The 56271-nt window shown below is 69.4% G+C and carries 50 protein-coding genes (2 of these 50 running past the window's edge); 15 read left to right on the top strand and 35 right to left on the bottom strand.

Features of this window, described 5'->3' with window-relative positions:
* The 14 genes from PFX98_RS02875 to gcvPA form a co-directional block, all read right to left on the bottom strand.
* Positions 1-528 carry the 5' portion of a sugar phosphate isomerase/epimerase family protein gene (locus PFX98_RS02875; protein ID WP_425334657.1) on the bottom strand. It extends 543 nt beyond the left edge of the window, so only the first 528 of its 1071 coding nucleotides appear in the window; the start codon lies at positions 526-528; the stop codon falls past the left edge of the window.
* Positions 525-1571 (bottom strand): LacI family transcriptional regulator, encoded by a 1047-nt coding sequence (locus tag PFX98_RS02880; RefSeq protein ID WP_285233666.1) that lies wholly within the window; start codon positions 1569-1571, stop codon positions 525-527. The genes PFX98_RS02875 and PFX98_RS02880 overlap by 4 nt, the downstream gene beginning before the upstream one ends.
* Positions 1568-3289 (bottom strand): amylo-alpha-1,6-glucosidase, encoded by a 1722-nt coding sequence (locus tag PFX98_RS02885; RefSeq protein WP_285233667.1) that lies wholly within the window; start codon positions 3287-3289, stop codon positions 1568-1570. Before PFX98_RS02885 ends, PFX98_RS02880 begins: the two co-directional genes overlap by 4 nt.
* Positions 3286-4125, bottom strand: a complete 840-nt coding sequence (locus PFX98_RS02890; RefSeq protein WP_285233668.1) for a carbohydrate ABC transporter permease — start codon at positions 4123-4125, stop codon at positions 3286-3288. The genes PFX98_RS02885 and PFX98_RS02890 overlap by 4 nt, the downstream gene beginning before the upstream one ends.
* Entirely contained in the window at positions 4122-5108 is a 987-nt protein-coding gene (locus PFX98_RS02895) for a carbohydrate ABC transporter permease (protein WP_285233669.1), read from the bottom strand. Before PFX98_RS02895 ends, PFX98_RS02890 begins: the two co-directional genes overlap by 4 nt.
* Complete coding sequence (locus PFX98_RS02900) at positions 5105-6313, bottom strand: ABC transporter substrate-binding protein (RefSeq protein ID WP_285233670.1); 1209 nt, start codon at positions 6311-6313, stop codon at positions 5105-5107. Before PFX98_RS02900 ends, PFX98_RS02895 begins: the two co-directional genes overlap by 4 nt.
* Positions 6310-7362, bottom strand: a complete 1053-nt coding sequence (locus PFX98_RS02905; RefSeq protein ID WP_285233671.1) for an ABC transporter ATP-binding protein — start codon at positions 7360-7362, stop codon at positions 6310-6312. Before PFX98_RS02905 ends, PFX98_RS02900 begins: the two co-directional genes overlap by 4 nt.
* Position 7363: 1 nt before the next feature.
* The gene (locus PFX98_RS02910) at positions 7364-8119 is read right to left on the bottom strand and encodes a sugar phosphate isomerase/epimerase family protein (RefSeq protein ID WP_285233672.1); all 756 of its coding nucleotides are present in this window, start codon (positions 8117-8119) and stop codon (positions 7364-7366) included.
* Complete coding sequence (locus PFX98_RS02915; RefSeq protein WP_285233673.1) at positions 8116-9222, bottom strand: Gfo/Idh/MocA family protein; 1107 nt, start codon at positions 9220-9222, stop codon at positions 8116-8118. The genes PFX98_RS02910 and PFX98_RS02915 overlap by 4 nt, the downstream gene beginning before the upstream one ends.
* Positions 9219-11258, bottom strand: a complete 2040-nt coding sequence (locus PFX98_RS02920) for an aldo/keto reductase (RefSeq protein ID WP_285233674.1) — start codon at positions 11256-11258, stop codon at positions 9219-9221. The genes PFX98_RS02915 and PFX98_RS02920 overlap by 4 nt, the downstream gene beginning before the upstream one ends.
* An 85-nt stretch (positions 11259-11343) precedes the next feature.
* Entirely contained in the window at positions 11344-12123 is a 780-nt protein-coding gene (locus tag PFX98_RS02925; RefSeq protein ID WP_285233675.1) for an SDR family NAD(P)-dependent oxidoreductase, read from the bottom strand.
* Between the two features lie 22 nt (positions 12124-12145).
* The gene (locus tag PFX98_RS02930) at positions 12146-13240 is read right to left on the bottom strand and encodes an ATP-NAD kinase family protein (protein WP_285233676.1); all 1095 of its coding nucleotides are present in this window, start codon (positions 13238-13240) and stop codon (positions 12146-12148) included.
* Positions 13241-13247: 7 nt separating this feature from the next.
* The gene (gene gcvPB, locus PFX98_RS02935; protein ID WP_285233677.1) at positions 13248-14843 is read right to left on the bottom strand and encodes an aminomethyl-transferring glycine dehydrogenase subunit GcvPB; all 1596 of its coding nucleotides are present in this window, start codon (positions 14841-14843) and stop codon (positions 13248-13250) included.
* A gap of 8 nt (positions 14844-14851) precedes the next feature.
* A complete protein-coding gene (gene gcvPA, locus PFX98_RS02940) occupies positions 14852-16246 on the bottom strand; it encodes an aminomethyl-transferring glycine dehydrogenase subunit GcvPA (RefSeq protein ID WP_285233678.1) in 1395 nt (464 codons plus the stop codon).
* A gap of 129 nt (positions 16247-16375) precedes the next feature.
* Here gcvPA and PFX98_RS02945 point away from each other — a divergent pair, with 129 nt between their 5' ends.
* On the top strand, positions 16376-17278 hold the full coding sequence (locus PFX98_RS02945; protein WP_285233679.1) for a LysR substrate-binding domain-containing protein: 903 nt from the start codon (positions 16376-16378) through the stop codon (positions 17276-17278).
* On the opposite strand, the gene PFX98_RS02950 is transcribed toward PFX98_RS02945, so the two are convergent.
* Both PFX98_RS02950 and PFX98_RS02955 read right to left on the bottom strand, forming a co-directional pair.
* A complete protein-coding gene (locus tag PFX98_RS02950; protein WP_285233680.1) occupies positions 17264-17668 on the bottom strand; it encodes a nuclear transport factor 2 family protein in 405 nt (134 codons plus the stop codon). The genes PFX98_RS02945 and PFX98_RS02950 overlap by 15 nt on opposite strands.
* A 66-nt stretch (positions 17669-17734) precedes the next feature.
* Positions 17735-18211: an SRPBCC family protein gene (locus tag PFX98_RS02955; protein WP_285233681.1), complete on the bottom strand. Its 477-nt coding sequence runs from the start codon at positions 18209-18211 to the stop codon at positions 17735-17737.
* Positions 18212-18311: 100 nt separating this feature from the next.
* Between PFX98_RS02955 and PFX98_RS02960 the strand changes: the two genes are divergently transcribed.
* Genes PFX98_RS02960 through PFX98_RS02970 form a run of 3 tightly spaced genes read left to right on the top strand, consistent with a single transcriptional unit; the run spans position 18312 to position 20355 of the window.
* Positions 18312-18713, top strand: coding sequence for a cupin domain-containing protein (locus PFX98_RS02960; protein ID WP_285233682.1), 402 nt, complete (start codon positions 18312-18314; stop codon positions 18711-18713).
* 7 nt (positions 18714-18720) lie between these two features.
* Entirely contained in the window at positions 18721-19479 is a 759-nt protein-coding gene (locus PFX98_RS02965; RefSeq protein WP_285233683.1) for a sigma-70 family RNA polymerase sigma factor, read from the top strand.
* 9 nt (positions 19480-19488) lie between these two features.
* Positions 19489-20355, top strand: coding sequence for a cupin domain-containing protein (locus tag PFX98_RS02970; protein ID WP_285233684.1), 867 nt, complete (start codon positions 19489-19491; stop codon positions 20353-20355).
* A gap of 7 nt (positions 20356-20362) precedes the next feature.
* On the opposite strand, the gene PFX98_RS02975 is transcribed toward PFX98_RS02970, so the two are convergent.
* Entirely contained in the window at positions 20363-21346 is a 984-nt protein-coding gene (locus PFX98_RS02975; RefSeq protein ID WP_285233685.1) for an extracellular catalytic domain type 1 short-chain-length polyhydroxyalkanoate depolymerase, read from the bottom strand.
* Positions 21347-21592: 246 nt separating this feature from the next.
* On the opposite strand from PFX98_RS02975, the gene PFX98_RS02980 reads away from it, so the two are divergent.
* The 4 genes from PFX98_RS02980 to PFX98_RS02995 are packed head-to-tail and all read left to right on the top strand — an operon-like array spanning position 21593 to position 24754.
* The gene (locus PFX98_RS02980; protein ID WP_285233686.1) at positions 21593-22606 is read left to right on the top strand and encodes a tetratricopeptide repeat protein; all 1014 of its coding nucleotides are present in this window, start codon (positions 21593-21595) and stop codon (positions 22604-22606) included.
* Between the two features lie 22 nt (positions 22607-22628).
* Positions 22629-22826 carry a hypothetical protein gene (locus PFX98_RS02985; RefSeq protein WP_285233687.1) on the top strand — a complete coding sequence of 66 codons (198 nt, stop codon included), beginning with the start codon at positions 22629-22631 and terminating at the stop codon, positions 22824-22826.
* 57 nt (positions 22827-22883) lie between these two features.
* Positions 22884-23984, top strand: a complete 1101-nt coding sequence (locus PFX98_RS02990; protein ID WP_285233688.1) for a sensor histidine kinase — start codon at positions 22884-22886, stop codon at positions 23982-23984.
* On the top strand, positions 23981-24754 hold the full coding sequence (locus PFX98_RS02995; protein WP_285233689.1) for a LytR/AlgR family response regulator transcription factor: 774 nt from the start codon (positions 23981-23983) through the stop codon (positions 24752-24754). Before PFX98_RS02990 ends, PFX98_RS02995 begins: the two co-directional genes overlap by 4 nt.
* Before the next feature lie 17 nt (positions 24755-24771).
* Here PFX98_RS02995 and PFX98_RS03000 read toward each other — a convergent pair whose 3' ends face one another.
* Both PFX98_RS03000 and PFX98_RS03005 read right to left on the bottom strand, forming a co-directional pair.
* Positions 24772-26058, bottom strand: coding sequence for an NAD(P)/FAD-dependent oxidoreductase (locus PFX98_RS03000; RefSeq protein ID WP_285233690.1), 1287 nt, complete (start codon positions 26056-26058; stop codon positions 24772-24774).
* Positions 26059-26068: 10 nt separating this feature from the next.
* Positions 26069-27409, bottom strand: a complete 1341-nt coding sequence (locus tag PFX98_RS03005; RefSeq protein ID WP_285233691.1) for a glutamine synthetase family protein — start codon at positions 27407-27409, stop codon at positions 26069-26071.
* Between the two features lie 53 nt (positions 27410-27462).
* On the opposite strand from PFX98_RS03005, the gene PFX98_RS03010 reads away from it, so the two are divergent.
* Complete coding sequence (locus PFX98_RS03010; RefSeq protein WP_285233692.1) at positions 27463-28137, top strand: TetR/AcrR family transcriptional regulator; 675 nt, start codon at positions 27463-27465, stop codon at positions 28135-28137.
* Positions 28138-28140: 3 nt separating this feature from the next.
* On the opposite strand, the gene PFX98_RS03015 is transcribed toward PFX98_RS03010, so the two are convergent.
* From PFX98_RS03015 to PFX98_RS03075, 13 genes are all read right to left on the bottom strand, one after another.
* Entirely contained in the window at positions 28141-29568 is a 1428-nt protein-coding gene (locus PFX98_RS03015; protein ID WP_285233693.1) for an amidase, read from the bottom strand.
* A 692-nt stretch (positions 29569-30260) separates the two neighbouring features.
* Positions 30261-31781 (bottom strand): aldehyde dehydrogenase family protein, encoded by a 1521-nt coding sequence (locus PFX98_RS03020; RefSeq protein ID WP_285233694.1) that lies wholly within the window; start codon positions 31779-31781, stop codon positions 30261-30263.
* Positions 31782-31787: 6 nt separating this feature from the next.
* A complete protein-coding gene (locus PFX98_RS03025) occupies positions 31788-33350 on the bottom strand; it encodes a flavin monoamine oxidase family protein (protein ID WP_285233695.1) in 1563 nt (520 codons plus the stop codon).
* A gap of 12 nt (positions 33351-33362) precedes the next feature.
* Positions 33363-34715 carry an APC family permease gene (locus PFX98_RS03030; protein WP_285233696.1) on the bottom strand — a complete coding sequence of 451 codons (1353 nt, stop codon included), beginning with the start codon at positions 34713-34715 and terminating at the stop codon, positions 33363-33365.
* A 48-nt stretch (positions 34716-34763) separates the two neighbouring features.
* Positions 34764-36167, bottom strand: coding sequence for an amidase (locus tag PFX98_RS03035; protein ID WP_285233697.1), 1404 nt, complete (start codon positions 36165-36167; stop codon positions 34764-34766).
* Positions 36168-36198: 31 nt separating this feature from the next.
* A complete protein-coding gene (locus PFX98_RS03040) occupies positions 36199-37176 on the bottom strand; it encodes a YCF48-related protein (protein WP_285233698.1) in 978 nt (325 codons plus the stop codon).
* Positions 37177-37190: 14 nt separating this feature from the next.
* Complete coding sequence (locus PFX98_RS03045) at positions 37191-39584, bottom strand: efflux RND transporter permease subunit (protein ID WP_285233699.1); 2394 nt, start codon at positions 39582-39584, stop codon at positions 37191-37193.
* A gap of 14 nt (positions 39585-39598) precedes the next feature.
* Positions 39599-41233, bottom strand: a complete 1635-nt coding sequence (locus PFX98_RS03050) for a DUF1302 domain-containing protein (RefSeq protein WP_285235526.1) — start codon at positions 41231-41233, stop codon at positions 39599-39601.
* A 31-nt stretch (positions 41234-41264) separates the two neighbouring features.
* Complete coding sequence (locus PFX98_RS03055) at positions 41265-42662, bottom strand: DUF1329 domain-containing protein (protein WP_285233700.1); 1398 nt, start codon at positions 42660-42662, stop codon at positions 41265-41267.
* Positions 42663-42676: 14 nt separating this feature from the next.
* Positions 42677-44197 carry an aldehyde dehydrogenase family protein gene (locus PFX98_RS03060; RefSeq protein WP_285233701.1) on the bottom strand — a complete coding sequence of 507 codons (1521 nt, stop codon included), beginning with the start codon at positions 44195-44197 and terminating at the stop codon, positions 42677-42679.
* A gap of 5 nt (positions 44198-44202) precedes the next feature.
* Complete coding sequence (locus PFX98_RS03065; protein ID WP_285233702.1) at positions 44203-45420, bottom strand: saccharopine dehydrogenase family protein; 1218 nt, start codon at positions 45418-45420, stop codon at positions 44203-44205.
* Between the two features lie 388 nt (positions 45421-45808).
* On the bottom strand, positions 45809-46414 hold the full coding sequence (locus PFX98_RS03070) for a YdeI/OmpD-associated family protein (RefSeq protein WP_285233703.1): 606 nt from the start codon (positions 46412-46414) through the stop codon (positions 45809-45811).
* A 67-nt stretch (positions 46415-46481) separates the two neighbouring features.
* Positions 46482-49427, bottom strand: a complete 2946-nt coding sequence (locus PFX98_RS03075; RefSeq protein WP_285233704.1) for an adenosylcobalamin-dependent ribonucleoside-diphosphate reductase — start codon at positions 49425-49427, stop codon at positions 46482-46484.
* Between the two features lie 250 nt (positions 49428-49677).
* Between PFX98_RS03075 and PFX98_RS03080 the strand changes: the two genes are divergently transcribed.
* Entirely contained in the window at positions 49678-50280 is a 603-nt protein-coding gene (locus tag PFX98_RS03080) for a nucleotidyl cyclase domain-containing protein (RefSeq protein ID WP_285233705.1), read from the top strand.
* 25 nt (positions 50281-50305) lie between these two features.
* On the opposite strand, the gene PFX98_RS03085 is transcribed toward PFX98_RS03080, so the two are convergent.
* Positions 50306-51142: an alpha/beta fold hydrolase gene (locus PFX98_RS03085; protein ID WP_285233706.1), complete on the bottom strand. Its 837-nt coding sequence runs from the start codon at positions 51140-51142 to the stop codon at positions 50306-50308.
* Positions 51143-51290: 148 nt separating this feature from the next.
* Positions 51291-51914 (bottom strand): DUF1134 domain-containing protein, encoded by a 624-nt coding sequence (locus PFX98_RS03090; protein WP_285233707.1) that lies wholly within the window; start codon positions 51912-51914, stop codon positions 51291-51293.
* A 216-nt stretch (positions 51915-52130) separates the two neighbouring features.
* On the opposite strand from PFX98_RS03090, the gene PFX98_RS03095 reads away from it, so the two are divergent.
* The 5 genes from PFX98_RS03095 (at position 52131) to PFX98_RS03115 (ending at position 56072) form a co-directional block, all read left to right on the top strand.
* A complete protein-coding gene (locus PFX98_RS03095) occupies positions 52131-52568 on the top strand; it encodes a hypothetical protein (RefSeq protein ID WP_285233708.1) in 438 nt (145 codons plus the stop codon).
* A 286-nt stretch (positions 52569-52854) separates the two neighbouring features.
* A complete protein-coding gene (locus PFX98_RS03100; RefSeq protein WP_285233709.1) occupies positions 52855-53991 on the top strand; it encodes an MFS transporter in 1137 nt (378 codons plus the stop codon).
* 32 nt (positions 53992-54023) lie between these two features.
* Complete coding sequence (locus PFX98_RS03105; protein WP_285233710.1) at positions 54024-54386, top strand: PilZ domain-containing protein; 363 nt, start codon at positions 54024-54026, stop codon at positions 54384-54386.
* Positions 54387-54396: 10 nt separating this feature from the next.
* Entirely contained in the window at positions 54397-55182 is a 786-nt protein-coding gene (locus PFX98_RS03110; protein WP_285233711.1) for a nitroreductase family protein, read from the top strand.
* 101 nt (positions 55183-55283) lie between these two features.
* Entirely contained in the window at positions 55284-56072 is a 789-nt protein-coding gene (locus PFX98_RS03115; RefSeq protein WP_285233712.1) for a substrate-binding periplasmic protein, read from the top strand.
* A gap of 7 nt (positions 56073-56079) precedes the next feature.
* On the opposite strand, the gene PFX98_RS03120 is transcribed toward PFX98_RS03115, so the two are convergent.
* Positions 56080-56271, bottom strand: partial view of an alpha/beta fold hydrolase gene (locus PFX98_RS03120; protein WP_285233713.1) — the 3' portion only. It continues 657 nt past the right edge of the window; the window shows 192 of its 849 coding nt (coding positions 658-849); its start codon lies off the right edge, out of view — the gene reads right to left on this strand; it ends in the stop codon at positions 56080-56082.

A 56271-nucleotide genomic window follows, 5' to 3' on the forward strand; every position in this document is an offset into this window, starting at 1 on the left:
ATCGAGCACCGGCCGCCAGCGCCGTGCGAGTTCGGCAAAGGCCTCCTCGATCAAGCCGGCGGGCCGCTGCGGCCAGGGGTAGAGATAAGGCCAGGCCAGCGCGCCGGAGAAGGTGGCATGGGCGGTGAGCCCCAGGCGCTGCGAGGCACGCGCGGCCAGCATGAGCTGCTCGGCCGCCCAGGCGCTGCGCTGGGCCGCATCGCCGCGCACGGCCGGCGCCGCGAAGCCATCGAACTGCCGGTCGTAGGCCGGGTGCACGGCCAGCAGCTGACCCTGCAAATGGGTGGAGAGTTCGCTGATCTGCAGGCCATGTTCCGCCAGGCGGCCGCGCAGCTCGTCGCAGTAGGTCTGGCTTTCGGCCGCCAGCGCCAGGTCGAAGAGGCGCGCATCCCAGCTCGGGATCTGCAGGGCCTGAAAACCCAGGTCGGCGGCCCAGGCGGCCAGGTGGTCCAGGCTGTCGAAGGGCGGCTGGTCGCCGGCGAACTGGGCCAGGAAGAGGCCGGGGCCTCGGAGGGTGGTGCTCATCATGCGCGCTCCCCCTTCAGTTCGTCGGACTGGCGCTCAATCAGTTGCGCCTGCTCCAGCACGCGCAGCTGCTCCACCGGCTCACCTTCCAGGCGGCGCAGCAATAACTGGCCCAGCTGGCGGCCAGCGCCATGCAGCGAGGCGTAGTAGGTGGAGAGCGGCGGCACGAAATAGGCGCTGACATTGCTGTCGTCGGTGGCCACCACGCAAGCCTCGCGGCCGGCCTGCCAGCCCAGCTCGGCAAAGGCCGAGAGCGCGCCCAGGGCGCCGTATTCGTTCGCGCACACGAAGGCGCTGGGGCGCGGCCGGCGCTTGGCCAGCTCCAGCACCAGGCGGCGGCCATCGGCGGCCGAGAGGCCCGAGCATTGGGTAAGCGCCGGGTCGTGCGCGATGCCGGCCTCGCGCAGCGCGCGGCGGTGGCCGGCGTCGCGGTGCTGGCTGTACATCAGCTCGGCCGGCGGGTTGAGCATGGCGATGTGGCGATGGCCGCGTGCGATCAGCCGGCGCGTGGCCTGGTAGGCCATGTCCTCGTGGTCGGTGTCGTACCAGGGATGCGGGCTGGCCAGGGCGCTGCGGCCATAGCTGACGAAGGGGAAGTCCTGCTCCAGCAGGTAGCGGATGCGCTCGTCCTGCGGTTTGGTTTGCGTCAGCACCAGGCCATCCACACGGCGCGTCTCCACCAGCTTGCGCAGGCCCGCCACCGGGTCTTCGTCGGGAAGCTCGGGTTGCACCACCAGGCTGTAGAAGGTGCCGGCCAGGGCCGCATGCAGGCCCGAGACCAGGGCCATGAAGCCGCTGTCGGTGAAGTCCTGCTCGCTGTCCTCCACCGGCAGCACGATGGACAGGGTGTAGGTCTTGCCGGTGCGCAGCTTCACGCCCGCCAAGTTGGGCGTGTAGCCCAGCTCACGCGCGGCGGCCTTCACCAGCTCGCGCGTCTCGAGCTTGACCTCCGGCCCGTCCTGCAGCGCGCGTGAGACCGTGCCCAGCGAGAGGCCGGTATGGCGCACCAGGGTCTTGAGGGTGACTTTGCTTGGCGCTTCGCTCATGGGGCGGCTTTCTTCGAATAGAGACGGTGGCCCAGCAACAGGGCCACGCTGGAGGTCCAGGTAAAGGCCGGGTCGCGCAGCGGCGCGCCGGTCTGGGCGTCGTAGTTCTCGGCCAGACCTGAGGACGCGCACATGGTGGTGTAGCGCCGTGCCAGCTCGTCGCCCAGATCGGGGCGGCCGCAGCGGTCCATGGCGTCGACAAAAAGCAGCGTGGTCGGCGCCCAGATGGGGCCGCGCCAGTAGCCGTCGGCGCGGTAATGCGGGCTGCGCTGCGATTCGGTGGCGAGGCCATGCGGGCTCAGGAAGCGGCCGGGCTCGAAGAGCTCAGCCAGCAGCCGCTCGCGCATGGCGGCCGGCAGGCGCTGGCCCAAGAGCAGCGGGATGTAGGCGATCAGGCTGTCGCCCCCGCCCTCCACCACGCGGCCATCGGCGAGCCGGGCCACAAAGCGCTCGCCGGTCCAGAGCTGGGCCAGCAGGCGCTCGAACAAGGCATCGGCCTGGCGGCGCCAGTCCAGCGCCTCGGCCGGGCGGCCCAGCAACTCGGCCAGCGCGGCCAGCTCTTCCAGCTGCAGCACCAGAAAGCTGCTGAGGTCGGGGCTTTGCAGCGGTGTGCCTTCCAGAAAGGTGGTGGCGTTGTCCCAGCCGGCATCGTTGCCATGGTCGTAGGCGGGCAGGCCGCCCTCCGCTGCGGTGGCCAGCCAGCTGCGCGCCTGGGCGGCCAGCCAGTCGTGCATCTGCGCGCAGCGCGCGGGCGACCAGGGCGACTGCCGGCGCAGCTGGGCCACCGTCCAGCCATGCACCGGCGGCTTGGTAAAACGCCAGTAGGCCTGCAGGTCGTTGGCGAAGTCCGGCAGGCGGCCGCTTTTTTCGTGCTGCAGCTCGAACAACACCGCCAGCTGCTGCCAGGCCCGTTCGGGCTGACCAGCGCCCAGGGCCAGGGCATTGAAGCAATGATCCCAGCTCCAGATGTTGGTCATCCAGTTCTTGGACATATACATGGCCGGGTAGCGCAGCACCCCTTCGGCCGGCACCAGGCAGGACCAGGTGATGTAGGCCGCGAGCCGGCGCAGCGGGGTCAGGTCTTGCGGCAGGGGCAGCGTTTGCGCCAGCCAGGCCTGGAAGTCGGCTTCGCTGGCGGCCCGGGCGGCTTCAAAGCCGGCCACGTCCTCGCGGGCCGGCTGCACCCGGTACAGATGCACCGAGGCCGCCCAGGCACCCTGGGCATCCGGCCGCAGTTCCAGCGCGATGCGCTCGGCGCGCTGGCCCTGCCAGGGCGCGTCCAGCCGCAGCTCGCCCTGCGCCAGCGCCACACGGGCCGAGAGGTCCTGGCCGGCGCAGCTCACATGCACGGTGCCCTCGGACAGGCGCTGCGCGTAGTCATAGCGCTTGCTCTGCAGGGTGAGCTGCAGGACGATGCCCTGCCCCTGCAGCGCCAAGGTGTCGGCGTCGGCCCAGGCGAACTGCAAGCTGCCGCCGCCCTCGGCATGGAAGCTCAGCTGATCGGGCTGCAGCGACCATATGCCCTGCAAGGCCTGACCCTCGGCATCCACCGGCTGCAAGCGGAACAGCCGGCCCAGGTCGGTGTGCTCGTCGCCGCCACGCAGATGGCGCAGCCAGAAGGACTGATCCTCCGCCAGCCAGGACACGCTGAACCAGCTCTCGCGCCGCGAGAAGGGCACGCGCTGTGGGTCAAACAGGTTTACGGCAGTCGCACTCATCCCTTCACCGCGCCCGCACTGGCGCCCTCCATGATGTGGCGCTGGGCCAGGAAGAACAGCAAGAGCGGCGGCAGGCACAGCAGCACGGTCATCGCGGCGATGGCGGTGAGGTTGTTGGCATGCAGGCCGCGGAACTGGGCCAGGCCCAGCGGCAGGGTGTAGCTGCTCTGGTCGTTGAGGAAGATCAGCGGGCCCAGGTAGTCGTTCCAGCTGCCCAGGAACTGGAAGGTGCCCACCAGCACCAGGGCCGGCGCCATCAGCGGCAGGTGGATGCGCCAGTAGATCTGCCAGGCATTGGCGCCATCCATGCGCGCCGCCTCGTCGAGCTCGCGCGGGATGCTCATGATGAACTGGCGCAAGAGGAAGATGTAGAAGGCCGCGCCGAAGAAGTTGGGCACGATCAGGGGCTTGAGCGTGTTGATCCAGCCCAGCCAGTTGAACTGCATATAGAGCGGGATCATGGTCACGTCCCAGGGGATCATCATCGAACCCAGCATCACCATGAAGAGCGTGTCGCGGCCGCGGAACTCGAAGCGCGCAAAGCCATAGGCCACCAGGCTCGATGAGAACAGCTGGCCCAGCGTGGACAGCCCGCCCACCAGCAGCGAGTTCCAGAGGAACTGGCCAAAGGGCTGCGCGGCCCAGGCCTCGGCAAAATTGGCCCAGCGCGGCAGCGCCGGCCACCACACTGGGGGCCAGGTGTAGAGCTCGCTCTTGGCCTTGAGCGCGGTGACAAGCGTCCAGTACAGCGGCAGCGCAAAGGCCAGGGCCAGGCCCAGCATCAGCGTGTAATAGACGAGCCGCCGCGCATGGCGTGAGGGATCGAACCGCCTCATGACGAGCCTCCCTCGCCACGCTTCACCTCGTTCTCGTAGAACACCCACAGGCTGGAGAAGCGCATCACGCTCATCGATAGCGCCAGGATCACCAGGAACAGCAGCCACGACAGGGCCGAGGCATAGCCCATGTCGAAGTATTTGAAGGCGGTGTCGTAGATGTACATGGCCAGCATATAGGTGGACTTGAGCGGCCCACCCTCGGTGAGCAGCAGGGCCAGGGTGAGCTGCTGGAAGGCCGCGATCAGCGTGGTGACGAGGTTGAACAGCAGCACCGGCGAGAGCAGCGGCAGGGTGATGTGGGTGAACTGCTTCAGGCGCGAAACGCCGGCCAGCGCCGCGGCCTCGTACAGGTCCACCGGGATGCCCTTGAGCCCGGCCAGGAACACCAGCATGGTGCCGCCCAGGCTCCACAGGCTGGCAATCACCACCGACCACATGGCCCAGCGCGGGCTGCCCAGCCAGTTCACCGCCTCCAGGCCCGCCAGGCTCAGCAGGTAGTTGAGCAGGCCGTATTCCTGGCTGTAGATCCAGGTCCAGATCGTCACCAGGGCCACGCCCGAGAGCATGCTGGGCAGGTAGAAGAGCGTGCGGAACAGGCCCTGCCCCCAGGCGCGGCGATTGAGCAGCAGAGCCAGGCCCAGCGCGCCGGCCAGATGGATGGGCACATAGAGCAGGGCAAAGCGGCCGGTGACCGCCAGCGCGTCCCAGAAGTCGTCGTCGCTGGTGAGGATGCGCCGGTAGTTCTCCAGGCCCACGAAGCGTTCGCCGCCCATCAGCGGCCAGTCGAAGAAGCTGGTGTAGAGCGAGTACAGCAAGGGGCCCAGGGTGAAGGCCACAAAGCCCAGCACCCAGGGCGCCACCAGCAGATAGGGCGTGAGGCCGCTGGGCCAGCGCAGGCGGCGCACCTTGGCCAGGCCAGGGGCCAGGTCTTGCGCCGCGGCCGCCGCGTCCCGCGCGGTCTCGTGCAGGTGGGCGCTCATTGCAGCTTCCTTTCGGCCTTGGCTGCTGCCTTGCTCAGTATGGCCGCCACATCGCCCTTCTTCAGAAACACCTCCTGGATCGCATCGCGAACCACGCCCGAGGCGCGCGTCCAGCGCGGGTTGAGCAGAAAGGCCGGCACCTCGTCGCGCATGCTCAGGGCCATGGCATAGAAGGGCGCCACCTGCGGGTCGTCCTGCAGCGCAAGCTCACGCGCCACGCTCAGCAGCACCGGCAGATCGCCCTGGCGCAGGCGCACCGCCTCGGCGCTGCTGTAGAAGCGGATGAACTGCCAGGCCAGCTCCTTCTGCTTGGAGTCTCGCGCAATGGCAAGCGAAGACACGCTCACCACGCTGTGCGCCGGCCGGCCCTGGAAGCTGGGCAGCGGCGCCACGCCGTAGCGCTTGCCGTCCTGCGCCAGCTCGAGCCGGAAGGCTGCGCCGTCCATCAGCATGGCGACGCGGTCGGCCACGAAGAGCTGGCGCTGGTTCTTGCCATCGCCCACGCCCAGGGTGGCGGCCAGGCCCTGGTCCAGCAGGCCCAGCAACATATTGAACATGGCTTGCGAGGCCGCGGAATCGAGCTCGCCCCGCAGCCGCTGGCCATCGCCGGCCAGCATGCGTGCGCCGGCGCTCCACAGATAGCCCTGGAAATCGTAGGGATCGGGCGCCACATCCAGGCCATAGCCATAGACCTTGGCCGCGGGCCGGCTGAGTTTCTGTGCGAGCACGCGCAGGTCCTCCCAGCGCCAGTCGGCCTTGGGGTAGGCCAGGCCGGCGCGGTCGAACATGTCCTTGTTGTAGTAGATGACCTGGCTGGTGAAGCCGGCCGGCACGCCGTAGAGGCGGCCATCCACGCTGGCGAAGCGCAAGAGGCCGGGCACCAGGTCGCTGGCCTCGAAGGCGGGTTCGCGCGCCTGGTAGGCATCGAGCGGCTCCAGCACGCGGTGGTAGAGCGGAAAGTTCCACATCATCATCACGTCGGGCGGGTTGCGCGCCCCGAAGGCCGCCGAGAGCTTCTGGTTGAAGCCCGCGCCATAAGCCTCCACCTGCACGCGCACGCCGGGATGGCGCTGCTCGAAGGCCGCGGCAATGCGGCGCTGGATGTCCAGGTTCTCGCTGCCGTCCCAGGTGGCGAAGCGCAGCACCTGGGCGCTGGCCCACAGAGGCCACAGCACGGTGAGCAAGACCAGCAGGCGCTTCTTCATGCCATGGCCAGTGCGTCTTGCACCGCCTCACTCAAGACGCGCGGCAGCGCAAGCCCGTCCGCACCGAAGGCATGCAGGTGCTCGGCCGGCACGTCCACGCCCACGTGCTCGCCCTTGTGAACCATGCGCGCGCCGTCCACGGCGGCCGTCAGCGCATGGCCGTTGCCCAGGCGCAGATGCACCAGGCTTTGCGCGCCCAGGCGCTCCACCATCAACACCTCGGCGCGCAAGGCCCCGGCATCGCCCAGGCGCAGATGCTCGGGGCGTATGCCCAGCGTCGTCGCACCCGCGCGCGCGGCGGCGCCGGCCAGGGCTTGGGCCGGCAGCAGGTTCATGCGCGGCGAGCCGATGAAACCGGCCACGAAGAGATCGGCCGGTGCGTGGTAGAGCTCCAGCGGCCGGCCCACCTGGGCGATGCGGCCCTGGTTCAGCACCACCACCTTGTCGGCCAGGGTCATGGCCTCCACCTGGTCGTGGGTCACGTAAATCATCGTCGCCTGCAGCTTCTGGTGCAGGCGCGCCAGCTCCATGCGGGTGTTCTCGCGCAGCGCGGCATCTAGGTTGGAGAGCGGCTCGTCGAACAAAAAGATGCGCGGCTGGCGCACGATGGCGCGGCCGATGGCCACGCGCTGGCGCTGGCCGCCGCTGAGCTGACGCGGCTTGCGCTCCAGCAGGTCTTCCAGCTGCAGCATGCGCGCCGCTTCAAGAATGCGCGCCTCGATTTCGCCCTTGGGCCGGCCGCGCAGGCTCAGGCCGAAGGCCAAATTCTTGCGCACCGACATATGCGGATAGAGCGCATAACTCTGGAACACCATGGCCAGATCGCGCTCGGCTGGAGGCAGCTCGTTGATGCGGCGCCCATCCAGGCGCAGCTCGCCGCCCTGTACCTCCTCCAGCCCGGCGATGCAGCGCAAGAGCGTGGACTTGCCGCAGCCTGAGGGGCCAAGGAAGCAGACGAACTCGCGGTCGGCGATCTCGAGGTTCACGTCCCGCAGCACCTCCACCGGGCCGAAGCGCTTGCAAAGACCTTGGATGCTCAGCTGGGCCATATCAGTTCAAGCGCTCGCTCAGATAGCGCAGGCCCACGCGCGCGGTGCGCGCCGGCTGGCTGGGGTGGTCGTGCTCGACGATGAAGGTGTGCAGCCGCGTCGCCAGGCCCGGCAGCCACTGTGCCCAGGGCAGGCGCCCCTCGCCCAGCGTGGCCCAGCCCTGCTCGGCGGGCTCGCCTTGGCCCTCCAGCGCCAGGTCTTTGACATGCACCGATTGCAGGCGCGCGGCATAGCGGGCCAGCCAGAGCGCCGGGTCTTCGCCGGCGCGCGCCACCCAGGCCACATCGGGCTGCCAGCGCAGCGTGGGCGCGGCCTCGAACAGGGTTTCCAGCACCGTGCGGCCATCCTCCAGGCGTTCGAACTCGAAGGCATGGTTGTGATACGCCAGGCTCACACCCTGCGGGGCCAGGTCTTGCGCGTGCTGCTGCAGCCGTGCGGCCAGGGCCAGCCAGCCGGCTCGGTCGGCGGGGCGCTCGCCCTCGTCCAGCCAGGGCATCACGAGTTGATGGCAATCCAGCGCCCGCAGGGCCTGCAGGATCTCGGGCAGGCGCTGGGTCGCGAGCTCGCTCATCTCCACATGCATGGAGGCCAGGCCCAGGCCGCTGGCCTGCAGCGTGGCGACGAACTCGTCGGCCGCCAGGCCATGCAGGGCCTCGGTCTCTACCCAGGCATAGCCGGCGTCGCGCGCCAAAGCCAGCCGCTGGGCCAGATCACCGGCGCTGCGCACGGTGTAGAGCTGCAGGGCAATCTTGTTCATGCGTTCACCTCGCAAGCGATCTGCTGGGCAAAGCTCAAGGGCAGCGGCGCCGGCCGCTCGCAGCGCGTACCCAGCAGCACCGGGCTGGCCTTCTCGGCCGCGCGCAGGGTGGCGTCCATGATCTCCAGCACATGCAGGGCCAGCTCGCCATTGGCGCGATGCGGCTGGCCGGCGCGCAGGGCCCAGGCCATCTCCGCCACGCCCAGGCCGCGCAGGCGGCCGGTGAAGGTGCGCGGGGCCAGGTCTTGCCAGTCGCCGTCGCACTCGCAGACGCTCAAGTCGCCGCCAAACTGGTTCGGGTCCGGCAGCACCACCGAGCCCTGCTCGCCATACAGCTCGATATGGCTGTTCTTGTGCTTCCAGACATCGAAGCTGGTGCTCAGCGTCACAAAGGCGCCGGCCTCGAACTCCAGGCCCGCCACCACATGGGTGGGGGTCTGCACCTCGATGCGCTGGCCCTGGCGCGGGCCGCGCGGCACCGTGCGCTGCAACCAGCTGCTGTGCGCCATGCCGCTGACGCGCCGCACCGGGCCCAGCAGCTGCACCAGCTGGGTGAGGTAGTAGACGCCCATGTCCATCAGCGGGCCGGCACCGGGGCGGTAGAAGAACTCGGGGTTGGGATGCCAGTCGTCCGGGCCGCGCTCCATCATGCAGGCCTGGCCGGCGACGATGCGGCCCAGCCGGCCGCTGTCCAGCAGGGCGCGCGCGGCCTGGCCGGCGCCGCCCAGAAAGGTGTCGGGCGCGCAGCCGATGCGGCGGCCGCTGCGCGCGGCGGCCTCCATCAGGGCCTGACCCTCGGCGTAACTCGCCGCCAGCGGCTTCTCGGTGTAGAGATGCTTGCCGGCCCGCAGCACCTCGGTGCCCACCGCCAGATGCGCGGCGGGCGGGGTCAGGTTGATGATGATCTCGGCCTCGCTGGCGAGCAGTTCCGCTGGCGTCATCGCGAGCAGGCCGAATTCTGCGGCGCGAGCTGTTGCGGCTTCGGCGCGGGCATCGGCCACCGCGATCAGCTGCACGTTTCCGAAGGCGGCCAGGCCCCTGGCATAGGCCGGGAAGATGTCGCCGGCGCCGATGATGCCCAGCTTGGTGGCCTTCTCACTCACAGCGGCGCTCCCAGATCGGCGAGGTCCAGCCAGGCCAGCTCCTCGGCGCTGAGCGTGATGTCCAGGCCGCGCATCGAGCTGGCGGTCTCGGCGATGCTGCGCGGGCCGATCAGGCTGAAGGTACTGAAGCCCTGGGCCAGCACCCAGGCCAGCGCGATATTGATGGCCAGACAGCCTTTCTTGGCGGCCAGCTCGCGGGCCCGCGCCAGGCGCAGGAAGTTGGCCTCGCTGTACCAGCAGCGCACCAGTTCCTCGTCGTCCTTCTTGCCGGGCGCGGCGCGGCCATCGACGAAGAAGCCACGCGCCTGCGAGGACCAGGCGAACAGCGCCAGGCCCTGCTCGGCCAGCCAGCGGCGCGAGTCGGGGTCGCCCGCCGAGACGCAGCCGCGCCAGATCGGCGCCTGCATGCGCGCCAGGCTGAGCTGGTTGTTCACCAGCGAGAAGCCCTGCTGGCCGGTCTTGGCCGCGTAGGCATTGGCCTCGGCCACGCGCGCCAGCGACCAGTTGCTGCCGCCAAAGGCCTGGAAGCGGCCTTTGCTGCGCTGCTCGTTGAGCGCATCGATGAACTCACCCACCGGCACCTCGGGGTTGTCGCGGTGCAGGATGTAGAGATCGGCGCGGTCGGTCTGCAAGCGTTCCAGGCTCTCGGCCAGCTCGCGCCGCATGCCCTCGGGCGTGCAGTTGGGCGTGTGGGCGCCCTTGGCGATCAGCACGATGTCCTCGCGCACGCCTTTTCGCGCCTTCAGCCAGTCGCCAAAGATGGACTCGCAATGGCCGCCCTCGAAGTCGTAGACCCAGGCGGTGTCGAAGGCATTGCCGCCGCGCTCCAGATAGTCGTCGAACAGGGCCGCGGCATAGGGCAGGCTCTCCTGGTGGTCCACGCCCATGATCAGGCGCGAGACCGGCTTACCAAGACCCGGCACCTGGCCGTAGCGCATATTGGCGCCGGGGCGGCGCGCGATCGGCAGCCCGGCCAGGGTCTTGCGGCCGGCCAGCGCCGGGGCCTGCTCGCGTGGGTAGCGCAGGCCAATGGCCTGACGCCAGCGGTCCAGGGCCGCGAGATTGCCCAGGGAGTCCGCCGGGCTCATCGCCGGATGCGGCACGCAGCCGCTCTTCACGGCCTGGGCGAAGGTATCGGCCTCGTAGGCGTAGAGCCCCCGGTCGGTGCTGATCGTCCAGGTTTGGGCCAGCGCCTCGTCCACCCACAGCTCGATGCGGCTCTCGCCCGCCTGGGCGCCGGCACCGTACCAGGGATTGGGCAGCACCAGCGCGCCCTTGCTGCCGCCCAGGCGCAGCGACTCTTCCTGCTCGAAGCTCACAGCCGTGCTGAGCTGCGCGGTGATGTCGCCCGGGAAGCGCAGCGTGGCCAGCGCCCAGGCATCCACGCCGAAGGTCTCGTGCAGGCGGCCCATGGCCTGCAGCTCGAGGGGTTCGGCAAAGGCTTCACCGCGCGCCGCACCGGCCAGCAGGCGTGCCATCGACATCGGATAGCAGCCCACGTCCAGGATGCCGCCGCCGGCCAGTGCCGGCTCCCAGGTGCGCGAGCCGGCGCGCGGGGTGGAGGCGTAGCAGAAGGAGGCCTGGATATGGCGCAGCTCGCCGATCACGCCGCTCTTCAGCAAGGCCAGCAGCTGGGCCGTCTGCGGCAGGCAGCGGTACATAAAGGCTTCCATCAGCACACGGCCTGCTGCTGCAGCCTCCTCGTAGGCGATCATGGCCTCGGCGTGGTTGATGCCCAGCGGCTTCTCGCACAGCACATGCTTGCCGGCGCGCAGGGCGCGCACCGTCCAGTGCAGATGCTCGGTGTGCGGCAGGCCGATGTAGACGGCGTCCACGGTCGGGTTGGCGAGCAGCGCTTCATAGCCGGCATGCGCAATCACGGCCGTGCCCGGTGCCGCGTGGGCGTCGGCAAAGGCGCGCGCCTTGGCCTCGTCGCGGCTGGCCACCGCCACCAGGCCGCCACTGTCGGTCTGCGCCAGGCCCTTGGCAAATGCGCCCGAGATGTTCCCGGCGCCGATGATTCCCCAGTTCAGCATGATGTTCTTTTGAAACGTTTTGATTCGATGAAATATATTGGCCATATCTGAGCCAACTCAGATGGGAAACCCGGTGTGCCTGAGGTCACGCAGACCCGGCCAGGCCCCCGCCGTCGACCACATAGGCAGAACCGGTGACAAAGGAGGCACGATCGCTGGCGAGAAAGAGCACCACCTGGGCGATCTCCTCGGCCTGACCCACCCGCATCAAGGGGCGCGCGTTGCCGGCCTCCACCAGCGCGGTATCGGCCAGGCCCAATTGCGCCGCCTCGTTGCGCAGCATCGCCGTGTCGGTGTCACCGGGGCAGACGCTGTTGACGCGGATCTGCTGCGGCCCATGGTCCACCGCCATGGCACGCGTCATGTTCACCACCGCGCCCTTGGCGGCGCAGTAGGCCACGGCGTCCTTGCCGCCCACCAGGCCCCAGCCCGAGCCGGCATTGATGATGCTGCCGCCGCCCTGCTCGGCCATCACCGGCACCGCGAACTTGCTCATCAGGAAGATGGACTTGACGTTCACCGCCATCACCGCGTCCCACTCGGCCTCGCTGGTGTCCAGCACATTGGCGCGGCGCGTGATACCGGCGTTGTTGAAGAGCACGTCCAGGCGGCCGAAGGCGGCCAGGGTCTCGCGCACCGAGCGCTCGCAGTCGGCGGCCCGGGCCACATTCGCCTCGACGAACTGCGCCTGGCCGCCCGCGGCGCGGATGGCTTCCACCGTGGCCTCGCCGCCGCTGCGGTTCAGGTCGCAGACCACCACCCGGGCGCCCTCGCGGGCAAAGAGTTGGGCGGTGGCGCGGCCGATGCCGGAGCCGGCGCCGGTGATCAGGGCCACCTTGCCGGTGAGTTCGCGTTTGTCGTTCATGGTGTCTCCATCTCCATCGATATCAGGCCGCGACGAGTCGCAGCATGGCTTGTTCCCTGGGCCCCGTCAGCGCCCGCACCGGGCCGGCATAGAGCGCATCCACCGCGGCCGAGCCGCAATCCACGCGCAGTGGCACGCCGCCCAGCGCCTGCAGCTTGCGCGGCGTGATCAGCAGCGTCAGCGCGGCGCGGCCCAGGGCCTGCAGCACGCGCGGGCTGAGCGGCGCATTGCCACGGCCCAGCACATGGCCCTGGCCGCCGATGGCGGTGAGCCAGAGCCTGGGCTGACGCTGCCGCGCCAGCTCCCACAGCTGCGCCTCGGTGGCATCGCGCAGCCAGAGTGCGCCATCCAGCACCACGTCCACGCCGATCAGGCTGCCGTCGAGCTTCAGCGCCTGCTTCAGCGCCCAGGTGGTCGAACCCGGGCCGATCAGGTGCAGGCCCTGCCGCAGCTGCGGTAGAAGGCTGGCCGCCAGCTGCGCGGCATCCACCGCATCGCCGGCCTCGCTGCGCGATTTGCGCCCCTGCAGCAGGCGCTTTGCATCCACCGGCACGCGCAGCTGGCCATACAGCTGTGCCTGCACCCGGCCCTGGCCCAGCGCGGCCTCGTCCAGGTCCAGCACCTCGCGGCTTTCGCTGACGCGGGCGTGGCTGCTCAGGTAGGACGCCGCCAGGGCGCCTGCAGCCCGCGGGCTCACGCCGAAGCAGGCCGATTGCAGCTTCACCCCGGCCGGTATGCCCAGCACCGGCAGGGCCTCGCCCACGGCGTCGAGCACATCGCGCGCAGTGCCGTCGCCGCCGACGAAGAGCAAGAGGGTCAGGTCTTGCGCGAGCATCTGCTCGGCGATCGCGCGGGTCTGCGCCGCGCTGCTGGGCCAGCAGCGCGGCCCCAGCACCTTTGGCTTGATGCCCAGGGCGTACAAGAGGTCCTCACCCATCGCGCCGGCCCCGCATACCCACTCGGGCTGGCAGCTCACCATCAAGGCCCGCAGCGCCTCCTCCGCGCGTTGCGCCGCCCAGACGGGCAGCTCGGCACCCGGCCGGTAGGCGTCGCTGCCGTGCAGGGCCAGCGGCCCGCCGGCACCGGCGATGGGGTTGATGATGAGGCCGACGCGCATGCTGGGCTCAGACGGCGCTGCCGTGCTCGGCCAGCTTGCGCTGCCAGGCGCGCCAGGTGATGGCCCAGCGCTTGGGGTCTTCCAGGTACTCGTCCTGCACCCGCTTCGTCGGGCAGTTGTGTGGCGCACTGCGCACCAGCTCGGGCGTGCTGCGTGCCTCCTGTGCCACGCGGGCCATGATCTGCACGAACTCGTCCAGGTCGGCGCGCGAGTAGGCCTCGGTGGGCTCGATGGTGGCCGGCTCGGGCACCACATAGGGGTGGTGGCTGGTCCAGTAATGGGTGCCATAGTCGGCCGCGCGCAGGCCGATGTCGCCCGAGCTCACGCCGGTGGCCGCGCACAGCTCGGCCCAGCTGTAGCGCACCTGCTCGATGCGGCGCTTGCCGGCGGCATAGGGCGCGGAGAGGCCCTCGATCTTCTCGAGCAGCTGGCTCATCATGTAGTTGTTGTTGAGCACCGCGATCTCGGCCACCTCGCGCAGGCCTTCGGCCCCCAGGTTCATCACCCAGGCGTAGGCGCGCAGCACGATGCTGGCCGTGCCCATGAAGGCCGCCACCTTGCCGATCGACTGCGCCTCGCCCTGGTCGATCCGGTAGCGATCGCCGTCCTTGACGACGCGCGGCCGCGGCAGGAACGGTGCCAGTTCGGCCGTCACCGCGCAGGCGCCCACCGCCGGGCCGCCGCAGGCATGCGGGGTGGCGAAGGTCTTGTGCAGATTGAAATGGCAGAGGTCGAAGCCCGCCTCGCGCGCCCGGGTGATGCCCAGCAGGCCGTTGGCATTCGCCTGGTCATAGCAGGCGAGCGCGCCCACCGCATGCGCCGCGGCCACGAATTCGGCGATCCTGGGGTTGAAGATGCCGGTGTCCTCGGGGTTGGTGATGATCAGCGCCGCGGTGCGCGGGCCCACCGCCGCCTGCATCGCCTCCAGGTCCGGATAGCCATCGGCATCCGGGTAGAGGGTGATGACCTTGTAGCCCAGCACCTTGGCGCAGGCAGCGTCCGAGGGGTGGGAGAAGATCGTCGTGATGATCTCGTCGCGCTGCTCGCCCTCGCCGCGGCTCTCGAACCAGGCCCGCATCATCGCGATATTGGCGTAGATCGCCTGCGAGCCCGAGCGCGGCTGCAGGCTCACCGCGTCCATGCCCGAGACCTCGCAGATCACCTGCTCCATCGCGTGCATCACCTGCAGGATGCCCTGCACCGTGGACTCGTCCTGCAGTGGGTGCAGCTCGCTCATGCGCGCGTCGCGCGCCAGCTGCTCGTTGATCTTGGGGTTGTACTTCATGGTGCAGGTGCCCTGCCCCACATCCACGTTCAGGTCCGCACCCAGGTTCTCCTGCGAGAGCCGCAAATAGTGGCGCAGCACGCGGTTCTGGCTCAGCTCGGGCAGGGCCGGCGCGGTGGCGCGGCGCATGCCGGGAGGCAGCTGCTGCAAGGCATCGTGCGTTGCGCTCTCGATGCCGGGCTCCAGCTCGGGCAGCAGGATGGCACGCTCGCCGGGCTGGCTGAGCTCGAAGATCAGCGGCTCGTCCCAGCGCGCCTGCTGGTAGCGGCGCAGATTGGGCTTGCCATCGGTGAAGCGGTGGGCGGAGATGTTTTCCATGGTGGCACTCATTGGGTCAGCAGCTCGCGCAAAGCCGTCACCAGGGCATCGATATCGGCCTGGCAGTGCAGCTCGGTGAAGGCATAGAGGGCGCTCTGGCCCAGGGCGGGGAAGACGGCCGAGAGATCGTGGCCGCCGAAGATGTCGTAGCGTTCGCGCAGCGCCGCGTTGATCTGCGCCACCGTGAAGCCGCTGGCATTGAAGTCCAGCACGAACTCCTTGAAATGCGCCGTGCCGGCATGGGCCAGGCGCAGGCCCGGCACGCTGGCCAGCTGCTGGCGCGCATAGGCGACGCGCCGCAGGATGCCCTCGCCCAGCTCCACCATGCCCTGCGGCCCCATACTGGCGAGATACACGCCGGCGGTGATGCCCCAGAGCGCGGCGGCGGTGCCGACGAACTCATTGCCGTTCTCGCGCTGGTCGAAGGAGGTGCGGTGGTAGGCCACATCGCCAAAGCCGTACTGGCCCGGCACCGAGGTGGGCGCGATGCCAAAGAGGCGCGAGGGGTATTGCAGCACCAGGGCCTCGTCGTCGCGGCTGGCGATGAAGCCGCCATGGCCGCCGCCGTAGCTCATGTGCATGCCCAGCGGCTGGATGTCGCCGCAGACGATGGCCGCGCCATAGTCGCCGGGCGGGGTCAGCACGCCCAGCGAGCTCGGGTCCACGCCCACCACCAGCAGCGCACCAGCGTCCTGCACCAGTTTCGCCAGCGCCGCGCCTTCGTCGATGCCGCCGAAGTAATTGGGTATGTCCACATAGAAGGCCGCCACCTGCGGGCCCAGCTTGGCGCGCAGATCGGCGCGGTCCACCAGGCCGGAGGCCGCGTCGAAGGCCACCTCGATGAACTCGATCTCGCTGCGACCGTAGGTCTGCATATGCGAGCGCTTGTCGGGGTTCACATTGGCGGCGACCAGCACCTGGCGGCGCGCCGTGTGGCGGGCCGCCATGCAGCAGGCGGTGGCGGCGGCCTGGTAGCCGTCGTAGGTGGGCACGCTCACCACCTCGAGGTTGAGCAGCTCGCCCATCATCGAGCAGTACTCCCACAGCGCCTGGAAGCGGCCGTGGTCGTCATAGGGCTCGCCGGCGTAGGCGGTGAGGAATTCGCTGCGGCCGTTGATCTCATCGCACAGTGCCGGCACATGGTGCTGGTAGCAGCCGCCGCCCAGAAAGCTCAGCACCTCGCCGCAGTGCGTGTTCCTGGCCAGCAGGCCCTGCACATGGCGCTTGAGCCTGGCTTCCGAGAGCAGCGGCTCGGGCAGATTCAGGGCGCGCGGCAGGCGCAGCGCGGCCGGGATGTCGGCATAGAACTCCTCCACCGAGGCCGCACCGGTGGCCGCCAGCATGGCCGCCTTGACCGCCGGCACCGAGTTCGGGATGTAGGGGTAAACCTTGGTTTTATTCATGAGCCCTGCACGTCATTTGAAACGTTTCGATGACGCTATTTCAATGGTAAGCAGCGGATTGCACAAACGAGAAATATTTGCCTCATGCATAAGTGGAACTAATCCAAGCAGGGCTTAGCATCGCGCCTCATGCGACGCCATCTGCACCACCTGAACGCGCTGCGCTGCTTCGAGGCGGCCGCCCGTCTGCTCTCCTTCACCCAGGCGGCGGCGGAGCTGCACGTCACCCAGGCGGCGGTGAGCCACCAGGTACGCGCGCTGGAACAGGCGCTGGGCCAGCCGCTGTTCGAGCGCCGGCCGCGCCAGGTGCGGCTCACCGCCGCGGGCGAGCGCTTGGTGGGTGTGCTCTCCAGCAGCTTCGATCGCATCGACGAGCTGCTGGGCCAGCTGAAGCAGAGCGAGCGCCAGGCGCAGCAAAGCCTGCAGCTGGCGGTGACGCCCAGCTTCTCCAGCCGCTGGCTGATGCCGCGCCTGCCGCGCTTCTGGGATGCCCACCCCGAGATCGAGCTGCACCTGCACCACAGCACCCAGGGCGATGCACTCAGCCGCGGCACGGCCGAGGCGGCGGTGGTGTGGACACAGGAGCCCCCGGCACGCGTTTGGGCGCAGCGCCTGTTCGGCACCGCACTCACGCCCGTGTGTTCGCCCGCCCTGCCGCGCCAGGCGCAACCGCTGGACAGCCCGGCCGCGCTGCGCCATTACCCGCTGCTGCACGAAGACAGCTTCGCGGACTGGGCGCGCTGGTTGCGCGCCGCCGGCGAGCCCGAGGTGGCGGTGCGCCAGGGCCAGTTGATCGACGACAGCAATGCCCTGCTGATGGCCGCGATGGCCGGCCGCGGCCTGGCGCTGGGCCGCCTGGCCCTGATAGAGGAAGACCTGCGCGCGGGCCGGCTGCTGAGGCCCTTCGCGCTCAGTATCGAGGCCGAGGGTGCCTACTGGCTGCTGGCCGCGCCGGCCCTGGCCGCGCAGCCGCGCTTCCAGGCGCTGGCGGCCTTCATGCGGGCCGAGTGCGCGGCTTCAAACGCGCACTGAGGCGCGCGCCTTGGCGGCCGCGGCGGTATCGAACATGCCGAAAAAGCGCGCCAGCTTGCCATCGCGCAGCTGCCAGACATGCACCCAGTTGCTCTCGAACACGCCGCCGTTCGGCAAGGCCTGGGTGCGCTCCCAGCCCAGCACGGTGACATGGTCGGGCCCGGCCAGGAACTGGCGCGGCTCGAAGGCCTGGATGCCGTCCACCGCAAGCACCTGGCCGAACCACTTCATCACATCGTCCTTGCCGCGCGCCGTGCGCAGATAGGCCTCGCCGCTGCTGCCGTCGAAGGTCCATTCGACGTCATCGCTGAGGTAGTTCAACAGGCCCGGGATGTCGCCACGCCCGAAGGCGGCATAGGCGGCTTGCACGATCTCGACAGGGTTGCTCATGGGGCACTCCAAAGAGTGGTGTGTGGAGCCCTGTCTACGTACCGGCGCAGCGGCCGGATGCAGCACTCAGCCACCCGCGGCCAGGAATTCACTCAAGCCGCGCGCACCCGCGCGCATCACGCCCTGGTGGTTCCAGCGGAACAGCGGCGCCAGCAGGGGCGCCAGCCAGCGCATCCAGGGTTTGACCAGCTGAACCCGCCAGACATAGGTGACGTCGGTACAACCGCCCTCTTCATGCAAGAGCCAGATGCCCTCGCCCTGCAGTTGGCCACGCGAGCGGCCGCGGATGCGCTCATGCGTCAGGATCTCCACCGCCTCGACCTCGATCAGGATCTCGTAGGGCAGGCGCGTGGCCCAGCGGAAGCGGCGCAGGCTGCCCAGGCCCTGGCCGTCGCCGGCGCGCAGGGTCTGCACCTCGCGCACATAGGGCCACCAGCGCGGCCAGCTCTCGGGCTGGCTGAGCGCCGACCAGACCTGCTCGCGCGGCGCGGCAAAGCGCCAATGGCTGACGAGATCGAAATGGTGACTGGGCGGCCGTGACATACCCTGCTTACGAAGGCGGCGCGGCCTTGGATGCAGGCCCCGACCTCGCGCCCGTCGGGGTGTTTGCATCCAAGCGCCCGCCGGCCGCGTAGAGCATGCCATGGAGAGCCCCACCCCCGCCCAGGCGCGCGCGATACGGCGCAAGCTGATGGAGCGCGTCGCCGATGCCGACGCCAGCCACCTCACCATTGCCGCCGACGCGCCCGGCTGGCAGCCCTTTGGCGAGGGCGTCAGCATCAGGCCGCTGCGCGAGCAGGGCGGCGTGCTCTCCTATCTGCTGCGCCTGGCGCCGGGCGCCAGCCTGCCGCCGCACCGCCATCCGCTCGACGAGGAATGCCTGGTGCTGGAGGGCTGGCTGAGGGTCGGCACGCAGATCGAACTGGGCCCCGGCGGCTACCATCTGGCCCACCAGGGTGCCCTGCATGCGACCATCAGCACCGTCGCCGGCGCAACCATCTTCTTGCGCGGTGCGATTCCGGAGGCGGCCCAAGCGCTGCGCTAGGACAAGCATGAACAATGCCTCACATCTGCAGCTTCCAGACCCCGGCGAGCCCGGCTGGCCCGAGCCGCTGCTGGACGAGCACGAGGAGCCGGACGACGCGCCGGATGCCGCGCCCGCCGGCCCCTATGCCGGCCCCTATGCCGACCAGCATGCCGACCCGCATGCCGACCACAGCGCCGGCCCGGCGCTGCAGCGAGTGAGCGACGCGCAACTGGCGGCCTGGATCGATGCCGTGGTGGCGCGTGACGAGCAGGCCCTGGCCGCCCTCTACGACGCCACCTTCACCCGCCTCTACAGCCTGGTGCAACGCATCGTGCGCCGCGAGGCGCTGGCCGAGGAGGTGGTGGAAGACAGCTACTTCCAGGTCTGGCGCCAGGCGCCGCGCTTCGACCCGACGCGCGGTTGCGCCATCAGCTGGCTGCTGGCCATCGCGCGCTCGCGCGCCATCGACGCGCTGCGCCGCGAGGCGCGCTTCCAGCATGCCAGCCTGGACGATCAGGCCACCGACGCCTACGACGGCAACGCCGGCAGCGACGAGCTGCTGGAGCTGGCGCGCCACCATGCGGACCTGCACCGCGCCCTGCTGCAACTGGGTGCGCAGCCACGCCAGCTGGTGTCGCTGGCCTTCTTCCGCGGCCTCAGCCATGAGGAGATTGCGCTGCAGACGCGCCTGCCGCTGGGCACCGTCAAATCACAGATACGCCGCGCCCTCATCACCCTCAGGCAGGTCCTGGGCGAGACCGGCCTGCCGGCATTGGCTTCCTGAAGGCAGCATATGAGCACCCCCAAGCCCGAAACCCGCCCGGCCGCAGCGGCCAGCCACACCGAGCAGGAATTCGCTGCGCTGCTCAGCGAGCCCCTGGCCAACAGCTGGCCGGCGCAGCCCGGCGCCAATAACCCGGCGCTGGCGGCCGTGCGCGGCCGCCTGCTCGGCCGCCTGGCCGCGTCGCAGGCCGCGAGCCGCCCCATGGTGACGGCGCGGCGCCTGCGCCTGCCCGCCCAGACGGTCGCGCCCGGCGTGCAGCTGCGCAGCCTCTACCGTGCTGACACCGCGCATGCCGCGCATGCGGCGCGCCCCGGCGAGCCCCTGCGGGCCTGCCTGCTGGAGCTGGCCGCGGGCGCGCGCCTGCCGGCCCTGCCGCATGCCCATCTGCACCGCGAATGGCTGCTGCTGAGCGGCGCGGTGACGCTGGGCGAGCGGCTCCACCTGGCGCCGCGTGACTACCACCTCCAGCCCGCCGGTACGCCCGCCCTGGCGCTGCACAGCGCGGCCGGCGCCCTGCTCTTCCTGCGCGAGAGCGCCCTGCCGGCACGGCCGGGGGACCAGCCCTGCACCGTGCACGACCAGGCCGCCGCCTGGCCCGACTACGCGCCCGGCATCCAGCGCCGCGTGCTGTGGCAACGCGACGGCCAGGCTGCCCTGCTCTACCGCGCCCAGCCGGGCGCCCAGGTGCCCCAGCACCGCCATGGCCACGACGAGGAATGCCTGATGCTGGAGGGCGAGCTCTTCCTCGACGATCTGCTGCTGCAGGCCGGCGACTACCAGCTCGCCCCCGCCGGCAGCGGCCACCAGATCACCGAGACCGACACCGGCGTGGTGATCTATGCGCATGGCGACCTGGATCTGCAGTTTGTAGGCTGAAGCCTTGTCAGCGCGGCTGCCTCGCAAAGAAGTCCCAGATCATGGCCGGCCCGTCGGGCGCCATCGGTGAGGGGCCCAGCAGCCGGGGCCGCTGCGCGTAGGCTTGCGGCAGGCCATGGCCGCCGCCATGGATGGTCACCAGCTCGACCTCGGTCCTGCCCTCATTGCGCCAGCGGTTCTGCTCGACGCTGAAGCCCCCGGGCACATCCATGCGGCTGGTCTGGGGCGCAGCGCTCAGGTGATTCCAATCGGCGAAATACTGGGCCGAGGCGTGCGAGGAAATGATCGGCCCGCCTTTGTAAAACAGGCCCAGCAGGCTGATCTCCCCGCCTGCATAGGGCACCAGCGGATCCAGGGTGCCATTCATGATCATCACCGAGGTGCTCTGGGCCGAGGGCTTGCATTGGAAGTTCTGCGGCGCCGGCACATTGGCCACCACCGCCGCCACCGCCCGATAGCGGCCGGGCTGCTCCAGCGCCAGACGCATGGCCATGGAGCCGCCATTGGAGACGCCGGCGGCAAACACGCGCGCCGGATCGAGCCCATGCTCGGCCACCAGCTTGTCCACCATGGCGGCCAGGAAGCCCGCATCGTCGGCGCGGGCGCCGTCCACCTTTTTGTCGCCAATCACACTGCAGTCGTTCCAATCGGAGGCATAGGCCTTGGGGTAGGCGACCGCAAAGCCATACGCGTCGGCCAGACGTTCAAAGCCATAGCCAGTGCCCATGCGTATGCGCTGCGGGCCTTCGCCCGAGCCATGCATCACCAGCACCAGGGGGGCACCCTTGGGCAGGCCCTTGGGTGTGTAGACGCGGTAGCTGCGCGTCAGGCCGGCCACCTCGATGGACGCCTTGCGCAGCGTGCCGGAGAGTTGCGGCGGCGCGGGCTCGGGGGCGTAGACGAAGTAGCCAAACAAGCCGGCCAACAGCGTCAGCAAGGCAAGCAGGCCAAGCAAGCCAAGCTTGAGGAAACGCAGAACTGTTCTTTTCATGGCGATGCAGGCGATGGAGTCAGTGCCGCTAATGTGCCCGCATCGCCTGCCCGGCAAGGCACCCGCCGGATCGGCGACGCCGGCGTCGGGACGAACGACGCCCGGCCACGACCGGCAACGCCGGACCATTCGTCCCGCCAGGGCGTGCCCGGAAACCCGCGGGGCGTGGGCCGTCCGAGCGCCGCTGCGCTCGCGCCGGCATATCCAAACAATCGCCCTGTCCCACTTCAATCATCACAGCCGACCATGACCACTCCCTTCATTGCCAAGGCCCTGGCCAGCACAGCCTTGTTGATCTCGCTGGGCACGGCCCAGGCTGCCGTCATCTTCAAGGACGCGCAGCTGCAAGCCCTGCAAGAGGGCGGCAAATACGCCGAACTCGAACAGCTGGCGCAGGCCCGCCTGAAGACCAACGCGGCCGATGCCGAGGCCAGCGCAGCCCTGACCCTGGCGCTGACCTTTGCCGACGCCGCCGACCCCAAGCGGCTGGAGGCCGGCGCCAGGCAGGCCAAACTCTGTACCGATCAGCACCCCATGGTGGCGGTCTGCCATCTGGCGACGGCTCAGAACCTGAGCATGCAAATGCTGGGCATGGGCATGGCCCGGGCCATGCGCAGCGTGGGCAGCCTGAAGGATGTCTGGATCCGCACGCTGGAGCTGGAGCCCAGCAGCTTCACTGCCCGCGTGCAGCTTGCCAGGCTTTTGCTGACCGTGCCCGGCATCATGGGCGGCAGCGTCTCCAAGGCCCGCGAGCTGGAAGCCGCGGTGCGCAGCAGCCAGCCCGACACCGCGCGCATCATCCGCGTCTTCATCGCCGCCGAGGCCAAGAATTGGGGCGAGATGGAGAGCGAGTTGCTGGCGATTAAAGCCGGCAAGGACGCCGCCCTGCAGGACGAGGTGCGCGAGGCCACCATGCTGCTGGCGCTGAACTATCTGAAGGACGGCAAGGACCTGGCCAAGGCCCGCGGCCTGTATGAGGGCCTGCAACGCGAGCAGCCCAACAAGGCCGGCGGCTTTTACGGCATGGGCCGGGTCCACGCGGCACAGGGTCAGACCGACGAGGCGATTCGCTCACTGGAGCGCGCCAGGATCCTGAGCGGCGCCGAGGACTATCCCATCGACCATCGCCTGGGCGATGCCTATCTCGCCAAGGGCGACAAGGCGCAGGCCAAGGCGGCCTACGAGCGTTTCCTGGCCAACAAGCGCGCGAACCCGGCCAATGCCGAAGACGCGCGCAAGAGCCTGGCCAAGCTGGGCTGATGGTGGAGAGAAGGAAAAGACCGTGACGAACGAGCAAATCCCGCTCTGGCGCCTGCACCTGCCGCGCGCCTACCCGCTGTGGCGGGCCGGGGCGATGACGCCGAATGTGCGAGAGAGCGCCTTTGCCTGCCTGATGGGTGTGGTGCTGACGCCGCTGGTGCTGCCCTGGCGCCATATCGCGCATCACTACTTCCGCAAGACCGCTGAGCGCTGGCGTTAGTCGACGCACCCGCAGCTGCCCACCATCGGTCCTCGCACTCAAAGGTATTCTGCCGTGATGCCAACCCCCCCTGCTTCCATCAGCTTCAGCGAGCGGCTCGCGCCGCCCGGCTGGCGTGCCCTGTTCGGCTGGCGCCGCCTGCGCACCGTCGCCATCATCTGCGCGCTCTTCGTGCTGCTCTTCAGCTTTGGCTGGAAGGCAGGTATGTGGGTGCTGGTGACAAGGATCTTCGGCGTTGGCCTGAGCTTGCTGCTGGTGTTCGGCCTGTTCGAGCAATGGCCGCGCCGGCTGCCCGGCTGGCTGGCGCGCTGGGCCCTGCAGGTGGCGGCGGTCGGCGTGACCGTCCCCGTCGCCATGTTCATGGCCTACCTCTTGAGCACGGCGCCGGGCGCGCCGATGTTCTGGCATGAGCCCAAGCGCCTGGAGGGCTTCATGACCTTCACCTTTCTGGGCATGCTGGTGGCGCCCTGGACGGCGCTGACGGCCCTGCTGCGCCAGCGCGAGGCCAAGGTGGAGAAGCAGGCCATCGACTTCGAGCTGGAGCGCAGCGAGATGGCCCGCCAGGCGCTGGACGCGCGCATGCGCTTGCTCAGCGCCCAGGCCCAGCCGCATTTCCTGTTCAACACCCTGGCCAATGTGCAGGCCCTGGTGGAGGCCGGCTCGCCGCGCGCGCCCCGGCTGCTGCAAAGCCTGACGGATTACCTGCGCGCCGCCGTGCCGCGCCTGGATGGCTCGGCCAACACCCTGGGCCAGGAGCTGGAGCTGGTGCGCGCCTATCTGGAGCTGATGCAGATGCGCATGCCCGACCGCCTGGCCTTTGCCCTGCATATCGGTGCCGGCGTGCATCTGCTGCCCTGCCCACCCATGACCCTGCTGACGCTGGTGGAAAATGCGGTGCAGCATGGCATCGACCCGAGCGAGGAAGGCGGCCGCATCGACGTGCATGCCGAGCTGCTGGAGGGCGGGCGCTGCCGCCTGCGCGTGGTGGACACCGGCGTGGGGCTGCAGGCCACGGGCGGCGGCCTGGGCACCGGCCTGGCGGCGCTGCGCGAACGCCTGCTCTGGGCCTATGGCGGCAGCGCCAGCCTGGACTTGAGCGAGGTGGCGCCGCATGGCGTGCAAGCAAGGATAGAGTTCGCCCGTAAGGAATCTGAATGATGCAGGCCACCGCCCTGATCGCCGACGATGAGCCCCTGCTGCGCGAGATTCTCGAAGCACGCCTTGCCGCCGCCTGGCCCGAACTGCAGATCGTGGCCCAGGCGCGCAACGGCCGCCAGGCCATCGAACTGTTCGAACAACACCAGCCGACGATCTGCTTTCTGGACGTGCACATGCCGGGCCTGAGCGGGGTGGAGGTGGCGCGCCATATAGGCAAACGCGCCCATCTGGTGTTTGTCACCGCTTTCGATCAATACGCGCTGGAAGCCTTCGAGCAGGGCGTGCTGGACTATCTGGTCAAGCCGGTCGCGGCGGCGCGCCTGGGCGAGACGGTGGAGCGCCTGAAGGCGCGCCTCTCACAGGCCCAACCGGCGGTGCACAGCGAGGCCTTGCTTGTGCAACTGGCGCAGCGGCTCAAGCTGAATCAGCCCGAGCCGCTGCGCTGGGTGCGCGCCTCGGTGGGCGCCTCACTGCGCATGATTCCGGTGGACGATATCGACTATCTCAAGAGTGACACCAAGTACACCCTGGTGGCCTACCGCGACGAGGGCCAGGCCGCCGAGGCGCTGATACGCATGCCGCTGAAGGACCTGCTGGCGCAGCTCGACCCCGCGCACTTCAGCCAGGTGCACCGCTCGGTGGTGGTGAATCTGCGCTCGATCCGGCGCCTCACCCGCGGCGACAACGAGACCGGCGAGATCGAGCTCAAGGGCCGCAGCGAACGTCTGCCGGTGAGCCGCAGCTACCTGCCGATGTTCAAGGAGATGTAGGCGGGCGCCGCGCGCCCTCAGCGCCAGCGCTCCAGCTGCAGGTAGTACCACATGCCCAGGGCCAGCATGCGCTGGCCCAGCCAGTCGCCCACCGGCACGCGCCGGTGGCGAAAGCGCTGGAACAGCTCGAAGCCGCGCGGGCTGCCCAGCAAGGCGGCCGCCATCACCTCGCCGACGATGTGCGAGGTGGCCAGCCCATGGCCGGAATAGCCCTGCGCGTACCAGACCCGGGGCGAGAGCTTGCCGAGCTGGGGGATGCGGTTGATGACGATGCCCATATGGCAATGCCATTGGAAGGCAATGCCCACGCCGCGCAGCTGCGGGAAGGTGCGCTCGATGGCGGGCCGCAGCTCGGCGGCGATGTCGCGCGAGGCCGCGCCCGAGTAGTTGGCGCCGCCGCCGAACAGCAGCCGGCCATCGGCCGTCATGCGGTAATAGTCCAGCACGAAGCGGCTGTCGTAGACGGCCAGGTCCAGCGGGTTGAGCTGGCGCGCCAGCGCACCCAGCGGCTCGGTTGCGACGATGCCGCCGGCCGCGGGGAAGATCATGCCGCCCAGCTTGCGCGGCTCCAGCCGGTGGTAGACATCGCCCGCCAGCAGCACCTGGTCGGCCACCACGCGCCCCTGCGGCGTGCGTATCGACGGCGTGGGCCCGTGCTCGATCTCCAGCACCGGTGAGTCCTCGAACAGCAGCCCGCCCAGGCCCGCCAGCGCGCGCGCCTCGCCCAGGCAGAGATTGAGCGGATGCAGGTGCATATTGCGGCGGTTGACGATGCCGCCGTGGTAGAGCGGTGTGTCGAGATAACGCCCCATCTCCTTGGCCTCGACCAGCTCGACATCGGCGCCCAGGCCGCGCTCGACCATCTCCGCATGGGCCTGGCGCATGTCGCGCATATGGCCGGCGCTGTAGGCGGCGTGCAGATGGCCCAGCTTGAGGTCGCAGGCGATGCCATAGCGCTCGATGCGGCGGCGGATGATGTCGTGCCCGCGCCAGCGCAGCATCCAGATGAAGTCGTCGGCGGCCTCGGCGCCGATCTGGCGCGCCAGCTGGCGGCGCATCGCGGCGTCGCCCGAGAGGCTGCCCGTCACCTGGCCGCCGTTGCGGCCCGACTGGCCCCAGCCGATGCGCTGCGCCTCCACCAGCGCCACCCTGACGCCGCGCTCGGCCAGCTCCAGGGCGCTGGCCAGGCCGGTGAAGCCGCCGCCGATCACGGCCACGTCGACGCGCTGCTCGCCCTCCAGGCGCGGATAGCGCTGCGCGCTGTTACGGGTGGCGTTGTAGTAGGAGCGGATGCTGTCGTCCATGCGTCCGCCCTCAGACCAGCTCGAGATAGCGCTCGAGTTCCCAGTCCGTCACCGCCTCATCGAAGCGCGCCACCTCCCAGGCGCGCGTCTCGACGAAATGGCGCACGAACTCCTCGCCCAGCAGCTCGCGCGCCAGTTCGGAGCGCGCCATCGCCGCGGTGGCCTCGGCCAGGGTGGACGGCAGGCGCGGCAGCGATGGCGTGTCGCCGGCCGGCGGCAGCGCCAGCCGGTGCTCGATGCCGTAGAGGCCCGAGGCCAGCGCGGCGGCGATGGCCAGATAGGGATTCGCATCGGCGCCGGCGCTGCGCGTCTCCAGCCGCATCGATGCCGCACTGCCGGGGATCACGCGCAGCGAGGCATTGCGGTTGTCGACCGCCCAGTTCGGCCGCACCGGCGCGAGGTTGCGGTCCACCAGGCGCTTGTAGCTGTTCACGAAGGGGGCGTACATGGGCAGCAGCTGCGGCAGCGCGTGCAGCTGGCCGGCCATGAAGTGGCGCAGCGTGTCGCTCATCTGGTGGGCGCCGCGCGCATCGTGGAAGCAGTTGCGCCCATCACGCCACAGGCTCTGGTGCAGATGCTGGCCGCAGCCGGCATAAGCCGTCGAGTACTTGGCCATGAAGGTGCTCAGGAGGCCGTGGCGGCGCCCGATCTCGCGCACCGCCTGCTTGAACAGCACCGCGCGGTCGGCCGCGCGCAGCGCCTCGGTGTAGCGGATCGCGGCCTCGAAATTGCCGGGGCCGGCCTCGGTGTGCAGGGCCTCCAGCGGCACGTCGATGGCGTTCAGCTGGGTGAACAGATCGCGCACGAAGGCATGCTGGGCATCGATGCGCAGGGGCGAGTAGTTCGTCAGGCCCTGGGTGGCCGTCTGCAAGCCGCGGTAGCCCTTGGCGCGCACCGAGACCTCGCTCTCGGCCAGCAAAAACCACTCAAACTCGACGCCGATCTGCGCCGTGAAGCCCATGCCTGCCGCCTTGGCCAGCACCTTCCTGAGCAGCTGGCGTGGGCAGATGGGCAGCGGCGTGCCATCGGGCTTCACATGCTCGCCGAGGATCAGCCAGCGCCCCTCGTCCCAGGGCAGCCGGCGCGCGGTGCTGGCGTCGAGCCTGAGGCCGATGTCGGGGAAGCCGGTGTGGAAGCCGGTGAACGAGACCTGCTCGTAGAGCCGGTCCTGGATGTCCCAGCCGAACAGCGCGCTGGCGATGCTGCCGCCCGTCTCCAGCATGCTGGCGATCTTCTCGCCGCTGAGGTGCTTGCCGCGGCACACGCCGTCGATGTCGGTGACGGCAAAGCGCACATAGGGTTCGCGTTCCAGCAGTTCCCTGCTGAGTGTGGTGCTTGGTCTTTCATCCATGATCTTTCAGCTTCCTTTCAAGCGGTCTGCACATGGCAGAATCCGCGCCACATATGTCGTCAAAGAGCGCCCTCAAACCCGCCGGCACGCGCCGCGTTCCGCAACAGGAGCGCGGCGTCAAGACCATCGAGGTGATCCTGCAGGCGGCCGGCCAGGAGATCGAGCGCGGCGGCCTCGCCAAGCTCACCACCAAGCGCATCGCCACCGCGGCCGGGCTCTCGGTGGGCGGGCTCTACGAGTACTTCCCCAACAAGGAAGCGGTGGTCCATGCCCTGGCCAGCCGCTGGCTGGAACAGATCAAGGACGCGATCGCCGCGGTGCATCCGGCCAAGACCGGCTGCCAGGATCTGGTGCGCTACCTCACCATGGTGTTCGAGGCGGTCAAGCCGCATTACCAGCAGGTGCCCGGCGTGAGCGGCCTGATCTCGGTGCTCTCCTCGGTGCCCGAGCTGCAGGCGCTGGAGGACGAGATCGACGTGCAGGTCAACGGCCTGCTGGCCGACGCCATCGCCAGCCTGGTGCCCCATGTGGACGCCGCGCAGTGCATGACGATGGCGCGCGCGCTCACCATCCTGGACCATTACCTGCTGATCGAGGCCATCCTGCGCGACCCCGCCAACGCGGCGCTCTACGACGAGCACCACCGCGTCTGCCAGTACGCCCTCGCCACCAACCTGATGCTGATGAACGAGCGGGCGCGCGCGGCCGCCCTCGCCAAGCAGCCCTGAGGCTCAGCAGGCCGGCGGGAACTGATCGACGAACAGGCGCGAGCTGCCGGCGCGCGCATGGTTGGCGGCGACGCGGAACACCGTCTCGTCGTCATAGGCGTTGGCGACGATCTGCATGCCGGTGGGCACGCCGATATCCGACAGGCCGGTCGGCGCCGCCAGCACCGGGTAGCGGTTGAGCAGGTTGAAGGCCGGGGTCAGGCACCAGCCCAGATAGGCCTCGACCGGCTGGCCATCGAGCTCCAGCATCGCCTGCGCCACCGGGTCCTGGTCGGCCGGCAGCTGGGTGCTCACCAGGGTGGCGCAGATGAAGGCGGCATAGCCCCGGCCCCAGACCTTGGCCTGCATCTCGCGGTGCAGCTGCTGGGCCAGCAGGGCGCTGGGCATGATGGAGACGGGCGCATCCTTGGCCTGGTCGCGCAGATGCCGGACATAACTGCAGAGTTTGTCGGCATCCGCATCCGGGATGTCGTTCATGAACTCATCGACGAAGATCGCGCGCAGGCCGTCCAGCAGCACCTTGTTGATCTGCTCCAGGTCCCAACGGATGTCGACCTCCTCGACCACCGCACCGCGGCCGCGCAGGCCCTCCAGCGCGCGCAGCAGGTTGCGCTGCACGTCCGGGGCCAGCGCCGCATGGCCCAGGGCCGGGCTGTAGGCGATGCGCATGCCCTGCAGATCGCCGTACTCGGTAGGCAGCGGCGTGAACGGCAGGGTCGTGTAGGAGTTGGGGTGCGGGCCGGCCAGCACGTTCTGCATCAGCACCAGATCGTCGAAGCTGCGCGCCATCGGCCCCTCCACCGCCTGGGCGAAGTACTCGTCGGTGGGCGTGCAGGCCAGGCGGCCGAAGGGCGGCTTGTAGCCGTACACGCCGCACAGCGAGGAGGGGATACGGATCGAGCCCGCCATATCGCTGCCGGTGGCCAGCGGCGCCACGCCGGCGGCCAGCGCCGCGCCCGAGCCGCCGCTGCTGCCGCCGCAGGAATGCGCCAGCGACCAGGGGTTGCCGGTCACGCCGTAGAGCTTGCTCCAGGTATGGCCCAGCACGCAGAACTCGGGGTTGGTGGCCTGGAAGTAGGGAATCGCGCCCGCCTCCAGCAGCTTGTCGACGATGGGGTGGTTCTCGGCCGCGACCTTGTCCTTGAAGACCAGCGAGGCCAGCGGCCGCGGCCAGCCCTTCACCGCCGTCTCCTCCTTGATGATGACCGGCACGCCCTCGAGCGCACGCGCCCTGCCCTCGCGCCAGCGCCGCCCCGACTCGCGCGCCCGCTCGCGCGCCTCATCGGCAAAGATGCCGGCCGCGCAGTTCACCGTGGCCTGCTGGCGCTTGGCCGTGGCCAGCAGGGTCTCGAGGTAGTCGGCCGGGTCCAGGCTGCCGGCACGGAAGCGCGTCAGCAGCTCGCTGGCGGAAAGGTAGGTGTTGTCGTTCATCGTTTGCTCGTTCGTTGAAGTGCTCGTTTCTTCGCCGATGTGGGGCCGGAACTCTCAACCCACGAGTCGGCATCTCAGAACTACCCGGGCCGGGCTGATGGCAAAGCCCTGGGCGGGTGGCCGCTGCGGCCCGGATGCGCAGGCCCTCGCTCAGCTCGGGCTCCCCTGCGGTGCTCGGCCCTTGCGGCCTGGCGCACAACTCTCTGCGCTCACCTGCGGCTCGCTCCGTTCAAACAAAGTGCGCCAATCCAGTGCTTGAAGCGCGCGAGGTCGCGCGCGGCCACAAGGTCCTGTGCTCCTCGGCAGCGCAAAAGGGCCGCCGCAACCACCCACCCAGGGCTTTGCCAACACCGCTGCTTGTGCGCACCCTCGTGCTCCGAGCGTGCTTCGAGCGGCCCAGGCCGGCAGGTGCGAGGCCCCATTGGCGGTGCCGAGCCGCGCAGCCAAACCGGGTTGCGCATCGCTCCGGGCGATGCGTCGAGCGCAGCTTGTCTGAGCACCGAGCACAGTTGGCCGCCGCAGGCGGACAACGGCCCGCAGGGGTGCGAGGGCGAGTTCTGCGCGAGTCCCGGTTTGACGAGCAGCGAGGGGAGCCTGAACGCAGTGAAGGCCTCCGCCTCTGGGGCCGAGTGCCTGCCGGCCTGGGCCGCGGCGCGCGCGAACCGGGCAAGGCGCCAAATGCATCAGCGACTTCATGGGCCCGTCGCGCCGGGATAGAAGGCCGAGTCCGGGCGCGGCAACCACCATGCATGCATGCGCGGCTGGTGGTCGAGGACGACCATCTTGGTGCGGCGGAAGGCGTCGAGGCCGAAGCGGCCGAGTTCGCAGCCGAGGCCGGACATCTTGGCGCCCGAGAAGGGCAGCGCGTCGTTGTCGATCAAGGGGTTGTTGACCCACACCATGCCGGACTCCAAGGCCTCAGCCGCCTCCATGGCCTCGGCCAGGTCGGTGGTGTAGACCGAGGCGCCGAGGCCGAACTCGGTGTCGTTGGCCAGGCGCAGCGCCGCGTCGAAATCGGCCACGCGGCAGATCGCCGCCACCGGGCCGAAGCATTCCTCGCGCATGATGCCCATCTGCGGCGTGACGCCGGTGAGTATGGTGGGCTCGTAGAACCAGCCCGCCTGCTCGCAATGCGGCGGCACGCGGCCGCCGCAGACCAGGGTGGCGCCCTGGGCCACGGCCTCGGCCACCAGGCGTGCCACCTTGTCGCGCGCGGCACGGCTCACCAGCGGGCCGATCTCGGCCATGCCCATGCCATCGCCCACGCGCAGCTGCCGGGTGCGGCGCGCGAACTCGGCGACGAAGGCGTCGTGCACCTCGTCCACCACGAAGAAACGCTCCGACGAGGTGCACACCTGCCCGGTCAGCAGGAAGGCCGAGTTGACGCAGCCGGCCGCCGCGATCTCGATCGGGGCGTGGCGCGAGATGATCATCGGATCGCTGCCGCCCGCCTCCAGCACGCAGGGCTTCATGCGATCGGCGCAGGCCACGCCCACCGCGCGCGCCGCCGCCACGCTGCCGGTGAAGGCCACCGCATGGGTGCCGGGGTGCTGGATCAGCAGCTGGGCCGTCTGCGCATCGCCGGGCAGGCAGGCCAACAGCCCCGCCGGCAGGCCGGCAAAGTGCTGCATGAACTGCAGCGTGCACAGCGAGGTGGCCTCGGCCGGCTTGACGATGCAGGCATTGCCGGCCGCCAGCGAGGCCGCCACGGTCCAGCACAGCAGCAGGATGGGGTAGTTGAAGGGCAGGATGTGCACCGAGACGCCATAGGGCTCGTAGCGCATGTACTGGAAGGAGCCGGCCTGGTTGCTGCCGGCCACCTTGCCGCCGTCGTCGCGCGCCAGCTCGGCGTAGTAGCGGAACACCGAGGCGCAGATCGAGAGCTCGCCCACCGCATCCGGATAGGGCTTGCCCATCTCGCGGCACAGCAGCTGGGCGAGCTCGTCGCGCAGCGGTGATTGCTCGATCGCCTGCGCCACGCCATGCAGCAGGCCTGCGCGGGTTTGCGTGTCGGTGCGCTTCCACAGCCGCTGCGCCAAATGGGCGCTGGCCACGGCGCGCGCCACATCGGCCTCGGCGCAGATCGGATAACGCCCGACCGGCGCCAGCGTGGCCGGGTTGATGGAGGCCTTGTGCGCTTCAGCGAGCGGCGGCAGATAGCCGCCATCGAGGAAGAGCTGGGGTTCCTGCGGGTCGAATCGGGTGCTATGCATGGCTCATCAGGCTCCGCGCAGGTCCATCAGCACCTCGCGGGCGCAGCGCTGGCCGGACTCGACCGCACCATTCAGGAAGCCCGAGTGCAGCAGCGAGGCATGCTCGCCGGCGAAATGGCAGTTCTGTTGCCGCACGCCCTGGTAGCCGTAATAGGCGGTGTAGCTGCCCACCGGATGGGCCGTGTAAGCACCCCTGCTCCAGGCATTGCCGGGCCAGTAGTTCAGGAGCGCGCGGCCGTTCCAGAGCGGCTTGATGCCGGGGAATACGAGTTCCAGGCTGTCCAGCATGTCGGCGGCCTTCTGGTTGATGGGGCGGTCGTTCATCGCCAGCGCGGCGCGGTCGCCGGTGAAGCTGGTCAGGATGCCCTCGGTGCCCGGCTGGGCCCGCGTGACCTCCCAGCTGATCTGGTAGCCACCCGTATCGTTGTCGGTCAGGCCGTTGTAGCCCTGCTCGCGCCAGAGGCGGCGCTTGAACTGCAACTGGAACTTGGTGTGCATGCCCATGCGGAAGTTCTGGATGGTCGCGAGCTTCATGCTGTCGAAGCCGGCGCGGGCATAGTCCACCGAGCTCTGCAGCACCGAGAAGGGCAGCGCCAGCACCACATGGTCGGCCTGCACCTCGACGCTCTGGCCGGCGCAGCTGAAACTCAGCGTGTAGCTCTGGTCGGCGTTGCGCACCAGCTTCGTCAGCGCATGGCTCCTGATGATCTGGCCGGCATCCAGGCGCTGGGCCATGCCCTTGACGAGCTGGTCATTGCCGCCGCGGATGTGATAACGCTCGTCCGAACCGCGCGGCGCGAAGAAGCCCACCAGATCCAGCGCGCTGGCCTCGCTGGCGGCCACGCCGGCCGAGGCATCCATCAGCAGCTTGAGCAGCTGGCCGAGGCGCGAGTTCAGGCCGCCGGGGATGGTGCGGGCGATGTAGTCGGTCACCGACAGGTGGTCCAGCTCCCAGCCGCGCTGCGTGTAGTTGTCATAGGTCTGCGGCCAGGGCGCGGCGCGGTTGTCGGCGTCGAACTGCGCCTGCACCGCGGCAAAGTCGTTCACCTGCTCGTCCCAGGTATAGCGGGCGCCGGCGATCCAGAAGGTGATCTGGCCGCCCGCCGCGCTGTCGTAGGCGGCCAGGTCGTCCAGCACCAGATCGAGTTCGCGCGCCAGCTCGCGCAGCTCGCGGTGGCCGGTGTCGATCAGCTCGCCGCCGTTCTCGGCCACCTGGCCCGGGAAGGCCGTGGTGTTGGACCAGCAGCGGCCGCCCAGGCGCTCGGAGGCCTCGTAGACGGTGGCGATGACGCCGGCCTTCTTCAGCTCATAGGCACAGGCCAGGCCGGCCAGGCCCGCGCCCACGATCACCGTACGGGTGTTGGTACCGGCCTTCCCGCGCGGCTTGGCGGCGGCCGCCAGCAGCGGCGTCGAACCCAGCGCAGCGGCCGAACCCGCCGCCTGCAGCAGCTTGCGGCGTTCGCGCAGCAGGGCCAGCGCGGCGTCGTTGGACAGGTGTTCATGTTCGTTGCGCAAGCGTGCCACGTCCATCACGCCGGCCAGGACCTTCATCAGGGGAGTGCGAGCCATCTTGTCTGTCTCCTAAATGTTTTTGTGCGCGGGCTGGGAGGGAGGTTCTGCGGGCATCCCGGACGGCCCGCCCCGGGACAGCAGTCGATAGGCCAGGCCGGCCAGCAGCCAGCCGCCGCCGACGGCCAGCGCCATGGCGCTGAGATGGCTCAGGATCGTCAGGATCACGGCGATGCCCATCAGCGGTGCCAGCAGGTGGCTCCACCAGCGGCGGCCGGCCCGGCGACCGAAACGGACCAGCACCGACAGATGCACGGCCATGAAACCGGTCAGCGCGCCGACGCTGATGAAGATGGCGAGCTCGCTGATGCGGTTGCGCATCGCCAGCGCGATGCCCAGCGACACCGCGGTCGAGACGACCATCGCCACCCAGGGGTTGCCATGGCGGCGGTTCACCTTGGCCAGCACCGCCGGCAGGGTGCGGTCGCGCCCCATCGCGAACAGCACGCGGGCCACGCCCACCTGCATCGGCAGCACATTGGGCACGCCCACCACGATGGTCAGGAACCAGGCCAGCGCGACCCCGGCCCCCGGGCCGGCCAGCTGGTCCAGCAGCTCGTAGATCACCAGGGCCGGGTCGTGCACCGTGAAGCCGGCCAGCAGATTGCCCATCACCCAGGACACCCCCACGCACAGGCTGCCGGTGATGGCCAGGTTCGTCAGGATGGCCCGGCCGACCAGGCGCGTTTCGCCATCCCTGACCTCCTCGGCCAGCGTCGACACCGCGTCGAAGCCCAGATAGCTCATCACGCAGATCGAGGTGGCGGCCAGCACGGCGCTGCCGTCCCATGGTCCCGCCGGCAGCAGCGGCGCCAGGCTCAAGGCCCCGCTGCCCCGGCCGCCCTGCAAGGCCCACAGGCCCAGCAAGGTCACGCCGCCGACCAGCAGCAGTTGCAGCAACACCGACAGCATGCTGACCCGCGAGGTGACCGTGATGCCATACCAGTTGACGACGACGGTGACCCCGACCGAGATCAGCACCCAGCCGGCACGGCCGACGCCCGGCATCAGCGTCTCCAGGCCGACCGCACACATGGCATAGATGAAGGCCGGCACCAGCAGGTAGTCGAGCAGGATCATCCAGCCGGCTAGAAAGCCCGCGAAGGGCCCCATGGTGTGGCTGGCGAAACCGTAGACGGAACCGGCGCTGGGCAGCTCGCGCGTCATCACCGCATAGCTGCTGGCGGTGAAGTAGACGCACAGCGCGCCCAGCAGGAAGGCCAGCGCGATCAGGCCATGCGACTCCTCCCAGACAAAGCCGGCCATGGTCAGCGGCGTGACCGGCGCGGTATAGGCCAGGCCGTAGAAGACCAGGTCGCGGTAGCTCAGGGCGCGCTTGAGCTGGCCTTGTTGATCGGTGCTCATGGGGTGAGTTCTCGGGTTTGATGAAGGTGGGCAGGCATGGCGATCGTCTCAGAGTGCCGGGCGCCGGCCCGCCCAGCAGGCGGCCTCGATCGCCGCGCCGATGCGGAACACGCTGCCCTCGTCGAGCGTGCGGCCGACCACCTGCACGCCGATCGGCACGCCATTGCTGGCCACACCCGCGGGCACGCTAAGCACCGGATGCCGGCTCAGCAGATTGAAGGGATAGGTCATGGCATCGCTGCGCAGGATCGCGCTGCTGTCGCTCTCGCCCTCGGCCGAGCTGCCGATGCTGGCCATGGTGGGGCAGATCAGCGCGTCGTGGCTGGCCATCAGGCGCGCCATCGAGTCGTACATGCGCCCGATCACCTCGTTGGTGGCCAGGTACTGCTCGCCGCTGACCTTCAGGCCGTCGGCGGCGAACTGGCGGATGTAGTCGCTGGTGGGCGCGTCCTGCAGCAGGATGCGGCTGGCGAACTCGCGCCCGGTCTCGTAGCCCAGGCGCTGCAGCACGGCGTCGGCGGCGCGCTCATCCCAGTCCAGCGCCACCGGCTCGACGATCGCGCCCTGCTCGCGCAAGGCCTGGGCCACCTGCTCGAGCGCGCGCCGCACATCCTCGTGCACGCGGTAGAAGTTGAGGTCGTAGGAGAGCGCGATGCGCAGGCCCTTGACGGGCGCGAACGCCAGCGGCACCTCCAGCTTGGGGCTGACGGTGGCGGGGTCGGCCGGATGCGGGCCGTTCACCACATTGAACATCAGCGCGCAATCGGCCACCGTGCGCGCCATCGGGCCGATATGGTTCATGGTGTGCAGGGCATAGCCGATCGGCGTCACCGGCACCCGGCCATAGCTGGGCTTGAGCCCGACCACGCCGCAGTAGCTGGCGGGGATGCGGATCGAACCGCCGATGTCCGAGCCCGAGGCCAGCGTGGTCATGCCGGCCGCCAGCGCCGCGCCGCTGCCGCCGCTGGAGCCGCCCGGGGTCATCGCCAGGTTCCAGGGATTGCGGGTCACGCCATGCCGCACCGAGCGGGTGAAGCCGGCCATGTAGAACTCCGGCACATTGGTCTGGGCATGGATGACGGCGCCGGCATCGAGCAGGCGCTGGGTGATCGGCGCGTTGACGGTGTCGGGCTGGTTGCCCTGCAGCCAGGAGCCCTTGGTGGTGACCCAGCCGCACAGGGTGTGCTCGTTCTTCAGCGCCACCGGAATGCCTTCCAGCGCGCGCAGCGGGGCACCGCCTCGGGCATAGCGCTGCTCGGCCTCGCGTGCCGCCTGCATGGCCAGCTCCAGGCGCTGGGCGCTGAAGGCATTCAGCTGCGGCTCCAGCTTTTCCGCCTGCGCCAGCTGGGCGTTCAGCAGCTCGACCGGCGAGAGCTCGCGCTGGCGGAACAGTTGCAGCGCCGCGCTGGCGCTCAGGTAGCAGAGCTCGTTGGATTCGGATGGGATGGGCATGGATGGATGAAGAGAGTTCGGGTCGGGTGACTCAGTGCGAGTCGATGGGCAGGGGGCCCTGGTTCGAGAACAGCAGCGGCGCGCGGTTCGCGTCATCCGCGAGCAGCGCGGCCAGGCGCGGGCGCTGCGGCTGGGCCTGAGGATGGAAGCTGGCGCCGGCGTCGTCGCTGCGCAGCAGCTGGCCGTCCTGGCTGACGGCCAGCGCGCCGCGCTCGCCCAGCCTGACGAGGCCCGCAATCGATGTGTTGGTGCCGGCCTCGATGCGGCCCCAGCTGCGGCCCGCATCGGCGCTGCGGTAGAGCGCGCCGCGCAGGCCGCCCGCCAGCAGCACGCCATCCGCCAGCGCGGCGCCGGCCCAGAAGGAGCCGCGGTAGCCGGTGGCGAGATAGCTCCACTGCTGGCCGCCATCGGCCGAATGCAGCAGATAGCCCTTCTCGGCCGCGGCATAGAGCGTGCCGTCGGGGCCCGCGAACAGGCCGTAGAGATTCAGGTCGGCGCGCTTGGCACCGGGCGGTGCGGGCAGCTCCTGTGCCTGCCAATGGCGGCCGCCATCGCGGGTCAGCAGCACTAGCGACCACAGGCCCACGGCCACGCCATGCTCGCGGTCGAAGAAGTGCACGGCGAACAGCGGCCGGTCTTCCTGCGGCGCGCTGCGCTGCAGCGTCCAGCTGTCGCCGCCATCGGCGCTGTGCAGCACCACGCCGGCATGGCCCACCGCCCAGCCCTCGCGCTCGTTGGCGAAGGCAACGCCGGTGAGCGTCACGTCCACCGGCACGGTGCGGGCCTGGCGCCAGCTGGCGCCGTGGTCGTCCGACAGCAGCACCACGCCATGCGCACCGACCGCCACCGCACGCTTTTTCTGCGCGCCCGCCCAGGCGGCCGCCAGCATGGGCGCCTGGCTCGCATGTGCCACGCGCTCGGCCGGCTGCAGGGTCACGGCACGGCCATCGACCGCCAGGGCCAGGCCCAGTAGCAGGGTGGCGGCGCGTTTGCAGAGTGTCTTCATCATGGTGGCTGGCCTCGTCAATGCAGCATCAGGCCGGGCACGCGGGCGGGCCGGCGGCGCGGCAGCAGGCGCTCCAGCCATACCGCGAAGGCGGGCAGCGCCGTCATCGCCATCACCATATTCACCATAAACATGAAGGCCAGCAGCTTGCCCATATCGGCCTGGAACTTGAGCGCCGAGAACGACCAGGTGGCCACGCCCAGGGCCAGCGTGATGGCGGTGAAGATGGTGGCCGTGCCGACCTCCAGGATCGCCTGCTCGAGCGCCTGCACGATGGACTGGCCCCTGGCCAGATGCAGCTGCAGGCGGTTGTAGATGTAGAAGGCGTAGTCGACGCCGATACCCACCGCCAGCACCATCACCGGCAGGGTGGCCACGGTGAGGCCGATCTGCAGTTCCTTCATGAACCAGTAGCCGATGAAGGTGCCGATGGTGAGCGGCAGGCAGCAGGCCAGCACGGCCCGGAAGTCGCGGTAGGTCGCGAACACCAGCAGCACGATGGCGGCATAGACGTACAGCATCATCGGCAGCTCGCTGGCCTCCAGCGTCTCGTTCACCGCCGCCAGCACGCCGGCATTGCCCGAGGCCAGGCGGATCTGCACGCCCGCCTCGGCATGGCCGGCGGCGAAGGCCTTGACGGCCTCGATGACGCGCTGGATGGTGACCGCCTTGTGGTCGGTCAGGTAGAGGTGCACGGCGGTCATGCTGCAGTCCTTGCGCATGGTGCCGCGGGTGCGGGCGATCTCGGTGGCCAGGGCCGCGAAGTTGGCGGCGTCCAGGGGCACCGCTTCCATCTTCGGGTTGCCCTCGTTGTAGCCGAGGTTGTACTGCTTCATCTGGTCGGAGAAGGCGCTGACGGACAGCACGCCGGGCACCGGCTGCATGGCCCAGACGAAGCGGTCCTGGAACAGGCCGATGTTGACGTTGCCGCAGAAGCCGATGCCGTCCTGGGTGGCGAGAGCGCCAGGGGCCGCGCTGGCCTCGAAGATCACGGTCAGCCAGTCCAGGCCGGTGTCGTAGTTGGCGGCGATCGACACGGCGTCGCGGTTGAAGCGCGCATCCGGGCGCAGCTCGGGTGCGCCCGGCTCCACCGTGCCGACCACGCGGCCATGGCTTTGCCACACCGCCAGCCCGAACAGCACGGCGACCAGGCCCAGGCAGACCGCGGCATGGCGCGGCCTGGCGATGCGGGCCAGCAGGCGCAGCCAATCGGCGCGCGCCTCGCGCAGCGCCATCGCGGCATCGGCATAGCTGCGCTCGACGCGGAAGAAGGAGGCCGCCACCGGCAGCATCAGCAGGTTGGTGACGATCTTGAAGGCCACGCCCAGCGAGGCCGCGATCGCCAGCTCGCGCACCATCGGGATCGGGATCAGCAAGAGCGTGATGAAGGAGACAAAGGCGGTCGCCAGCGCCAGCGTGCCCGGGATCAGCAGGCCCGTGAGGCTGGCGCGGCAGGCGGCCTCGCAGCTCCGGCCCAGCGAGACCTCGCGCACGATGAAGTTGATCTGCTGCACGCCATGCGAGACGCCGATCGCAAACACCAGAAAGGGCACCAGCACCGCCAGCGGGTCCAGGCCGAAGCCCAGCAGCTGCAGCGCGCCGAACTGCCACACCAGCGAGGTGAAGGAGCACAGGATGGGCAGCAGCGTGAACAACAGCGAGCGGCAATACCAGTAGACCGCCGCGGCGGTGAGCAGCAGGGCCAGGCCGAAATAGGCCAGCACCGAACCGGCGGCGTCGGCGATCTCGCCCACCTGCTTGGCGAAGCCGATGATCTCGATCGCGAAATCCTGGTCCTCGAAGCGCTGGCGCAGCTGCTGCTCGAGGATGCGGTTGTAGGCCACGTAGTCGAGCTGGCGGCCGTCGGCGCCGGTCTCGATCAGCTCGGCGCTGATCATGGCGCTGTCCTGCCCGCGCGAGACCAGGGTGCCGACGAAGCCGCCCTGCAGCGCCGCCGCCCGGATCTTGGCGATGCTCGCCTCATCCAGGCTCTCGGGCGTGACGCTGCCGTCGATGAGCGGATCGGCGCGGAAGCCCTCCTCGGTGATCTCGTTGACGAAGCTGTTGGGCGTCCACAGCGACTGCACACCCAGCCGCTCGACATTCGGCAGAAAGGTCACCGCCTGCGTCACCTGGTAGAGCCGGCTCAAGGCCGCCGCGGTCCAGATCGTGCCCTGGCGCGCCCGCACCACGATGTTGAGGCGGTTCGCGCCCATCACATCGTTGCGGTAGGCGTGGAAGGTCGCCACATAGGGATGGTTGCTGGGCAGGTGCTTCTCGAAGCCGGCCTCCATGCGCAGCCGCGAGCCGAAATAGCCCATCACCAGCGTCAGCAGCAGCAGCGCCGCCATCACCAGCTTGCGCCGCCCGAAGCAGAAGGCCTCTAGGCGATCCAGGAAACGCTGCGTCATCGCCGTCATGCCCCTCAGAAGTTGCGCGAGGCGTTGAGGCCGATGAAGCTGCGGTCGCGGTAGGGCTGGTCGACCGCCGTCTCGCCACCCATGAAGCGGGCGTAGTTGACGGCAAACTGCCAGCGCGCCGGGTTCTGGATGAAGCTGACGATGAAGTTGGCCGAATGCGCGCCCTTCATGAAGGTGGCGGCGCCATTGGGCGTGCGGCCGCTCAGCGCGCGGAAGTAGTAGAGCTCCGGCACCACCTGCCAGCCCGGGATCAACGAGCCGTCGTAGACCCAGCTGAAGTCGAAGTTGATGCCCGCCGAGTTCTTCGTGCCCACCGCCACCGGCGTGCCGCTGGCCGAGGTCTGCTGGCCCCAGCCCCAGCCGCCGGCCGAGATCAGGTCATCGCCGTACTGCTGCTGCAGGCGCGGGAAGCGTATCGCCACCGCCTCGGCCAGCAAGGTGCCGGTCTGCGCGCCTAGCAGATTCAGCAGCCCGGGGGCCGAGTCCGGCGTCAGGCTGAACAGCGCGGTGAGCGCCAGCTGCATGCGCGAGGTATCGACCCAGCAGTTGCCGTTCTGCGAGGCGCAGCCGGTGGTGGCGGCGTTGATGGTGGCCGCGTCCTTGGGGCGGTAGGAGAACTCGGCGCCGATGGCCCAGTCGCCCAGCGGGAAGTTGGCCGAGAGGCCGTAGAGCTTGCGGTTCTCGCCGTACACCCAGCCCATGCCGCCGTTCGGGTCGTTGAAGGTGAAGGACGGCGACTTGTCGTGGTAGTTGATCGCGTAGGCGCCCAGGTTCAGCTGCGTGCCCTGCGGCTGGTAGCGCAGCGAGACGCCCCATTGGCCGCTGTTTTTCGCCTTGGTTTCCGGATAGCCATAGGCGCCGTGGCCGGCGCCCAGGCCGTTGAAGCTGGACCAGAAGCTGCCGGTGGGTGGCATGTAGTTGGCGTTCCAGCCCAGCTGCACATAGCCCTCGATGTTCAGGCCATGGCCCAGGCCGGCGGCGGCGCTGACGATGGGCGCGGGCAGGATGGCCTCCTTGAGCTGGGTGCCGGGCTGCGAGAGGCGCATCACGTCGACCGCGTTGGTGACGTTGATGCCGCCCGGGATGAACAGGCTCTCGCCCCAGCTGATCACCTGGTTGCCGGCGCGCACGCGCACGGACTGGTCCTCAAAGTCGAACTTCTTGCTGACCCAGAGGTCCAGCACGCGCGCCTTGAAGCGCAGGTCGCGGCGTGCGTCATCGGCCAGGTTGCCGTCCAGGCCCGGCGGCGTGGTGGCACTGCTCCAGCCGGTGGTGCGAGTGGCCGAGAAGTCGCGCAGCCAGCTCACCCGCGCCATCGCGGTGACGCTCTCGGGGAACTTGAGCAGCAGCTCGTGCGAGCCCTTGAGGTAGGTGGTGAAGGCATCGCCCTTGGCGTAGTTGAGGTCGCCCTGGTCGCCCAGGCCGCTGGTCCAGGCCAGGCGGCCGGCCGGCCCGCCGCTGTTGCCCTCGATGACGCGGCCGCCATCCGGGGCATTGGTACGTATGCCGGTACCGACGCTGAGGGTCGAATCGAAGCTGCCCGAGACGAACTCGGTGTTGAAGGTTTCGGCGCTGGCGCCAGCGCAGACGATGGCCGTGGCGGCCGCGACGGCGCGCGCCGCGAGTTGGGGCTTGTTGATCACGAAGCTCTCCTAGTGGTGTCGAGGCGGATCAGCGATCGCTGATGGCACGCAGGTTGTCCGAGGTGTAGAAGGGCGCCTTCATGCGCTCGCCGCTCGGTTCGGTCAGCCACCGGACGTCGACGCCCGCACCCACGGTGCTGAAGTCGAAGATGTAGCGGCCCTCGGGCAGGTTGTATTGGCTGAAGGCGGCCACGTCGCAGCTGCCGGTCTCGTAGACCGGGATCAGGTAGCCCTCGCGCACCTTCCAGAGCGCGCCCTGCATGTCGTAGTCCTCGGCCAGCACGGCGTTCCAGCTGTCCTCGTCGAGGTAGTAGGTGCGCTTGGGCGAGACATGGCGCGCGCCCTTCTTGACGCTGGCCTCGACCACCCAGACGCGGTGCAGCTCGTAGCGGCGCGCGCTCGCGGCCAGCGCGTTCTTCTGCACCAGGTCCGACACCTTGGCCTTGAAGTCGTAAACGCCCAGCGCGTTGTAGGGCACCAGCAGTTCCTTCTTGCCGACCAGCTTCCAGTCGAAACGGTCCAGCGTGCCGGTGAACATGATGGTCTCGTCCAGCAGGTACTGGTTCTCGAAACCGATCTGCGGCGCGTCGTAGGCATAGGCCGGCAGGCGGCGCACGCGGCGCTGGCCGGGGAAGTAGTAGAAGGTCTCGCCGCTGGGGTTGTCCAGCAGGACATTGGCCGCCAGCGCCTGACCGGCCAGCGCCGCCGGCGACTTGTAGCTGAAGTAGGTGAAGTACTCGATATTGCCGACGTCAGAGAGCTTGGCCGAGCCCTTCTTGCCCCAGGGGTAGAACATGGTCTGCTCGAAGCCGGCCTGGATCCAGTCCTCGCTGCCGCGGCGCGGCGAGACGAAGGTGAAGCCGTTGGGGAAGTCCGTGCCCACCCCGTGGTAGCGCATCTTGAAATTCATCATGGCCTGCGCGCCGGTGCTGGGCAGCGGGAAGGGAATGCCCGGCACCGCTGCCGACTTGAGGCTCCAGCCGTCCTCGCCCATCTTGGCGGCGCTGACGTTCTTCCTGGTGTTCTCGGCCACGAAGTCCGGCGCGCCGCAGCTGCGCCGCGTCGGGTAGACGTCCATCTGGAAGCCGGGGTTCTGCTTCAGCAGGGCCAGCTGGCCGGGGCTCAGCTGCTCGGCATGCTCGGCGGCATTGGCGGCAGTGATCGAGTGCAGCGGCTTGTCGGCCTTGTACTTCCAGAAATCCTTGCGCAGCTTGCCGTAGGCCCAGCCCTCGCTGGCCTGCGCCTCATTCGTCCAGGCCGGGATGCGGCCATCCTTGCTGGCGGCCGCGTCGCCGCCCAGCGGGGTCAGCTTGCCGCCGAGTTGGCTGGCGTCGGCCGCGATGGCGTTATTGGGGCCCGCCAGGGCCAGGCAGGCCGCGGCCAACAGGGCCGCATGGAATCGACGCTTGGAAATCGGATCAGCCATTTCTAAGTCTCCAGTCAAGTCGTGGATGGTTCGGTTGCTGGCGCCTTCGGCACGGTGTCGGCCGGGTACCAGTTCCAGTCTTCGCGCTCATCAAAGCGGGTGATCTGCTTAAGCTCCAGGAAGGCTTCGTAGCCCGACCGGCCCAGCTCGCGGCCGATGCCAGAGGCCTTCATGCCGCCCCAGGGCAGCTGGGTGAAGGTGGGCTGGGAGCAGTTGATCCACACCACGCCCGCACGCAGGGCGCGGGCCACGCGCTCGCAGCGCGCCGCGTCGGCCGACATCACCGCGCCGGCCAGGCCGTAGCGGCTGTCGTTGGCCAGCGCGATCGCTTCCGCTTCGCTGTCGAAGGGATTCACGCAGACCACCGGGCCGAACACCTCCTCGCGCCAGATGAGGCTGTCGGTCGGCACATCGGCAAACACGGTGGGCTGCAGGAAATGGCCGCGCTCCAGGCCGGCGGGGCGGCCGCCGCCACTGACCAGGCGGGCGCCACCGTCGCGGGCCCGCACGATCGCCTCCAGCACCTTGGCATGCTGGGCGGCCGACACCAGGGGCCCCATCTGCACGCCCTCGGCGTCGCCGGGGCCGATGCGGATCGCCTCGGCGGCCGCCTTCAGGCGCGCCAGCAGGGCCGCGTAGAGCGGGCGCTGCACCAGCACGCGCGAGGTGGCCGAGCAGACCTGGCCCTGATTCCAGAACACGCCGAACTGCAGCCACTGCACGGCCTTGTCGAGATCGCTGTCGGCAAAGATGATCAGCGGCGACTTGCCGCCCAGCTCCAGGCTGACGTTGCGGCTCTCGCGCGCCGCCGCGGCCATCACCTTGGCACCGGTGGCCAGCGAGCCGGTGAAGGCCAGCTTGTCGACGCCGGGATGCTCGGCCAGCGGCGCGCCGGCTTCGGTACCCAGCCCGGTCACCAGATTGAAGGCGCCGGCGGGCAGCCCCGCCTCGTGCAGATAACGCGCCAGTTCCGTGCAGCTCAGCAGGCACAGCTCGGAGGGCTTGAGCACCACGCAGCAGCCCGCGGCGAGCGCCGGCGCCACCTTCCAGGCCGCCATCAGCAGCGGGAAGTTCCAGGGTGTGATGGCGCCCACCACGCCCACCGGCTCCCTGCGGATGCGGCAGTCAAAACGCGCATCGCCCACATCGACAGCGGCCTCGCCCTCGGCCTCGATCTGCTCGGCCATGTCGGCGTAGTAGTCGAAGCAGAAGGCGGCGTCGGCCACATCCCCGCGCGCCTCCTTGAGCGGCTTGCCGTTGTCGCGCTGCTCCAGCCGCGCCAGCTGCTCCTGCTCGGCGCGCAGGGCGGCCGCCACCTGGCGCAGCAGGGCCGCGCGCTCGGCGGCGCGCAGGCGCGGCCAGGGCCCGTGGTCGAAGGCACGGCGCGCGGCGGCGACGGCCGCGTCCACATCGGCGGCCGTGGCGGCGGCGGCGCGGGCAAAGACCTCCTCGCAAGCCGGGTCCTGCACGTCCAGCGTGCCACCGCGGGCCGCGGGCACGAAGGCGCCGTCGATGTAGAGAAGCCGCTCCAGCATGCTGCTCAGCCGATCTGGCGCGTCAGCGAGATCGCGAACTGGCGCTTCTCGGCTTCCACGAAGTAGGACTTGGCATCGAAATAGGCCTCGGGCGCGTAGACGCCGGGCCGGCGCGGTTCGCGCAGCATCAGCTGCACGGCGATCGAGGCATTCATCGAGGTTGCCGCGTCGACATAACCCTCGTACATCGGATGGGCGCGCACGATGACCTCGCAGCGCGCCGTGGCCGGCTGGCCGCCGACCCGGCCGCGGCCGATCGCGAAGTGGATCTCGCTGCTCTGCTGCGCGGGGATGCGCTGGGCGTTCTCGGCGATATTGCGGTTGATGACGGCGTTCAGCAGGTCCAGCGGCCGCACCGGCGTGCCGTTGATGTCCACCGGGCGGTCGAAGTCGCCGAAGCCCGCCTTCACCAGCCCCACCCAGGCCTCGTGCTCGCGCTTGGGCAGATGCAGCTTCCAGGTGAACTCCTGGATGCCCTTCTGACGGATGCCATCGGCCAGCGGCACGGTCAGCTGCTCGGAATGGATCGAGTACATGAACTCGCAGCGCCCCCAGGGCTCGGGCAGGTCGATCACTTCCTTGCCGGTCTGCGGCGCGCATTCGACATGGCGGCCGCCGAGGAACTGCACGCAGGGATGGGCGTACTCGGCCAGCACGGTCGAGACGCTGTAGGGCGGCACCAGCACCGGGTTCTCCGCGCCGCTCAGGGTGGCGGCCCAGTAGAGGTGGATGCTGTCGATCTCGTCGAGCTGATCGGCCACGGCGCGGCAGATCACATTCGACATGCCCGGGTCGGCGCCGACGCCCAGCACCGCCACCACGCCGGCGGCGCGGAAGCGCTCGTGCCACTCCAGTTGCTTGACCGTGTAGGTGCCCAGCCCGCCCAGGTCCACATAGTCCGCCCTGGCGTCCAGCGCGGCGGCAAAGATGGCCATCTGATGGCCGGCCAGGGTCGGCACCGCGTTGACGCAGATGTCGACCCCGTCGAGCGCACGCCGCAGCGCCTGCGCATCGCTCACATCCAGCTCGTGCAGGCTCAGACGCGCGTCGTTGTTCATCGCCTCGCCCAGCGCCCGCATGCGCTCGCGGCTCGAGTCAAAGAGCTTGAGTTCCGCGATGTCGACGATGGCCCGATCCGACAGCAGGTCGCGAACGATGCCCTGCCCCATCATGCCGGCGCCGCCCAACAGGGCGATGCGCACCTTCTTGTCCTTGTTGCTCATTCCAGCTTCCTTGCTTCCACTGCGGAGCCAGTCTAAAACCGATCGATTAGTCGGTTTATGGGGGTTTTCCAGCGGAAGACGGGAATGAACAACCAGGCCAAACGAAGTCACGGCGACACTCTGGCCTCGCAAACTGACTTATGTTTCGGACTTTTTGGAGGAAGGGGAGTCGCGCCTGGCCAGCGTCCGATCGATCGATCGGACACCGCCAAAGACAACGGCCGGGCTCTGCCTAACTGTTTGGTGAGCCGCCCGATACCGAGGGCAAGCTCAATCAGCCGGTGGCTGAGGCTGCTGCAGCGTTTGCGGTCGGTCGACCCTGCGGGGCAGCCTTACCGGGAGCGGCGGTCGCCGTGAATTCAGCGCCGGACGACGGATTCGGGACCGCTCAGCCCCGGGGCTTCGGCTTGAAGAGATGCAAGACCTCGCCCCGCGCCAACATCTCGACCAGCTGCGCGATCCGCGCGGCGCGGGTCTGCGGCCTCACCGCAGTCTGCACACGCCAAAGCACCGCGTAGCGGTTGCTGGCGTTGATGGTCGCGAAGAAGGCCTGCGCCGGCGGGCACTGGGCCAGCGCGGCCTGCAGGTCTTCCGGCACGGTGGCCGTGCGCGCGCCATCGTAGGCGCGCTCCCAGCGGCCGTCGGCTTTGGCGGCATCGACCTGGGCCTGCCCGGCGGGCTGCATCCGCCCTGCTTCGATGAGCGCAGCGACCTTGGTCACATTCGTCTTCGACCAGACGCTGCGCGGCCGGCGCGGGGTGAAACGCTGCAGGAAGTGCTGGTCATCGAAGCCCTTCTTCTGCCCATCGATCCAGCCCCAACACAGCGCGATCTCCACCGCCTCGAGGTACGTGACGCTGGGGACGCCGACCCCTTTCTTGGCGATTTTTAGCCACAAGCCATCGGAGCTCGCGTGATGCTTGCTCAACCAGGCCTCAAAGGCCTGTGCGGACTTGAATGGCTTTACATCCGGGATGGCTTGAGGGGCGTCCATACCGCGCAGTCTGCCGCAACTCCAGCTGTGCGTTACGACAGGCTGCGCGCCAGTTCAGGCCATCGCCTCAGCCGCACTGCCCCACATAACCGCAGGCGGTGCAGAAGTCGCAGCCGTCCTTGTGGATCATGGTGGCGTTGCCGCATTCCGGGCAGGGCTTGCCGGCCTGCACCTGCAGGCTGGCGCTGGTCGAAACCGACTTGCCCACGGGCGCCTGCAGCAGGCCCATTTCCACCAGCGGCAGGCCCTGCTCGTCCAGCACGCCCAGCATGGCATAACGGTGAATGATGAGGCGCGCCACATAGGCCACGGTGGAGGGCCAGATCTGCTGGCGACGCTCACCCGAGAGGGTAGGCACCGGCGCCATGAAGTGGCCCAGCGGTTCGCCCACGTTGAGCAGCTTGCGCAGCTTCATGCCGATCCAGGCCGGGTCCATCACGCGCATGTCCAGCGAGAGCAGGCGCGCCATGCCGTCCAGGGCCTTGGGGTAGTTGCCCGAGAAGCCCATCGCGCAGGGGCGCGTGATGTGGCCGCCATCCGGCGCCGGCAGGCTGACTTCCTTGAGCGTGAGGGTGAACTGCTCGCCGGTGGCGGGGTTGTCCACGTCCACCGCCCAGGCCAGCGTGCCCATGGTGCTGGTGCGCGGCTCCTCGCGGCTGAACATCGCGTCCAGCACCGGCGTGGGGCCACCCTCCTGCAGCGCGCCGAGCTGCTCGCAGCGCGAGCGGATCACCGCGGCGGTGGCCGAGACTACGCCGGGGAACAGGCGTGACTCGCCGTTCGGCGGCATCGGCATCTCGAAGGCGCGCTCCTCGGCCACGGTGGCCAGCGCGTCGAGCTTGAGGCGCAGCCAGGCCGCGTCATTGGTGCGCAGGTCCATCGAGAGCGTCTTGGCTACGGCGGCCAGGCCGCGCGGCTGCTCGGCGCCGTTCACCCACACCTCGAAGGGCAGGTTCTTGCCGAACAGGCCGGCATCCGGCCCCTCGGCCGGCAGCTCGCCGACGAAGAGCGCGAAGTCGCCATGCGGGTGGCGGATCATGTAGCTCCAGGCCGGGTTGCCGCCGGGCAGCTCGGGCCGGCTGGGCCAGCGCAGCGAGGCCAGCACCGCGGTGGGCAGGCGCTCGACGCGCAGGCGCTGGTTGGTGCCGTCGGCCGTCACCGGCTTGAGCGGCTCGGGCGTGGCGGTAGGTTCGACGCTCAGCACCGAGCCGAGGATGTTGTTGGGCCGGTAGGTGGCCAGGCCCTTCAGCCCGGCCTTCCAGGCCTGGGTGTAGAGATCCTGGAAATCCGCATAGGGATAGTCCGCCGGCACGTTCACCGTCTTGGAGATCGAGGTGTCGACGAAGGGCGCCACCGCGGCCACCATCGAGGCATGATCGGCGGCCGAGAGTTCCAGCGCCGTCACGAAGGCATCGGACAGCGGCGCATCGCTGCCGAACATGTGGCGGTACAGGCGCCAGGCATGGTCCTCCACCGCGTATTCCTTGAAGCTGCCGTCGGGCATGCGCTTCTTGCGCGTGTAGCTCCAGCTGAAGGCGGGCTCGATGCCGTTGCTGGCGTTGTCGGCGAAGGCCAGGCTGATGGTGCCGGTGGGCGCGATCGAGAGCAGGTGCGAGTTGCGCAGGCCCTGGGCGCGGATCTTGTCCTTCAGGCCCTGCGGCAGGCGCGAGGCGAAGTTGCCACCGGAGAGGTAGAGATCGGCATTGAAGAGCGGAAAGGCACCGCGCTCCACCGCCAGGTCGGCGCTGGCCTCGTAGGCGGCATTGCGCATCACCTCGCTGATGCGGCGCGCCACATCGCGCGCGGCCTCGGTGTCGTAGCGCTGGTTCAGCATCACCAGGGTGTCGCCCAGGCCGGTGAAGCCGAGGCCGACGCGGCGCTTGTTGCGCGCCTCCTGCTGCTGCGCGGGCAACGGCCAGGGGGTCACGTCCAGCACGTTGTCCAGCATGCGGGTGGCCACCTTGCAGACCTCGGCAAAGCCCTCCTCATCGAAGCTGGCGTTGGGGCCGAAGGGGTCGCGCACGAAGATCGTCAGGTTCACCGAGCCCAGGCAGCAGCAGCCATAGGGCGGCAGCGGCTGCTCGGCGCAAGGGTTGGTGGCGGCGATCGATTCGCAGTAATGCAGGTTGTTGTCGGCGTTGATGCGGTCCAGGAACAGCACGCCGGGCTCGGCATGGTCGTAGGTGCTGCGCATCACCTGGTCCCACAGCGAGCGGGCCTTGAGCTTGCGGTAGACCCACAGGCCGTCGCCGCGCTGGTAGGCACCGGCGGCGCGCTGCTTGGCGCCGGGCTCGGCCTTGTGCGTGAGCTCCACCTCGGCATCGGCCTCGATGGCCTGCATGAACACATCGGTCACGCCCACCGAGACATTGAAGTTCTTCAGGTCGCCATGGTCCTTGGCGTGGATGAACTCCTCGATGTCGGGATGGTCGCAGCGCAGCACGCCCATCTGGGCGCCGCGGCGGCTGCCGGCGGACTCCACCGTCTCGCAGCTGCGGTCGAACACGCGCATATAGCTGACCGGGCCCGAAGCGCTGCTCTGCGTGGAGCCGACCCAGGCGCCGCGCGGGCGGATGCGCGAGAAGTCGTAGCCCACACCGCCGCCGCGGCGCATCGTCTCGGCGGCCTCGGTCAGGGCAGTGTAGATGCCGGGATGGCCATCGTCGACGGAGGCGATGGAATCGCCCACCGGCTGCACAAAGCAGTTGATCAGGGTGGCGGTGAGCTCGGTGCCGGCGGCGGAATTGATGCGGCCGGCGGGCACGAAGCCGCGGCGCTGCGCGTCCAGGAATCTGGCTTCCCAATGCGCCCGGGCCTCGGGCGCCTCGGCCTCGGCGAGCGCGCGCGCAACGCGCTGGCGCAGCTCGTCCAGGGTCTGCTCATCGCCCTTGGCGTATTTTTCCAGCAGCACTTCGGCACTGATGTCCTGGGCCGGCAGGGCCGAGGCGGGGGCCAGGGCGGTGCGGGGGGCGGAGGCGGGGGTGTCGGTGTGAGCTGGGGTGGGCGGTGTCATGCGGGGGGCCTCCAAATACCTGTATGTATGAACAGATTCGCGATCTTGCCGGCATCTTAGCGCCGCGGTTTTGACCCTGGTCACTGCAAGCCGGCGCAGCCCGCACAAGCATTCGCACTGGTGAGTGCCCACTCGCGCGCGGCATGCAGCACCGGCTGGCTGAAACAAGATTTACCGCCCGGCCGGGACTTACCCTGCTTGCGCCACGCTGGGGGGCCGGCTATGCGCCGTATCGCGCTATCCTCCGGCCATGCCAGCCTCTACCCAAGCCCAGCATGAGGAGCAACTTGCCGCGCTGCAGCGCGCCCTGCACGACGCGCCGGCCAACGCCGCGCTGCACGAACGCCTGAGTGCCTTGCACGAGGCCAGGGGCGAGCTGGACGCGGCGCTGTCTCACTACAAGCATTTCCATCGGCTCAGCCTGCAGAGCGCGGCCGCCGGCCTGCTGACGCGCGCCGAGCTGCTGCAACGCCTGCCCGAGCTGCTGGCGCTGGCCCAGACCCAGGGCCAGGCGCTCTGCCTGCTGAACCTGAGCCTGGATGGCCACGCCGATGCCGGCGCCCAGCAAGGCCTGACCGATCTGCTGCGCGGCCAATGCCGTCAGCGCGACCTGGTGGCCGGCCGGGCGCAGGAGGCGCTGCTGTTGCTGCTGGTCGATGTGGACCTGCCGATCGCGCGCCGGGTGTGCGAGCGCATCCGCGCCGCCTGGGCGCAGCAGAGCAAGCGCACCTTGAGCCTGGGCCTGACGGCCTGGCGCGGCGCGGAGGACGATGCGCTCAAGCTGCTGGCGCGCGCCGAGACGGCCCAGCAGGCCGCCAGCCGCGCCGGCGGCAACTGCCTGCGCGCCGGGTAGACCGGGTTCGCGGCAGGCGCGCGCCCTAAGCGGCCAGCGCGCAGGGCTGGCCCTGTAGCAGCGCCGCAGCCATCATCTCGGCCACTTGCGCGGCATGGGTGAGCGGCCCCATATGGCCGGCCTCGGGCAGCACTTGCAGGCTGGCTTGCGGCAGGCAGCGCGACAGCAGGGTCGCCACGCGTGCCGCCGGCAGCCGCGTGCGGCCGCCGCAGATCAGATGCACCGGCATCCGCAGCTGGCTCAGCACCTGGGCACTCCAGCGTGCGTTGAAGAGCGCCTTGAAATGCCGGCTCACCACTGGCATGCGCCGCGCCAGCGGCTCGCGCTGCGAGGGCTTCAGGCCGGACCAGGCATCGCCGCCATGCCAGTAATTGACGAAGCTCTGCGCGGCGGCCACCGTGTTGCCCTCCGCCAGGCAGCTGTCCAGCTGGCGCGCCACGCCGCGGATCTCCAACCAGGCCGGATCGCTGCTGTCCAGCAGGCCGAAGGCCACCGGCTCGTAAAGCGTCAGCGAGCGCACCAGCCGCGGCCGTTGCAGCGCGATCTGCAGCGCCAGCGCGCCGCCGTAGGAATGGCCCACCAGGTCCAGCGGCGCATGGCCGCCGCGCAGGCTGGCCAGCACCGCGCAGGCCTCGAAGGCCAGGCTTGCCGGCGCATCGACAGGCCAGGCCGGGCTGGCGCCATGGCCCAGCAGATCCGGGGCCTGCAGCGACATCTCGCCCTGCAGCTGCTGCATCACGCTGCGCCATTGCTGCCAGCCGCCGGCACTTGAATGCAGGCACAGCACCCCCGCGCCCCGGCCCGCACATTGCATGGCGAGACCGCCGGACTGCGGCGCGAAAAGACCTTGATCCATCAGCATGGTTCGACCCTCGATGCGGGCCCGCCGCGGCATGCGGTGGGTAGGCTTGCAGCATCGAGGGTGGAGGTTTCAGCGCGGTATCAGGCCGGCCCGGCGCCGGTTTCAATTGTTGTGGCCGCGCTCTGCCCCTGCGGTCGCTCTGAAGGGGCTAGAAGGGGTTGTAGGACTTCTCGCGCCGGTAATGCACATAGCCGACGCTGGCGCCCGCGCGCAGGCCCACGCCCAGGCGGATCGGCGCCAGCGTGATGCCCTTGCTGCGCTGGTAATTGATGCCGGCGCCGCCGATGTAGTACAGGCTGCCGTCCACGCCCGGGAAGCGCTGGTAGATCGCCGAGACGCTGGGCAGCTTGTAGACCAGGGTGAAGACCTTGGAGGCGTTCGCGCCGGCGTCGAAGCCGATCGAGGGCCCGGCCCAGTAGACGCGCGCGCTGCCGCCGCCCTTCATCATCAAATGCCCATCGCCGTAGCGCACCCCCACCGTCAGCGCGGCGGAGGCTTCCTCGCCCTTGATGTAGCCGTTCGGCCGCCCCTGCTCCTTGAAGGCCTTCTCGATCACCTTGGCCAGACCCTCGGTGGTGCTGCCGAAGAACTCGGTGGCGGCCGCGAGGATGGAGTCCTCGTCATAGGTGTTGTCCTGCTTGGGCGAGGCATCGGCCGCCAGGCTGGGCAGGGCTAGGCCGCCCAGGCCCAACAGGGTGGCGCCGCCGCCCAGCTGCCTGAGCAGTTCGCGGCGCTCGCTGGCGCAGGGGCGCAGATCGGTGTTGTGCTTCATGGTCGGATCCTTTCGGTTGAAACCCTAACCCAGGGCGGTCGGCGGGCGCGCCGGGCGACCGCCCGAGTTGTAAGCAAACGCTAGCCGCTCTCTTGGGCCGCAAGCATAGCCAGCATCGCGTGACATTGTTCATGTTCATTCGATCGCCGCTGCGCCTAGACTGCGCAGTCCCTGGGAGGGGATTGCCGAGAGAGGAAGCTTCAACATGCCCAAGCCATGATCCAGGATCTGTCCAAGCTCGCGCTGGCGCTGGAATACGTCGATCTGGCGGCCGGCCATTTCCTGGCCGGCGGCAGCGAGCATGCCGCGCGCCTGCTGGCCACCGCCGCCGAAACCCTGCTGGGCGATCTGGCCAAGCTGGTGAACGACGAGACCCATGGCACCGAGGTGCAGGACCTGCTGGCCAGCATCGCGCGCGCGCATGTGCCGGCCGCCCTGCCCGCGCCGCATTCGCAGATGCGCCAGCAACAGCAGGGCCTGGCGCGCGCCGGCCGCATGGGCGAGTTGCCGGAGGACGACGCCCGGCAGGCCACCGCCGCCCTGCTGCGCGCCTGCTGGTACCTGCTCGAATCGATGGGGCTGGAGGCGGTGGCGCCCGAGCGCCTGCGCCAGGCCATCGAGGTCAGCACGATCTGGGCCGACATCACGCTCTAGGGCCTGTTAACACTACGTTTGCCCGTGCGAACGGGGCCGGCAGGGCCCAGGTCTAGGCGGACGACGCAGCCCAGGCTGGCTGCCTGGGCAAGGAGTTCAACGACGAGATGGGCCCTGCCAGTCCCGTTCCCTTCGGGTTGCCACCAGAAAAACCGTGCACGTCGTTGCAAAGCCTCGCCGGGGAAGTGACCCCGGCTTCGGTTTGCGCCTAGTTCACGGCCTTTCTGGTGGCAACGCATCGTGCAAACGTAGTGTTAACAGGCCCTAGCTCCCTAGAATGGGGCCGGTGCGGCCGCTCCCCCTCATCGTCATCCTGCTGGTGCTGAACCATGTGGCCTTCAGTGGCAGCCGCATCGCCGTGGCGCTGTTCGCCATCAAGCTGGGTGCCACGCCGCTGATCGTCGGCAGCCTGATGGCCACCTATGCCCTGCTGCCGGCGCTGCTGTCGGTGAGCGTGGGGCGCTGGATCGACCGCGACGGCCCGAACCGGCCGATGCTGCTGGGCTCCGCCGGCGTCGGCCTGGGCACCCTGCTGAGCTTCGCCCTGCCGGGCCTGGCCACGCTCTACCTGACGGCGGTGCTGGTGGGCCTGGCCTTCATGCTGATCAATGTGGCGGCCTATCACGCGGTGGGCGAGATGAGCCTGCCCGAGGAGCGGCCGGTGAACTTCAGCTATGTGGCGCTGGGTTTCTCCACCTCGACCTTTGTGGCGCCCATGCTCACCGGCCTGTCGATCGACGCGCTGGGCTACCGCGCCGCCTTCCTGATCCTGGCGCTGTTCACGGTGCTGCCGGTGACGGCGCTGGCCGCCGGCCTGCTGCCCGCCCACCAGCGCCACCAAAGCCCGCAGGCCAAGCGCGCCGGCCATGTGTTCGAGCTGCTGCGCGATGCGCCGCTGCGCCGGCTCTTCATCGCCATGGCCATCCTCACGGTGGCCTGGGACATCTACAACTTCGCGATCCCGGTCTATGGCTCGCAGATCGGCCTGAGCGCCTCGCAGATCGGCATCGTGATGGGCGCCTTCGCGGCCGCCACCTTCGTGGTGCGCCTGGCCATGCCCTTCATCGCCCAGCGCCTGCAGCCCTGGCCGCTGCTGGCCGGCTCGCTGCTGACCGCCGGCCTGGCCTATGTGGCCATGCCCTTCACCCGGAGCGTGGGCATGCTGATGCTGCTGACCTTTGTGCTGGGCCTGGGCCTGGGCGGCCCGCAGCCCATGGTGCTGACCCTGCTGCACCAGGCCGCGCCCGCCGGCCGTGCCGCCGAGGCCCTGGGGCTGCGCACCACCCTCATCAACACCAGTCAGACGGTGATGCCGCTGGCCTTCGGCGCGCTCGGCGCGGCGCTGGGCGTGACGCCGCTGTTCTGGGGCATGGCGGGCGCCATGTTGCTGGGCAGCCTGTACGCCCGCCGCAGCCCGGGCTGAGTGCTAGCATCGATCACGCTCAGGAGCTTGCGATGACCCAAGAACGCCGCCACTTCGCCCGCGTCGCCTTCGACGCGCCGGCGCAGCTCACCACCACCGAAGACCGCCTGCCCGTCAAGCTGCTCGACATCTCGCTCAAGGGTGCGCTGCTGCAGCTGCCGCGCCCCGGCGCGGTGGCCACCGGCACGCCCTGCCTGCTGAAGGTGGAGCTGGACGGCGAGGACAGCCGCATCACCATGGCGGCCGAGGTGGCGCATGTGGACGGCGATCACGCCGGCCTGCTATGCCGCAGCATCGACATCGAGAGCATCACCCATCTGCGCCGGCTCATCGAGGTCAACCTCGGCGAGGCCAGCCTGCTGGAGCGCGAGCTGAAGGCCCTGCTTGCCAGCTGAGCCGCGCCGCATGCAAACCCTGTCCGAACTGCTGAACCAGCACCGCTCCATCCGCAGCTACAAGCCCGATGCGATCGCGCCCGAGCTGATCGAGGCGGTGGCCGCCGACGCGGTGGCCGGCGCTTCCTCATCGGGCAACCTGAACAGCGTGTCCATCGTGCTGACGCGCGACGTCGAGCGCAAGCGCAGGCTCTACGCCCTGCACGCGGAGCAGGAGATGGTGCTGCAGGCGCCGCTGGTGGTGACGCTGTGCGCCGACTGGTGGCGCACGCGCAGCTGGCTCAAGGCTCGCGGCGCGCGCGACAACTTCAACAACCTGATCGGCTACCACGTGGCCGCCTTCGACGCCATCATCCTGGCGCAAAACCTGGCCCTGGGTTTCGAGGCGCGCGGCCTGGGCATCTGCTACATGGGCACCACCCTGCACGCGATGCGGGGCATTGCCGAGCTGCTGGAGCTGCCCGAGACCTGCCTGCCCGTCACCAGCCTGGTGGTGGGCTATGCGGCGGAGGACCCGCCCAAGCGCGACCGCCTGCCGCTGACGGCCCTGCTGCACGACGAGGTCTACCGCCACCCCGATGCCGCCGGGCTCGATGCCATCTACGCCGAGCGCGAGCGCAAGGGCTGGGAGCGCTATATGGCGGTGCCGCGCCTGCGCGCCCTGATCGAGGAACATGGCATCCGCTCGCTGGCCGAGTTCTACACCAGCCGGGTCAAGTACGACCCCGAGCAGTTCCGCGCCGACTCCGCCGAGCTGCGCCGTTTGCTGCAGGACAAACAGTTTCTGCAGGACTGAGACCGCGGGGCTTGTGCCGCGGCGCCGGCCTGCCTAGCATGGCCTCACGGCCAGAGGCGGGAGCATCCATTCCGCCCGCCGGAACTCGAAAGGTCCGCCCCATGCAGTTCCACCCCACCCTGGCCCTCGCGGGCCTGCTGGCGCTCGCCACCACCGGCGCCTGCGCGCAAGCCAATCCCGAGAAGATCAGCGTCTGCCATGAGAACGAAGACGCCTTTCCCTGGCTGCTGAAGGCCAAGCCGGGCTATAGCCAGATCATGATGCCGCTGCTGGAGAAGCAGCTGGGCGTGCCCATCAAGCTGGTGGCGATGCCCTGGAAGCAATGCCTGGCCGAGCTCAAGGCCGGCAGCGTGGATGCGGCCATGAACGCCAGCTACAACAAGGAGCGCGCCGAGTACGCGCATTACCCACTCAAGCTCGACGGCGAGCCCGACGCCACCAAGCGCATGTACCGCGCCACCTATGCGCTCTACCGCGTCAAGGGCGGGGCGCTGAGCTGGGACGGCCAGAAGCTGGTCGCGAACGGCACGGTGGGCGCACAGACCGGCTTCTCCATCGTCGGCCAGCTCAAGGAGCTGGGCGCCAAGGTCGAGGACAGCTCACCCACCGCCGACGAGCTGCTGCAGCGCGTGGCCGCGGGCCGCTACATCGCCGCGGCGCTGCAGACCACCGAGGCCGAGAACTCGCTGGCCGCCTCGGCCGCGCTGGCCGGCAAGCTGGAGCGCGTCAACCCGCCGCTGGCCGAGAAGCCCTATTACACGATCTTCTCCAAGCCCTTCTTCGCCAAGCACGCGCAGACGGCGCGCGAGGTCTGGCGCCTGCAGGGCAAGCTGCGCGAATCGCCCGAGTTCAAGACCCAGGTGGCGCACCTGATGAAGAGCGTGGACTGACGCCGTCTCAACCCTGGATGAAGCGGCGCAGCACCGGGTAGGCCGCGTCGGGATCGTCGCGCCAGGCGCCGTGGCCCACGCCGGGGAAGCGCGCCAGCTGCATCCACTGCGGCGGCAGCGCGGCGGCGATCTCCAGCGCGTCTTCCAGCGGGCAGACCGGGTCGTCCTCGCCCACCATCACCAGCACCGGGCATTGCGC

This window comes from Paucibacter sediminis (assembly GCF_030254645.1).
Classification (GTDB): Bacteria; Pseudomonadota; Gammaproteobacteria; order Burkholderiales; family Burkholderiaceae_C; genus Paucibacter_B; species Paucibacter_B sediminis.

Coding starts and splice junctions, on each gene's coding strand:
- PFX98_RS02880 (WP_285233666.1), bottom strand. CDS start 1,571: ATGAGCGAAGCGCCAAGCAAAGTCACCCTCAAGACCCTGGTGCGCCAT.
- PFX98_RS02885 (WP_285233667.1), bottom strand. CDS start 3,289: ATGAGTGCGACTGCCGTAAACCTGTTTGACCCACAGCGCGTGCCCTTC.
- PFX98_RS02890 (WP_285233668.1), bottom strand. CDS start 4,125: ATGAGGCGGTTCGATCCCTCACGCCATGCGCGGCGGCTCGTCTATTAC.
- PFX98_RS02895 (WP_285233669.1), bottom strand. CDS start 5,108: ATGAGCGCCCACCTGCACGAGACCGCGCGGGACGCGGCGGCCGCGGCG.
- PFX98_RS02900 (WP_285233670.1), bottom strand. CDS start 6,313: ATGAAGAAGCGCCTGCTGGTCTTGCTCACCGTGCTGTGGCCTCTGTGG.
- PFX98_RS02905 (WP_285233671.1), bottom strand. CDS start 7,362: ATGGCCCAGCTGAGCATCCAAGGTCTTTGCAAGCGCTTCGGCCCGGTG.
- PFX98_RS02910 (WP_285233672.1), bottom strand. CDS start 8,119: ATGAACAAGATTGCCCTGCAGCTCTACACCGTGCGCAGCGCCGGTGAT.
- PFX98_RS02920 (WP_285233674.1), bottom strand. CDS start 11,258: ATGCTGAACTGGGGAATCATCGGCGCCGGGAACATCTCGGGCGCATTT.
- PFX98_RS02925 (WP_285233675.1), bottom strand. CDS start 12,123: ATGAACGACAAACGCGAACTCACCGGCAAGGTGGCCCTGATCACCGGC.
- PFX98_RS02930 (WP_285233676.1), bottom strand. CDS start 13,240: ATGCGCGTCGGCCTCATCATCAACCCCATCGCCGGTGCCGGCGGGCCG.
- gcvPB (WP_285233677.1), bottom strand. CDS start 14,843: ATGGAAAACATCTCCGCCCACCGCTTCACCGATGGCAAGCCCAATCTG.
- gcvPA (WP_285233678.1), bottom strand. CDS start 16,246: ATGAATAAAACCAAGGTTTACCCCTACATCCCGAACTCGGTGCCGGCG.
- PFX98_RS02945 (WP_285233679.1), top strand. CDS start 16,376: ATGCGACGCCATCTGCACCACCTGAACGCGCTGCGCTGCTTCGAGGCG.
- PFX98_RS02950 (WP_285233680.1), bottom strand. CDS start 17,668: ATGAGCAACCCTGTCGAGATCGTGCAAGCCGCCTATGCCGCCTTCGGG.
- PFX98_RS02955 (WP_285233681.1), bottom strand. CDS start 18,211: ATGTCACGGCCGCCCAGTCACCATTTCGATCTCGTCAGCCATTGGCGC.
- PFX98_RS02960 (WP_285233682.1), top strand. CDS start 18,312: ATGGAGAGCCCCACCCCCGCCCAGGCGCGCGCGATACGGCGCAAGCTG.
- PFX98_RS02965 (WP_285233683.1), top strand. CDS start 18,721: ATGAACAATGCCTCACATCTGCAGCTTCCAGACCCCGGCGAGCCCGGC.
- PFX98_RS02970 (WP_285233684.1), top strand. CDS start 19,489: ATGAGCACCCCCAAGCCCGAAACCCGCCCGGCCGCAGCGGCCAGCCAC.
- PFX98_RS02975 (WP_285233685.1), bottom strand. CDS start 21,346: ATGAAAAGAACAGTTCTGCGTTTCCTCAAGCTTGGCTTGCTTGGCCTG.
- PFX98_RS02980 (WP_285233686.1), top strand. CDS start 21,593: ATGACCACTCCCTTCATTGCCAAGGCCCTGGCCAGCACAGCCTTGTTG.
- PFX98_RS02990 (WP_285233688.1), top strand. CDS start 22,884: ATGCCAACCCCCCCTGCTTCCATCAGCTTCAGCGAGCGGCTCGCGCCG.
- PFX98_RS02995 (WP_285233689.1), top strand. CDS start 23,981: ATGATGCAGGCCACCGCCCTGATCGCCGACGATGAGCCCCTGCTGCGC.
- PFX98_RS03000 (WP_285233690.1), bottom strand. CDS start 26,058: ATGGACGACAGCATCCGCTCCTACTACAACGCCACCCGTAACAGCGCG.
- PFX98_RS03005 (WP_285233691.1), bottom strand. CDS start 27,409: ATGGATGAAAGACCAAGCACCACACTCAGCAGGGAACTGCTGGAACGC.
- PFX98_RS03010 (WP_285233692.1), top strand. CDS start 27,463: ATGTCGTCAAAGAGCGCCCTCAAACCCGCCGGCACGCGCCGCGTTCCG.
- PFX98_RS03015 (WP_285233693.1), bottom strand. CDS start 29,568: ATGAACGACAACACCTACCTTTCCGCCAGCGAGCTGCTGACGCGCTTC.
- PFX98_RS03020 (WP_285233694.1), bottom strand. CDS start 31,781: ATGCATAGCACCCGATTCGACCCGCAGGAACCCCAGCTCTTCCTCGAT.
- PFX98_RS03025 (WP_285233695.1), bottom strand. CDS start 33,350: ATGGCTCGCACTCCCCTGATGAAGGTCCTGGCCGGCGTGATGGACGTG.
- PFX98_RS03030 (WP_285233696.1), bottom strand. CDS start 34,715: ATGAGCACCGATCAACAAGGCCAGCTCAAGCGCGCCCTGAGCTACCGC.
- PFX98_RS03035 (WP_285233697.1), bottom strand. CDS start 36,167: ATGCCCATCCCATCCGAATCCAACGAGCTCTGCTACCTGAGCGCCAGC.
- PFX98_RS03040 (WP_285233698.1), bottom strand. CDS start 37,176: ATGATGAAGACACTCTGCAAACGCGCCGCCACCCTGCTACTGGGCCTG.
- PFX98_RS03045 (WP_285233699.1), bottom strand. CDS start 39,584: ATGACGCAGCGTTTCCTGGATCGCCTAGAGGCCTTCTGCTTCGGGCGG.
- PFX98_RS03055 (WP_285233700.1), bottom strand. CDS start 42,662: ATGGCTGATCCGATTTCCAAGCGTCGATTCCATGCGGCCCTGTTGGCC.
- PFX98_RS03060 (WP_285233701.1), bottom strand. CDS start 44,197: ATGCTGGAGCGGCTTCTCTACATCGACGGCGCCTTCGTGCCCGCGGCC.
- PFX98_RS03065 (WP_285233702.1), bottom strand. CDS start 45,420: ATGAGCAACAAGGACAAGAAGGTGCGCATCGCCCTGTTGGGCGGCGCC.
- PFX98_RS03070 (WP_285233703.1), bottom strand. CDS start 46,414: ATGGACGCCCCTCAAGCCATCCCGGATGTAAAGCCATTCAAGTCCGCA.
- PFX98_RS03075 (WP_285233704.1), bottom strand. CDS start 49,427: ATGACACCGCCCACCCCAGCTCACACCGACACCCCCGCCTCCGCCCCC.
- PFX98_RS03080 (WP_285233705.1), top strand. CDS start 49,678: ATGCCAGCCTCTACCCAAGCCCAGCATGAGGAGCAACTTGCCGCGCTG.
- PFX98_RS03085 (WP_285233706.1), bottom strand. CDS start 51,142: ATGCTGATGGATCAAGGTCTTTTCGCGCCGCAGTCCGGCGGTCTCGCC.
- PFX98_RS03090 (WP_285233707.1), bottom strand. CDS start 51,914: ATGAAGCACAACACCGATCTGCGCCCCTGCGCCAGCGAGCGCCGCGAA.
- PFX98_RS03095 (WP_285233708.1), top strand. CDS start 52,131: ATGATCCAGGATCTGTCCAAGCTCGCGCTGGCGCTGGAATACGTCGAT.
- PFX98_RS03105 (WP_285233710.1), top strand. CDS start 54,024: ATGACCCAAGAACGCCGCCACTTCGCCCGCGTCGCCTTCGACGCGCCG.
- PFX98_RS03110 (WP_285233711.1), top strand. CDS start 54,397: ATGCAAACCCTGTCCGAACTGCTGAACCAGCACCGCTCCATCCGCAGC.
- PFX98_RS03115 (WP_285233712.1), top strand. CDS start 55,284: ATGCAGTTCCACCCCACCCTGGCCCTCGCGGGCCTGCTGGCGCTCGCC.